This window comes from Flintibacter sp. (assembly GCF_046973065.1).
This window is the reverse complement of the sequence record NZ_JBKVXZ010000014.1, coordinates 1-57,435: the sequence shown is the minus strand read 5'-3', so window position 1 is coordinate 57,435 and position 57,435 is coordinate 1. Positions and strand designations below refer to the sequence as shown.

Here is a 57,435-nt window from a genome sequence, read left to right as displayed (position 1 = left end):
TACCGATGAGCGAGTGAATAAGGTGACCCCGGCGCTCTTTGCCCGATTCCCCACCCTGGAGGCGCTGGCCAATGCGGATATTTCCGAGGTGGAGCAGTACATCCACTCCACCGGCTTTTTCCGTGCCAAGGCCCGGGATATCGTGCTGGCCTCCCAGATGATTTTGGCCGAGTACGGAGGAAAGGTGCCCGGCACTATGGAGGATTTGCTGAAGTTGCCCGGTGTGGGGCGGAAGACAGCAAACCTGATGCTGGGCGACGTGTTCCACGTACCCGGTGTGGTGGTGGCTGACACCCACTGTATCCGCATCACCGGTCTGCTGGGCCTTACTGACGGCTCCAAGGACCCTACCAAGGTGGAGATGCAGCTTCGGAAGGTGCTGCCCCCTGAGGAGTCCAACGACTTCTGCCACCGTCTGGTGCTCCACGGCCGGGCGGTGTGTATTGCCCGTCGCCCCCAGTGCGGGGAGTGTGTGCTCCGGCCCTGGTGCGACTACTTTACCAAAAACGTGGCAGAGCCTGCCAAAGACTGAGAATTCAATATTAAAGAAGGTATGTTACATTGAAACACAGGACAAGTGATAGCTTACAGGCGGGGGAAGGACTGTCCCCGGCACATTCCTCCTGCCAGCAGGCGGGAGGCAAAGCGAAGCTTTGCGGGAAGTTCTTTGCCAAGCTTTCTTTCAAGAAAGCGGAGAGCATAAACCGATGGTGCTGTTATACCCTGGGCATGGTGATCCTGGCCCTGGGCCTCACTCTGAACACCAAGACCGGCCTGGGGGTGTCGCCCATCGTATCGGTGGCCTACTGTGTATCCCAGATTCTGGATATGAACTTCGGGGATATGACCTTTGTGCTCTACGCCCTGTTTGTAGCCGCCCAATTTGCCATCCGGGGAAAAAAGAGCCACCTCTACGATCTGCTCCAGTTCCCACTGAGTCTGGTGTTCAGCCGGGTGCTCAACCTGTTTGACGCATTTATTCCCTATAACAGCGCAAACCACGGTTTTCTTGCCAATTTTCTGCTGCTGATTCTGGCCATTTTGTGTACCGGCGTAGGGGTGTCCATGACGGTGAACATGCGCCTGGTGCCCAATCCGGGAGACGGCATCGTGGCTGCCGTGGCCGAGAAGATGGGCCGGGATCAAGGCTTTGCTAAGAATATCTTCGATGTGGGCTGCGTGACCGTGACCTGTATCATCGGCCTGGCGTGCCGGGGACAGGTGATCGGCATCGGTATCGGTACCCTGGCCGCCATGGTGGGTGTGGGGCGCTCCATCGCCCTGGTGAACCACTTCTTTAAAACGCGGATGTGCCGGGCTGCCGGTCTGGAGCAGCCCGCCTGAGTTTTGATGTTTCTCTGTGAGGTGATTTGTTATGGCATACCGGCCTCTGGCCGACGAGATCCGGCCCACGACCCTGGACGAGGTGGTGGGGCAGAAGCACATCCTGGGCAAGGACGGTCTGCTGCGCCGCATCATTGAGGGAGGCAATGTTCCCAACCTCATCTTCTACGGTCCCTCCGGCACAGGAAAGACCACCGTGGCCAACATCATCGCCCAGCGCACCAACCGGCCGCTGCATCGCCTCAACGCCACCACCGCCTCCATCAGCGACATTAAAGATATCATCGCCGACATCGGGACCCTGTTGGCCCCGGAAGGAGTTTTGCTTTACTTAGACGAGATTCAGTACTTTAACAAGAAGCAGCAGCAGTCTCTGCTGGAGTTTATGGAGAACGGGAAGATTACCCTTATCGCCTCCACCACGGAGAATCCCTTCTTCTATGTGTTTGGGGCCGTGCTGTCCCGGTCCACCGTCTTTGAGTTCAAGCAGATCACCGCCCAGGACGCCCTGCCCGCCATCGACCGAGGTGTTTCCATCCTGGAGGGGCGTCTTGGCGGCAAGCTGGAGCTGGAGGAGGGAGTGCGGGAGCACATTGCCTCCGCCTGCGGCGGCGACATCCGCAAGGCCATGAACGCTTTGGAGCTGCTGGCCTCGGCGGCCAAGAAGGAGCAAGGAAAATTCCTTGTCAGCCTGGACGACGCGAAAACGGCGGCCCAGAAGTCAGCCATGCGCTACGACCGGGAAGGAGACGCCCACTTTGACATCGCCTCCGCTCTGATGAAGTCCTTGCGGGGTTCCGACCCGGACGCGGCCCTCCACTATCTGGCCCGGCTGCTGGAGGCAGGGGACATGACCACCGCCATCCGGCGGCTGTTGTGCTCGGCCAGCGAGGACGTGGGCATGGCCTATCCCCAGGCCGCCCTCATCGTGAAGGCCTGCGTGGACAACGCTTTGCAGCTGGGGCTGCCCGAGGCCCGGCTACCTCTGGCCCAGGCGGCGGTGCTGCTGGCCACTTCTCCCAAGTCTAACTCGGTCTATCAGGGCATTGCCGCCGCCATGGCCGATGTGAAGGCTGGACGGGTGGGGGACATCCCCCGTGAACTGCAAAATGTCCACGCCGACTCGGCAGGGCTGGAGCGGGAGCAGGGGTACCTCTATCCTCACGACTTCCCCGGCCACTGGGTGCGCCAGCAGTACCTGCCGGACGAGCTGAAAAACCGGAAATACTACCAGTACGGCGACAACAAGACGGAGCAGGCCGCCCGCCGCTACTGGGACGAGATCAAAAAGCCTTAGAAAGGAAGGACCTAAGTTGGAGCCGATACGGATCTTAGTGGTGGAAGATGATCAGGACATCAACCGCCTGCTGTGTACCATCCTCAACGACGCAGGTTATTTCAGCCAGAGCGCCTTCTCCGGCAGCGAGGCCATGCTGTGGGCGGAGAAGGAGGGCTTTGACCTGGTGCTGCTGGACCTGATGCTCCCCGGTCTGACCGGAGAGGAGTTCATCGCCAAGGTGCGCCAGCACGGCACCATGCCTATCATCGTCCTGTCTGCCAAGGCGGGCGTGGAGGACCGGGTGAAGGTGCTGCGCCTGGGGGCGGATGACTTCATCCCCAAGCCCTTTGACAATCAGGAGGTGCTGGCCCGGGTGGAGGCCCAGCTGCGCCGGGTGAAGAAGTTCTCCGCACCTCCGGAGAAAAAGCAGCGCTTTGTCTGCGGCGATCTGTGCCTGGACCGGGAGGAGTTTACCGTCACTGCGGAAGGAAATCCCGTGACCCTCACCGCCCGGGAGTTTGAAATTCTGGCCCTGCTGATGGAGTACCCCAAGCGGGTATTTACCCGGGAGCAGATCTATCAGCACGTGTGGGGCGAGGATTACTTCGGCGACGACAACACGGTCAACGTGCACATCAGCAACCTGCGCTCCAAGCTGGGCAAGGTGAGCAAGCAGGAGTTTATCAAGACCGTGTGGGGCATTGGCTTTAAAATGGCGGATTGTTAGGAGGTCGGCATGGACATTCATGTAGGGGATATCCTGAGAATGAAAAAGACCCATCCCTGCGGCAGCTCGGAGTGGTTAGTGCTGCGGGTGGGCATGGACTTTAAGATGCGCTGCCAGGGCTGCGGCCATGAGGTGATGCTGCCCCGGAGCAAGGCGGAGAAAAACATCCGCAAGGTGTTCCGGGACGGAGACCAGGTGAGCGTGTGACCATGTTTTGCGCTCCCGCCCTAGTGGGAGCGGAACCATTTGTTTTGTGAGAAGAAAGGAAACGACTTATGCGATACGACAGTGACATTTTGTACCGGCCCCCGGGAGAGTGGAAGAGCTACCTGCTCCAGTGTACCATCGGCTGCTCCTATAATAAGTGCACCTTCTGTGCCATGTATAAGGAGAAGAAATTCCGCATCCGCCCGGTGGAGGAGATTCTGGAGGACATCGATATGGCCCGGGATTACTACGGTCCGGGCCTCAAGCGGGTGTTCCTGATGGATGGCGACGCGGTCATCATGAAGACCGATGATCTCATCCGGGTGCTGCGCAAGCTCTACGACACCTTCCCCGCCCTGGAGAAGGTGACCACCTACGCCGGTCCCCGGAGCACCCTGGCCAAATCTCCCGAGGAGCTGAAAGCCATCCGGGATGCTGGTCTCAACCGGGCCTACCTGGGGGTGGAGAGCGGCAGCGACGCGGTGCTCAAGGCCATCAACAAAGGTGTTACCGCCGCCCAGATGCTGGAGGCGGGCCAAAAGCTGGTGGCAGCGGGCTTTGACCTGTGGGCCATCGTCATCATGGGCCTTACCGGCCAGGATGGGGACTGGGAGGAGCACATCCTGTCCACCGCCAAGATGATCAATGCCATGAAGCCCCGGCACCTGTCCGCCATGACCTTCGCCCCAGCCAAGGGCACTCCCCTGGGGGAGGATGTGCTGGCCGGACGGTTCAAGGTGTGCACCCCGGACCAGATTCTGGAGGAGTGCCACCTGCTGGTAGAAAATCTGGACGTGGATCCTCTCCACTTTACCAGCAACCACGCCTCCAACTACCTGCCTCTCAAGGGCGGCCTGCCTGAGGATCGGCAGAAGTTCTTGGACCTGCTGGACCAGGCGCTTGCGGGTAAGATCCGCCTGCGCCGTACCCTGAATCGGGGAATCTGATCGTTGAAACCGGACGCGGGATGTTTTAGAACATCCCGCGTTTGTTTAAGCTGGGAGAAGATCCCTGCTTTTTGAGGTTAAGCATGGAATACCACCTGGCTGAAAAGGGACTGTTCGAGCTTTAACAGAAAAATTTTGAATATTTTTCATGAAAATCTTTCAATTTCATGAAGTATCTGCTATAATGCACTTTAACGGCCTAATGCGATCCCTTACGGCTTTGGCGGAGAAGGAGGGAACGCAGGGGCTCATCCTGAAAACAAAGGAGAGAGGTTCCCCCTTGTTTTTCCTACTGTTCCTCATTTGGATCGTGCTCAACGGAAGAGTGGATTTGGAAGTAGTGCTCACAGGCGCGGCGGTCTCCGCCGCGCTCACTTGGCTTGCACGCACGGTTTTGAAACTGCCCGCCTGGGGAGGATTGCGCCTGATTCGACGGCTCCCCAGGGTATTTTTATACCTTTTTTACCTGTTTGGTCAGGTTGTGGTGTCCAATCTCCAGGTGATGGAGCGCATCCTTTTCCCCAAAAAGCGGAAGGGAGGCGGGCGGCTGGTGTGGTTCCGTACCGATCTGAAGGAGGAGGGTACCCGTCTCACCCTGGCCAATTCTATCACCCTTACCCCGGGCACGGTGACCGTCTCCTTAAAGGGAAACTATCTGTGCGTCCATGCCCTGGATGAGGACTTTGCAAAAGGGGTAAAGGAAAACGGCTTTGCGCCCCGCCTGGAGCGCTGGGAGGAGGGAGACCATGGCTGAGTGTACACCGGTGCTGGGCGGTATTCTGGTAGGTGTGCTGTGTGTGCTCACCCTGGTGCTGCTGGCCTGTCTGGCCCGAGCTATTCGTGGGCCCCGGTACACCGACCGGCTCATCGCCCTGAACATGATCTGCACCGTGGTAATTTTACTGCTGAGCGTGCTGTCCTATCTGCTGGGTGCGTCCTACCTGGTGGATGTCATCATCTTATATGGACTGTTGAATCTGCTGGCGGTGGCGGTGCTCAGCCGGATCTCCATCCGGCGGCACCGGGAGAGAAGGGAGGAGGAGCCATGACCATACGCACAATCCTTGGAGTGGTCCTCATCTGCCTGGGGGTCGTGGTGGTGCTTATCGCCGCTCTGGGCCTGTTCCGCTTCAAGGAGACCCTGGACCTCATCCACGCCGGAGCTCTGGCCGACACCATGGGCGTGTTCCTGGTGCTGGCGGGGGTGATGGTGCTGTGGGGGTTTACCGTGGCTTCCGCAAAGCTGGTCCTGGCTCTGGTAATTTTGTGGGTGACCAATCCGGTCTCCGCCCACCTCATCGCCCGCATGGAGCTGGTCACTGGTCGGGGCATCGAGCCTGATACGCTGCCGGGAGGGGGGGAACAGGAGCTATGATCGTGCTGGAAGTCTTGCTGCTGGCCTTTTTGGTGTTCTGCGCTCTGGCTACGGTGCTGGGCAAGAAGATGGTGTCCTCCATCATCATCTTCATGTCCTACTCGGCGGTCATGTCCATTTTGTGGTTCCTGCTGGAGTCCCCCGACCTGGCCATCACTGAGGCCGCCGTGGGGGCGGGAGTGACCAGTCTGCTGTTTTTCCTTACCCTGCGGAAGATCAATGCGCTGAGGGGGCTGGAAAAGGATGAAGAATAACCACGTCCAGGAGGACTGGTACCACCGCTTTCTCCGCTGGGCAGGGGGTGAGGAGCCTGAGGGGGCCGAGGGTCCTGAGGACCCGGAGCGCGCCGAGTTCCAGGAGTACCTGGAGTACATCGAGGCCCACGGCTATATGGAGTTTGGGGCCTACCGCCTGATGCGCTTCCGTCAGCGCAGGGAGAAGGGCCTGGAGGACCCCCGGGGTTCTCTCCACGGTCCCCCAGCTCCGGAGCCGGAGCCGGTCCACCCACCCCGACACCACCGCCCGGGAAAGCTGCGCTACCAGATTTTGCTCTACCGGGTGCTCAGCGCGGTCATTGTCATCACCCTGGCGGCCATCTTTCTGGTGGTCACCATGGATCTGCCTCTCTTTGGCCGGGCGGATAGCCCGGCGGTGAATGAAGTGTCCCAGCGCTATCTGGAGCAGGGACTGGAGGAGACGGGCGCGGTGAATGCCGTTACCGGCATGATTTTGGACTACCGGGCCTTTGACACCTTCGGGGAGTCGGCGGTGCTCTTTGCCGCTGCCATGAGTACCTTGCTGCTGCTCCACAGCCCCAAAAGCCGGATGCGCACCTTCCGGGGACCGGACAAGGTGCTCTCTCAGTTGGGACGGCGGATTCTGCCTGTGATTCTGCTCTTTGGTATCTATGTAGTGGTCAACGGCCACCTGAGCCCCGGCGGCGGATTTTCCGGCGGGGCAATTCTGGGGGCGGGCTTGATTCTGGCCTCCCTGGTGTTGGGGGAGGAGCGGATGGCCCGGATGCTGCCTGCGTCCCGCACCTCTAAGATTACCGTCACCTGCCTGCTGGCCTATGGACTGATGAAGGGCTACTCCTTCTACACCGGGGCCAACCATGTAGGCTGGGAGGTGCCCAAGGGAATTCCCGGGACCATTTTCAGTGGGGGATTCATTCTGCCCCTCAATCTGTGTGTGGGCATCATCGTGGCCTGTACCATGTACACCTTTTATTCACTGTTTCTGGAAGGGGAGGGATAACTGTGCTGGAGACCATTTTGCAGCAGCGCTATTATATTACTGCTGTGCTGCTGTTCAGTATCGGCTTTGTTACCCTGTTCCTCCATCCTAATCTGATTAAGAAGATCGTTGGCCTCAATCTGATGGACACGGCGGTCTTTCTTTTCCTGGCCTCCATGGGCTACATCGAAGGGGGAGCGGCCCCCATTGTGGAGGAGGGAGCCAAGGCATCCCAGTACATAAACCCAGTGCCCGGCGGCCTGGTGCTCACTGGTATCGTGGTGGCGGTGAGTACCACCGCCCTGTTTCTGGCTCTGACCATCCGGCTCTATCGCCAATATCACAGCGTCAACTTGGACGTCATCCTCATGCTGGCCTGGGAGGGCAAGGCGGAGGAGTAAAACCCCGATATGCGAGAGAAGGTGAAGTAAATGTCCCTTACATATAACATACCCATGTTCAGCATCCTCTTGGTGATGATGAGCGCTATGGTCATCCCATTTTTTCCGAAAAAGAGCTGGGGATTGAACCTCGTTCGCGGGGTGGAGGCGGTGGTGGCCGTCCTGTCGGCGGTGCTGCTGGTCCAGCTGTCCGATGTGGGGGAGAGCTTCACCTACCAGATGGGCCGCTTCCCGGCTCCCTGGGGCAATCTGCTGCACTGCGGCCCCCTGGAGGCCCTGCTGGCCCTGGTGTTCAGTGTGGTGATGATCCTGTCCCTGTGCGCTGGGGCGGAGGATATCCGCCGGGATGTGCGGGCTGACCGCCAGGGGAGCTACTGCGTGCTCATGCAGCTGCTCTTTGGCGCTCTGCTGGCCATGATCTACACCGATGACCTGTTCACTGCCTATGTCTTTATCGAGATTGCCGCCGTCACCGCCTGCATGGCGGTGGTGGCCAAGGAGAGCGGCCGGTCCGTGGTGTCCGCCATCCGCTACCTCATCTTCAGCTGCCTGGGCTCCGGCCTGGTGCTGTTGGGGATTGCTCTGCTCTACTGCATCACCGGCCAGCTTCTCTTCTCCAGCCTGGAGCAGGCGGTGATGGAGCTGGTGGCCAGCCGGACCTACACCCTGCCTCTGGTGGTATCCGCCCTGCTGATGACTCTGGGCTTGAGCATCAAAAGTGCCCAGTTTCCCTTCCACGCCTGGCTGCCCGATGCCCACGCCAGCGCCACCACTGCCTCCAGCGCGGTGCTGTCTGGTCTGGTGCTCAAGGGCTACCTCATTATTCTCCTGAAACTCATCCTGCGAGTGTACGGCCCGTCTCTGCTGGCCACCACCTACATGGACGATCTGCTGTTTCTCCTGGGTCTGACGGGTATGCTCTTTGCCTCGGTGGCCGCTCTGCGCCAGGAGGAGGTCAAGAGCATGATCGCCTACTCCTCGTCTGCCCAAATTTCCTACATTTTCTTGGGTTTGGGCCTGGGGACCGACGCGGGGCTCATCGCCGCCTGCTACCAGATTCTGGCCCACGCCATGACCAAGTCCATGATCTTCTCCGGGGCGGGAGCCATGATCCGGGCCAGCAATCGAGGCCACTATTGGAGCCAGCTCCGGGGCGCCGCCCGGCGGGCACCTCTGGGAGGACTGGCCTTCACGGTGGGCGGACTGTCCCTGTGCGGTTTGCCCCTGCTGGCGGGCTTTTCCGCCAAATACTGTCTGGCTATCGCTGCCTTGGACGCCCAGTGGCAGACCGCACCGGCCCTCTTCGGCTTGGCGGCCAGCTCGGTGCTCAATGCCATGTACTATATCCCCGCCATCCTGGCCATCTGGGGCCGGGGAGGAGAAGGGGAGAAGCTTCCCTGGAAGTGGGAGCGGGAGGGCGCTCTGGTGCTGTTCCTCCTGTGTAATGTAGTGCTGGGTACTGCCTTTGGTCCCATCCGGGACCTGATTGAACAGGGCCTCAACCTGTTTTAAACACACAAAGACCATTGGAAAGGAGGTAGGGGAGTGGACGGGATCTTGCTTCTCTTGCCCATCTTAGTTCCCATCCTGGGCGGCCTGGCTGTACTGGGCATCCACAATATGAAGACCCGGCGGCTCACCGTCACTCTGTTGCTGGTCTTTCAGATCTTTGTGGTGCTGGAGGTGGCCCGGAACGACACCGAGCCCTTTGTCCTGCTCCAGCTCACCGACGGGGCGCGGCTGGTGCTCCAGGCTGACTCGTTGGGGCGGCTGTTTGCCAACCTCATCTGCCTCATCTGGTTTGCGGTGGCTGTCTTTGCCTTTGAGTACATGAACCACGAGGGTCACCGGGAGCGGTTTTTCGGTTTCTACCTGATGACCTTGGGCGCCCTGATGGGCATCTGTTTTGCAGGCAATCTGGTGACGCTTTATCTCTTTTATGAGATGATGACTCTCCTCTCTGTCCCTCTGGTGCTGCACATTGGTACCCGAAAGGCCTTTGAGGCCGCCTACCGCTACCTGGGTTTCTCGGTGGCGGGAGCGGGACTGGGATTGCTGGGACTGTTTGTTCTCCAGGGCTACTGCACCACCGACCTGTTTACTCCCGGCGGCGTGCTGGACCTTGCCCGGGCGGGGGAGGACCGCACCCTGCTGCTGGGCGTTTTTGTGGTGATGGCGGTGGGATTTGGCTGTAAGGCGGGCATGTTCCCCCTCCACGCTTGGCTGCCCATTGCTCACCCGGTGGCGCCGGCGCCTGCCTCGGCCGTGCTGTCCGGCCTCATCACCAAAATGGGCGTGCTGGCCCTGCTGCGGGTGGCCTACTACCTGTTCGGCTGGGAGTTCCTGGACGGTTCCTGGGCTCAGATGGTGGTGCTGGTGCTGTCCCTCATCACCGTGTTTATGGGCTCCACCCTGGCCCTGCGGGAGGATACCCTGAAAAAGCGGTTGGCCTATTCTACCGTCAGCCAGGTGTCCTACGTTATCTTCGGTTTGATGCTCTTTCACCCCGTGGCCCTGGCAGGGGCCTTGCTCCAGGTTATTTTCCACGCCGTGGCTAAAAACGCCCTGTTCCTGTCCACCGGCTCGGTCATTTACCAGACCCACATCACTCAGGTCTCCCAGATGCGGGGCGTGGGTGTGGCGTGCAGTTTCACCATGTGGAGCTTTGCCCTGTCCGCCCTGTCTCTGGTAGGTATCCCGCCCACCGGCGGTTTTGTGAGTAAATGGCTGCTGGCCCAGGGCACCCTGGAGGCAGGGGATTTCACTCTGGCCTGCTGGGGTATTGGAGTGCTGATGGTGTCCGCCCTGCTGACGGCGGGCTATCTGCTGCCCATTGTCATCCGGGCGTTTTTCCCGGGAAAAGATTTTGACCACGAGAGCGTCATCAAACAGCAGGACACCTGGCTCATGTGGACCACCCTGTGTCTGCTGACGGCGGCGGTGGTGCTGCTGGGTATGTTCCCGCAGCTGCTGAACAACGGGCTGGCCGCAGTGGTGGAGCCTCTGTTTGGATAACCTGTTATGTTGAGAAAAGTCTGCAAATAAAAAGTCAATAGAAAAATGAAGAAAAATTGAGGAGAGAAAAAGACATACCAAAAGCGGTCAGCAGGTAAAGGCCGCTGGCCGGATAGTCAGGTATGTAACAGTGCGCATTACTTCTGAGGAAGAATAATCGTTGCTTTAGAGAAGTTGTCCCAGTCAAGACACTGCCCACAGCGGTCGCAGTAGGTCTGGTACTCCCGTTCCATAGTCCTTCCGCATTGTGGGCAAACAGGAAAACCCGTCACGCCAGAGAGGTATCGAAAGCAGCGGATGTGTGTAACCGGCATCGGTTCGCGGAAGGCCATCTCTCTCCAGAACTCTGAGGGGATCAACAGGTCATTTGGCGTCAGTTCAAAGCCAACGCAGAGTTTTTCCAGCGTCAGGATCGTGGGCGCAGTCTTGCCTCTGGCAATGTCGCCAAAGTACCTGGAACTGAGGTCGCATCGTTCCGAGGCGGCTTCATAGCTGAGTTTTCGAGTATCACATAATTTGAGGATGGAGGTGGATAAATTGTCTAAAAACATCTTAATCGCTCTCTTTCTGTCATAAGATGCTTTTAGCGTAAATGCAGTATCGTTCCCCAACAAGGAAGGATACTTCCTTAATTTCCCTCCAGAGATGCCAGATATTCTTTTACTCTGCCATAATAGATGCGCAGGAACTTGTTGGCGCCGGCTGTCATGTAAACCAGATAGGGTTTGCCCTCGGCTCGCTTCTTATCCATGAAACGGTACACCGGGTCATCCTGGGGCTGTGTTTTTAGTAGGCAGTCCATAACCAGGAATAAGGCGCGGCGCAGCTCCGGCGGCCCGCTTTTGGAAACCCTCGTACTTTTGGCCTCGTGAGTGCCGGACTGGTCAGCGCCAGGGTCAACACCCGCGAAAGCGGTAATGGCGTTTCGGTGGGTAAACCGGGTCACATCACCAAGCTCCGCCATAAGTTGAGGGCCAAGGGAATCTCCCACTCCGTGCATGGCCATGACCACAGTGTATTCCGGGAGCTGGGCTGCCAGGGCCTGCATTTCAGCCTTGAGCCGTTCCAGAGAGGCAGAGACGGCGTTCAGCGCATCAATGGCCTGCCGGACCATGGTTTTGGTCAGAGCGTCCTTGGGGAGCATGGCAATCAGGTCCTGTGCTCCGGTGTGGACCTCAACGGCTTTGCTCTGCCTGAAGTTGTAGCCATGCCGTTTACACCACTTGCGGTAACGCTCGGCAAAGGCAGTGAGGCTCATGTTCCGCACGCAGTCTACATGCCAAAAGGTCGTGGCAAAGTCCACCCACTTCTGCGACCCATCCTCACGGACGGGGCTGTCAAAGAGGGTGTTGACACCGGGATAGGTCTGGTCAAGAAGGGCGATGAGGTTATTTTTCATCATCGTCTTGGTCTTGGAGTACAGACTCTGCTGCCGGTTCAGTGTTTTCAGTTGCATTCGAATCGTATCCATGGGTGTATGTTGGCGCAATTCTGCCCAGTTGTCAATACCGTACCGGGCAATCTTGCGGGAATCCGCCTTGTCTGTTTTCACTTTGCGCAAGGTGTTATTTCCGTAGTCCTTGATGAGCTTCGGATTGACTGCACTGACAAAGACGCCCTCCTCATGAAGAAAGCGGGCTACTGGCTCATAGTACCGTCCAGTGTGCTCCATGACTACCCGTGTCTCACCGTCCAGACTTTTCAAGTAATCTGCCAGCTCCTTGAGTTCGCTGCCGGTGTGACCAACAGAAAATGGTTTTGCCACCACTTCTCCAAAAGGACGGAGGACAGACACCATGCTCTTTCCTTTGGAAACATCGATCCCTGCCACATTGTTCATATTGATCGCTCCTCATCATGGATTTGTTTTGGCGACCAGCCATTCCACCATTGCCGATCCAATCTATTTGATGACACGGGCGCACCAAGGAGGTGGCTCAACCTGCATAAATCGAACGCTGCGAATGAGAGGCTGGCTGACGGACTTCGTCACGGACGCGCTGGTCCTTGGAGGTATACATCAGGCCAAGACTCTCTCATTCTAACAGCTTTGGCAACGATGCGGAAAAAGACACGGCTGGCTGCCGTGCCTTGATCCGTAAATATATTGTAATAGGAGGTGAGAACCCATGCTCATGCTGTGCGCCATTTTGTTCCCCATCCTTGCCGGGCTGGGCTTAGCGGCCTGGCGTCCCCATGGACGCATTGCCCGGCAGAACTACGTGCTGGCTTCGGCCTGTATCACCGCTGCCCTGGCTTTGTGGGCGGTATTTACCCTGCGGGATGGCCCGCTCTTCACGCTGCTGACCATGGGAGATCACCTGTCCATTGCGTTCCGGGTGGATGGCCTGTCCTGCTTGTTTGCAGCTCTGGTGTCGGTGCTGTGGCCGCTGGCCTGTCTGTACGCCGTGGAGTATATGAGCCGGGAGGGGCATGAGAACCGCTTTTTTACCTTCTATCTGGCCAGCTTCGGCGTGACCCTGGGCATCGCCTTCTCCGCCAACGCCTTGACCATGTACCTCTTTTACGAGTTGCTCACCCTGGCCACCCTGCCCCTGGTGATGCACGCTATGGACAGCAAGGTCCGCTACGCTGGGCGGGTGTATCTCACCTACTCCATGTGCGGGGCAGCTCTGGGTTTTCTGGCCATGGTCATGCTGCTGGAGCACGGGGGCACTGTGTTCCTCCTGGGCGGCAGTTTGGTGTGTCCTGCCGGCAAGGAGAATACCTTGCGGGCTGCTTATGTGCTGGGCTTTTTTGGCTTTGGCGTAAAGGCGGCGGTGTTCCCGGGGCACAAGTGGCTGCTGCGGGCTTCAGTGGCTCCCACGCCGGTGACCGCCCTGCTCCATGCGGTGGCGGTGGTGAAGGCGGGCGTGTTCGCCGTCACCCGCCTGACCTGGTACGGCTACGGACCTGCCCTTCTTCGGGGCTCCTGGGCCCAATACCTGGTGATGGGGGCGGCCATCTTTACCATTGTGTACGGTTCCTCCAAGGCGCTTCGCACCAAGCACTTAAAGCGCCGTCTGGCCTGGTCCACCATCAGTAACCTGTCCTATGTGCTGCTAGGCGTGACCACCCTGACCACCGCCGGACTGGCGGCGGGAATGGTCCATATGATCTTCCACGCCGTGCTGAAAATCACCCTGTTTTTCTGCGTGGGTGCGGTACATTACAAACTCCACCGGGACTTCGTCCCCGACGTGGAGGGCTGCGGCGTGCTGATGCCCATTGTGTTTGGATGCTTCGCCACAGCAAGCCTTGGGCTCATGGGTGTGCCGCCACTGGCGGGCTTTACCAGCAAGTGGATGCTGGCTACTTCAGCGGTTGGACTGGGGGAGTGGATCGGCTATTTGGCTGCGGCGGCTCTCATTTTGTCCGCCCTGCTCACCGCATTGTACCTGATGCAGATCGTGCTGCTGGCCTTTTTCCCCCGGCAGAACCGGCAGCTCACGGTCCGGGTACCCCGGCAGGCCCGACGGGACCCCGGTATCCGAATGATTTTGCCTCTAATTACCTTGTCGGTGGGGTCGGTGGCCCTGGGTCTGGGGGCCAACGCCCTGGTAGGGACAATCCAGACCTTGCTGGGCGCATAATGATAAAGACAGATTGGAAGGAAAGGAGGGAGAGTATATGTCCGACCTGCTGCTGATGCTGGTGTTTCTGCCCATGGCGGCGGGCCCCTTTGGGTTTTGGATGGGCCTGCGCTACCCCAAGGCGCGGGATACCTTTGTACTGGCGGTAGCGGTACTGGAGACCATGATGGTGGTCTCCCTGTGGACCAGCCCGGTGCTGGAGAGCGGAATTGACGGGTTCTGCGGCCTTGGGATCCGTTTTGTCTCCGGGGACTTCCATACTCTCATGGCCACCCTCACCGCCACAGGCTGGCTGGCGGCCACCATCTTCTGCCGGGAGTACATGGCCCACGTGGCCCGGCAGAACCGGTACTACCTCTTCTGGCTGATGACCCTGGGGGCCACCATGGGGGTGTTCCTGTCCGCCGATCTTTTTACCACCTTTATCTTCTTTGAGGTCATGTCCTTTACCTCCTTTGTGGCGGTCATTCAGACCGAGGAGCCGGAAGCCCTCCGGGCGGGAGACACCTACCTGGCGGTGGCGGTGATCGGCGGCCTGGCCGCTTTGACGGGGCTGTTTCTCCTCTATTTCCAGCTGGGTGCCTTGGAGTTCGAGGCCATGGGGGCGGCCGCCGCTGCTCTGGAGGACCGGAGCGTCCTGTGGGCCTCCGGCATCCTGATCCTCATCGGATTTGGAGCCAAAGCGGGCGCGTTTCCGCTGCATATCTGGCTGCCCACGGCCCATCCGGCGGCTCCGGCTCCCGCCTCTGCGGTGCTGTCCGGCGTCATTACTAAGACGGGCATCTACGGTGTGCTGGTGCTGTCCACCACCATCTTCCTCCACGATACAGGCTGGGGGATGGTGCTGGCGGTCATTGGCGGTATCACGATGGTGCTGGGGGCGGTGCTGGCAGTGTGCTCCATTGATCTGAAGCGTACCTTTGCCTGTTCCTCGGTGTCTCAGATCGGCTTTATCCTGGTGGGAGTGTCCATGCAGTGCCTGCTGGGGCACCACAACGCTCTGGCGGTGGATGGCACCATCCTGCACATCTTCAACCACTCCCTGATAAAAATGGTGCTCTTTCCCGCCGCCGGCGTCATCCATTTGTCCACCCACTCCTATGATCTCAACGAGGTGCGGGGCTTTGGCCGAAAGAAACCTCTGCTGGCGGTGCTTATGGGGGTGCCCATGCTCAGCCTGGCAGGACTGCCTCTGCTCAACGGCTATGTGAGCAAGACCCTGCTCCATGAGAGTATCGTGGAGTACATCCACTTGGCTCCGGAGTACGGGGTGCTGTTTACCGGCCTGGAGTGGCTGTTCCTGTTTTCCGGCGGGTTGACCCTGGCCTATATGCTGAAAGTGTTTGTGTGCCTCTTTGGGGAGAAGAATGCTCTGCCAGAGAAGGTGCTGGAGCAGAAGTGGCACGGCCCCAAGCCCTACATTGCTCCCGCTACCGCCGCCACCATGGGGGTCTATCTTGTGGGGATGGCCGTGCTGGGGATGGCTCCCAACTGGGGGATGGACTCCCTGGCCGCCGTGGCCCGGAGCTTTCTTCATGGAGAGGGTCCGGAACACGCGGTGGCCTACTTCTCTGCCGTCAATCTGCGGGGAGCGGCCATCTCTATTGTGGTGGGTTCGCTGGTCTACCTGCTGGTGGTGCGGCGGTGGCTCATCCGTCGGGGGAGGTACATAGATCCCATCCCCAAGTGGATGAACCTGGAATTTGGCCTCTACCGGCCTGCCCTGCGCTTTGCTGCTCAGGTGGCCATCGTGGCGGCCACTCTGGTGGACCGAATCCTGCCCCGGCTTATTTTCCACGGCATTCCCAGTCTGTTTACCCGGGGACACCAGGGGCTGTTGTCCCTGCGGGATAAGGCGGTCACCGCTCTCACCGGGTCGGAATATACCCCCCATCCCAGCGTGGAGCAGGCGGCGGACGACTACCACTTTGCCTTCTACTCCGACGACCCCAGACGCTCGGTGGGCTTTGTCCACTCCCTGGCCTTTGGTTTGATGCTTACAGGCCTGGGGCTGGTGTTTGGACTGCTGTTTATCCTGCTCCACGGATGAAAAAGTCCATCGAAAGTGGTCAGACGATAAAAAATATCCCACATCCTCCAAAAGTATGAAACCTCCTGTCCAGGAGATACTGAATGACACAGTATCCCCGGACAGGAGGTTTTTTTGTGGCCTGCCGTCCGGACGATCGCAACCAGTCACCGGCGGGAGGTTTTGGACATGCTGAATAAGGTAGAGCTGTGCGGGGTGAATACCGCCAAGCTGAAGGTGTTGAAGAATGAGGAGACCCAGGCCCTGCTGCGCCGGGCCAAAGAGGGGGACAAGCAGGCCCGGGAGGAGCTGATTGCCGGGAACCTGCGGCTGGTGTTGTCGGTGATCCACAAGTTTGCCAACCGGGGAGAGAACGTGGACGATCTGTTTCAGGTGGGCTGTATTGGCCTCATCAAAGCCATCGACAACTTCGACACCTCTCTGGATGTGAAGTTCTCCACCTACGGCGTGCCCATGATCGTGGGAGAGATCCGCCGCTACCTGCGGGACAACAGCGCCATGCGGGTGTCCCGGGCCATGCGGGATACCGCTTATAAGGTGCTCCAGGCCAAGGAGTCCTACATGGCCCAGCATCAGAAGGAGCCCAGTGTGGAGGAGATCGCCCAGATGCTGGGTATTAAGAGGGAGGAGGTCGTCTTCGCTCTGGATGCGATTTTGGACCCGGTGTCTCTGTATGAGCCCATCTACTCCGACAGCGGGGACACGGTGTGCGTAATGGACCAGGTGAAGGACAGTCGGAATACGGATGAGATGTGGCTGGAGCACATCGCCCTGAAGGAGGCGGTGTCCCGGCTCAGCGAGCGGGAACAGAAGATTTTGGCCATGCGCTTTTACCAGAGTAAGACCCAGGTGGAGGTGTCCCGGGAGATCGGCATCTCCCAGGCACAGGTGTCCCGGTTGGAGAAAAATGCCCTGCGGCAGATCCGGAAAGAGCTATAAAAAATCCGCCCGACGGAGCAGCGCTCCGCCGGGCGGCCAAATGATGCAATGGAATGGGAATGTTACGCGGCCAGCTTGGTCACGTCGTCCTTGTGGCCCATCCACTCCCGGACGATGAAGATGCCGAAGAACACCACGGCCACCACGATACCCACGGGGTAAGCGATGGAGGTGGACATGTTCAGGCACTCGGGAGCCTGGATGAAGTAGGTGATGGACACAGCGGACATAAAGGTGGCAGGCAGGGCAGCCATCATGCAGGCGATGGGGGGGAAACCGTTGCGGTGCAGATACACAGCGCCGGCCCACAGCACCATCATAGCCAGGGTCTGGTTGGACCAGGAGAAGTACTTCCACAGGGTGGCGAAGTCGCCCCACTGGGTGAGCAGAGCACCCACGCCCAGAACAGGCACGGACAGCAGCAGGCGGTTCTTCCAGTTGCCCTGGTCGATGTGGAACCAGTCAGACAGGGTCAGACGGGCGGAACGGAAGGCAGTGTCGCCGGAGGTGATGGGGCAGGCAATAACGCCCAGCAGAGCCAGAACGCCGCCCACAGGGCCCATCATGGACTGGCAGATTTCGTTGACGACCACGGACTGGCCACCGGCCAGAGCCTCGTTCAGGGAGCCCACGGAGCCATAGAAGGTGACGCCGGCGGCAGCCCAGATCAGGGCGATGATGCCCTCAGTGACCATGGCGCCGTAGAAAATGGTGCGGCCCTCTTTCTCAGAGGTCATGCAGCGGGCGACCATGGGGGACTGGGTGGCGTGGAAGCCGGAGATAGCGCGCAGGCCACGCTGACGAACATCTGAGCCCAGATGGGGGTGTTGGTGGGATGGCCCATGCCCTCTACGCCGATGTACTCCCACAGTTCAGGCATCTGAGCGCGGTAGCTGCCGTCAACAAGCATCACGCCGGCAATGCCCACAGCCATGATGATCAGGCAGGCGCCGAAGATGGGATAGAGCTTGCCGATGACCTTGTCGATGGGCAGGAAGGTGGCGATGAAGTAGTAGATCAGTACCACAGCCAGCCAGAAGTTGGCGTCCAGGGTCTCAGGAGTCAGGATAGCCAGCAGCTGGGCGGGGTTCTTGGAGAAGTTGACGCCCACCAGGATCAGCAGGATCACGGAGAATACACGCATGACCTGCAGCATGAACTTGCCCAGATACTTACCAACGATCTCGGAAATGGAAGCGCCGTCGTGCCGCTCGCTGAGCATGCCGGACAGATAGTCATGCACGCCGCCGCCCAGGATGGTACCAAAGACGATCCACAGGTACACACGGGGACCCCAGCAGGCACCGGCCAGAGCGCCGAAGATGGGACCCAGACCGGCGATGTTCAGCAGCTGAATGAGGAACAGCCGCCAAGTCTTCATGGGGGTGTAGTCCACGCCGTCGGGGTGGGCCACAGCCGGGGTCTGGCGATCATCCACACGGAAGACCTTCTCGATGAGCTTGCTGTACAGGGCAAAACCCACGATCAGGACAACCAGAGAGATCAGGAACGTAATCATAATGTTTTCCCTCCTACGATTGCCGCGCCCCCTGCTCCGCCAGGCGGTGCGAAAAAAATTGGCGTGCGGAGCCGCCGCCCCACAGTGGCATCATTTGGATTTGGCAAAACACTGTGCGGCCCCCTTCCACAGGGAAGGGGGCCAGGGCGGAGGCGGTCTGTACAGGCCGCCTCCCAAGCGGCTATATTATAGCACCAAAGGCAGGGAAGTCAAGCCTATATTTGGAGGTTCTGACAGTTAATTTTTCGTTAAAAAAATTTTTTACTAATAGTACGAAGTGTGTCCTTAGCTGGAAATTGACTGGAATAAGCCCGGCGTTATCCCAGGGCCACATCCAGAATCATCATCAGTAAGAAGCCTACCATCACCCCATAAGTACCGCCGTGGGTCTGGTGGTCGTGGCGCAGATTGGCCTCGGGGATCAGCTCCTCCACCACCACATAGAGCATGGCGCCCGCTGCAAAGGAGAGAAGCCAGGGCAGAGCCACCTGCACCGTTCCCGCTGCAAGTACGGTGAGCAGGGCGGCAATGGGCTCCACCGCGCCGGAAGCCGCACCGATGAGAAAAGACTTGGTACGGCTCAGGCCTGCCTGCCGCAGGGGCAGGGAGATGGCCGCTCCCTCAGGAAAGTTCTGGATGCCGATACCCAGGGCCAAAGCTCCGGCGGCGGGCAGCAGCTCGCTTTGTCCCTGAGCGGCCAAAGCGAAGGATACGCCTACCGCCATTCCTTCCGGTATGTTGTGCAGAGTGATGGCCAGGATGAGCAGTGCGTTTTGGGCGCTGTGGCGGTCTCCCGACTGGAGCAGTTCGGGGGAGAGGTGGGGGAGCAGGCCATCCATGGCCACCAGAAAGAGGATGCCCAGGGCGGAGCCGCCGGCGGCGGGCAGCCAGCCGGGCAGACCCAGTTCCTGGGCTTCCTCAATGGCCGGGATCAGCAGAGACCACATGCTGGCGGCGATCATCACCCCGGCGGCAAAGCCCAGCATAATACGGTGGAGGTTGGGGGAAATCTGGTTGCGGAACAAAAAGACCATGGCCGCCCCCAAAGCGGTCATAAGAAAGGTGAAGCCGGTTCCGCTGCCGGCCCACAGAAGTGCCTGAGTCAAGAAAAAAACTCCTTTCCTGGCCGGAGTGGGACAAAGACTCCGGCGGATATGATTGAGGGTGCGCTGTCTCAGCCTATGACAGCAGACCGCTGGGGGTTCGTGGGCCGGGCAGAGGGACAGAAAGGAAAAAAATTTACGGGAAACCCCTAGGCAAACGGGAATAATTACGCTAAAATAGGAGGCGATAAACTTGGGAAGGGTCGGGAGAGAGTATGCGGCGGTCAGCTGGGCACGGCGCCTTCCCACCATTATGAATTGCAAGGAGTGTTTCCCATGGAGAAGCCAAAATATAAACGCGTACTGCTGAAGATCAGCGGTGAGGCCCTGGCGGGCGAGGCCAGCCGCGGGCTGGACTTCCACGTCATCGGCCAGGTGTGCGACGTGGTGAAAAAGTGCGTGGAGCTGGGCGTCCAGGTCGGTATCGTGGTAGGCGGCGGCAACTTCTGGCGCGGTGTCAAGGACGGCGGCGACCAGATGGTCCGGGTCCGTGCTGACCACATGGGCATGCTGGCCACCACCATCAACGCCCTGGCTGTGGCCGATGTGCTGGAGCAGAAGGGTGTGGAGGTCCGGGTGCAGACCGCCATTGAGATGCGTTCTGTGGCTGAGCCCTATATCCGCTCCCGTGCCATCCGTCACCTGGAGAAGGGCCGCGTGGTCATCTTCGGCTGCGGCACCGGCAACCCCTTCTTCTCCACCGATACAGCCGCGGTCCTCCGCGCCGCTGAGATCGACGCCGAGGTCATCCTGCTGGCCAAGAACATCGACGGCGTCTATTCCGCCGATCCCAAGAAGGTCCCCGACGCGGTGAAGTACGATTCCATCACCTACGCCGATGTGCTGGCTCAGCGCCTGCAGGTCATGGACTCCACCGCCACTTCTCTGTCTATGGATAACAAGATCCCTGTGCTGCTCTTTGCCCTGAAGGACCCCGAGAACATTCTGCGGGCCGTGATGGGAGAGAAGATCGGCACCATCGTCCAGGGCTGAGCCCCTCCCGGACGGTTTTTACCTTTAACTTAGAAAGGAAGATCAGACTATGAGCCCTGAGACGAAAGCCTATGACCAGAAAATGATCAAGACCATCGAAGTGGTGAAAGCCAACTTCGCCTCCGTTCGGGCCGGCCGGGCCAACGCCGGTGTGCTGGACCGCATCATGGTGGAATACTATGGCACCCCCACCCCCCTCAACCAGGTGGCTGCCATTTCCTCCCCCGATCCCCGTACCCTGACCGTTCAGCCCTGGGACGCCTCCCTGCTCAAGGCCATTGAGAAGGCCATCCAGACCTCCGATCTGGGTATCAACCCCCAGAACGACGGACGGCTGATCCGCCTGGCTTTCCCCCAGCTCACCGAGGAGCGCCGTAAGGAGCTGACCAAGCAGGTGCGCAAGTACAGCGAGGAGGGCAAGGTGGCCCTGCGCAACATCCGCCGGGACGCCATGGATGAATTCAAGAAAAAGAAGAAGGCCTCCGAGATCACCGAGGACGACCTCAAGGAGCTGGAAAAGGAGCTTCAGGACCTTACCGATAAGCGCTGTAAGGACATCGACGAGCTGACCGTGAAAAAAGAGCAGGAGCTCATGGCGGTGTAATCGTCCAAAATAATCGGCAAGATGCAGAAAGGAGCACTCCCTTCTGCATTTTGCCTGCTTTTGGGAGATTCCCACAACGCTGCGGGAAGGAATAGAAGTTATGGCTTTTTTTAAATCCAAAGAGGACCGGCAGGTCCAGGTGGATTTTGACCATCTGCCCCAGCACATTGCCATTATTATGGACGGCAATGGGCGCTGGGCCAAAAAGCGGGGGCTGCCCCGCACCGCCGGCCATGCCGCCGGCGCGGAGAACTTCCGCACCATCGCCACCTACTGTAAGGACATCGGCCTGGACTACCTCACCGTCTACGCCTTTTCTACGGAAAACTGGAAACGGCCCGCGGAAGAGGTGGGGGCCATCATGGGCCTTTTGAAGAAGTATCTGCTGGAGGCCATCGGCCGTATGGAGCGGGACCGGGTGAAGATGGAGTTTTTCGGCGATCTGTCGCCCCTCACCCCGGAACTGCGGGAGCTGTGTGAGCGCACCCGGGAGATCTCCAAGCACTACGAAGGCTGCCAGGTAAACATCTGCCTCAACTACGGCGGCCGGGACGAGCTGCTGCGGGCGGCCCGGGCATATGCTCAGGACTGCCTGGAGGGAAAGGCCGACCCCAACCATCTGGGGGAGAGCGAGTTTTCCGACTACCTCTTCTCCCGTGGAGTGCCCGACCCCGATCTGGTCATCCGGCCCAGCGGTGAGCTGCGGCTGTCCAACTTCCTGCTCTGGCAGTCCGCTTATGCGGAATTTTACTTCACCGACGTGCTGTGGCCCGACTTCTCCAAGGAGGAGCTGCACAAGGCCATCGCGGCCTTCCAGGGCCGTTCCCGCCGGTTTGGAGGTGTATGACTTGCTGACACGGATTATCGTGGCCGTGGTATTGGCGCCCCTGTTTTTTGTAGTCCTCTTTTTCCTGGACTCCATCTGGCTGGCGGCGTTGATGGCCGCAATCTGCGCCATGGCATCTTTTGAACTGCTGCGGGCCACCAAGGTGGCCCACCACAACGGTATGTACTTCTTCACCGCCCTGGCTGCTGCCGCCATTCCAGTTGGCTGTTGGCTGGGACTTGGGTACCTGGTGGTTCCCATGGCGGCAGTATTTTTGATGCTGACCCTGTTCGGCATCGCTATCCGTCTGTATGACGAGGAGCGGACTGTGCGGGTGGAGGACGTGTTCATGTGCATGTTTGGGGGGCTGGTGATCCCCATGTGCCTGTCCGCCCTGGTACAGCTTAAGTGCATGGACCACGGCCAGTACCTGGTGCTGCTGCCTGTGATCTGTGCGTTTCTTACCGATGCCGGAGCCTATTTTGCCGGCGTGTTCCTGGGTAAGCACCGGGGCATCACCAAGGTCAGCCCCAACAAATCCCTGGAGGGCTACATCGGTGGCATCCTGTCCGGCGGCATTTTCCTGCTGCTCTACGGTGTGATTCTGCAGCAGTTTGCCGGGTTGACGGTTTCTCTGCCCATCATGGCGATATATGGCCTCATCGGCAGCGCGGTGACCGAGGTAGGCGACCTGTCCTTTTCCCTCATCAAGCGGCAGTTTGGCATCAAGGACTATGGTGACCTGCTGCCCGGCCACGGAGGTATGCTGGACCGGTTCGACTCCATGACCTTTGCCGCCCCCACCTTGCTGATCCTGGTATTGCTGATCCCCGCATTTTGATCTGCCGCGGCGCGCGAAGGGGACTTCGCGCGCCGTTTTTTTCATCGGGGCTGTGCCCTGGAACGAAAGGAGTGTAACCAAATGAGATCCTGCTGTATTTCCCTGCTGGGTTCCACCGGTTCGATTGGCCGGCAGTCTCTGGAGGTGATCCAGGCCTGCGGCATGAAAGTGGGCGCCCTTACCGCCAAATCCAATGTGGCGCGGATGGAGAAGCAAGCACGGCAGTTCCAGCCGGAATTGGCGGTGATGATGGATGAACAGGCTGCCGCCGACCTGAAGGTTCGCCTGGCCGACACTCCGGTGCGGGTGGTCGGGGGACTGGAGGGCCTGCTGGAAGCCGCTGAGCTGCCTAAGGCCGACACGGTGATCACCGCCGTGGTAGGTATGGTGGGTCTGCGTCCCACCATGGCCGCCATCCGGGAAGGCAAGCGCATTGCTCTGGCCAATAAGGAGACTTTGGTGTGTGCCGGACAGCTGGTGACAGAGGAGGCCCGGGACTACGGGGCCAAGATCCTGCCGGTGGACTCGGAACACTCCGCCCTGTTTCAGTCCCTCCAGGGGTGCAAGGACAGGGGAGAGGTGAAGCGTCTGATCCTGACCTGTTCCGGAGGTCCCTTCTTTGGTAAGACACGCAAGGAGCTGGAAGGAATGACAAGGGAAGATGCTTTACATCATCCAAACTGGTCTATGGGTGCAAAGATTACGGTGGACTCCGCCACTCTGATGAATAAGGGCCTGGAATTTATCGAGGCCATGCACCTCTACCAGATGCCCCCGGAGAAAATTTCCATTGTAGTGCATCGGGAGAGTATCATTCACTCCCTGGTGGAATACTGTGATAACGCAATGATTGCCCAGATGGGTACGCCGGACATGCGTCTGCCCATCCAGTACGCCCTGACCTGGCCGGAGCGTGTAGTGGGTCCCGCCACGCCTCTTGATCTGTGCAGCTGCGGCCCTCTCACCTTTGCCCAGCCTGACACGGAGACCTTCCAGTGCCTGGCTCTGGCGCTGGAGGCAGCAAAGACCGGCGGCACCGCCGGAGCCATCCTCAACGGTGCCAATGAGGCCGCGGTGGCCCTCTTCCTGGAGGGCAAGATCGGCTTTTTGGACATTGCAGATCGGGTGCGTCGGGCTATGGAGCAGGTGAAGGTGATTGCTGATCCCTCCATGACTCAGGTGCTGGAGGCTGATGCCGCCGCCCGGGAGGCTGTGCTGTCTGTGTGACGAAACCCCTAATTTCTGGCTGCTTATTTTGGAGGTCCTATGGTCTATATTCTTGTCGCTATCCTCATGTTCGGCGTGCTCATCGCCGTACACGAATTCGGTCACTTCATCACCGCAAAACTCTTTGGCATCCGGGTCAATGAGTTCTCCATTGGCATGGGACCCGCTCTGTTTAAACGGGAGAAAGGTGAAACACTTTACAGCTTGCGTCTGCTGCCCATAGGCGGCTACTGCGCCATGGAGGGGGAAGACGAGGAGTCAGACGATCCCCGGGCCTTTGGCAACGCGGCGGCCTGGAAAAAGGTGATCGTGCTGGTGGCGGGCGCCTTTATGAATTTCCTCACCGGCCTCATTATCGTGCTGGTCCTGTATGCGCCCGCCCAGGGCTTTTACCAGGAGATCTACGCCGGATCCATGGAGGGCTATGGCACGGAGGATTGCGGACTCCAGGAGGGCGACCGTTTCCTGTCAGTGGATGGCCACAAGGTGCTGACCTACGGCAATGCTCAGTTCTATATGGGCCGGGCGGGGGACACCATGGACCTGGTGGTGGAGCGCGACGGCGAAAAGGTGTATCTGGACAATGTCTCCCTGCCCCGGCAGGAGCGTACCGATGAGGAGGGCAACACAACCAACTACCGTGGTATCACCATCGGTGCCCAGGTATTGCCTGCCGGTTTAGGGACCAAACTGATTTACAGCTGGAATACCACGCTGGACTATGTGCGTCTGGTGTGGGTGAGCCTTGGCGACCTGGTACGGGGTGCGGTAGGCATTAAGGACCTGTCCGGCCCGGTGGGTATCGTGGACACCATGTCTCAGGTGGGCAGCCAGTCGGCCAGCGTGGGTGCGGCCATCCAGAATCTGCTGTGGCTGGCGGCGCTGATCGCGGTAAACCTGGCGGTCATGAACCTGCTGCCTCTGCCTGCTCTGGACGGCGGCCGGGTATTTTTCCTGCTGCTCAACGGGGTGCTGTTTGCCCTGTTTAAGAGAAAAATTGACGCCAAGTATGAGGGGTATGTCCATCTGGCCGGGCTGGCAGCACTGATGACTCTGATGCTGATGGTCACTTTCAGCGACATTGGCAAGATCATCGCCCGCTAAGTCGTTCTCAAAAGCGCTGAAAGCGCTTTTGAGAAAAAGACTGCACGCAAGACAGACCTCGATTCCTTCGGAAAAGTCGGTCTGTCTTGTGTGAGAAGTGTTATTTCCGACGCGCATCCCCCAGGGGACCCTCTCTTGCCCTTTCAGGGCAATTCACCTTGTGTCGCCGGAAATAACAGGATTAGACTTTATTCCGCCGCCTGCGGGCGACGGAACTCCTTGCAGGAGAGCTTTTTTCACCTAAAAGCAAAACAAAACTCGTGCAACATGTAATGTTGCACTCGAAAGTTTTTGCCCTGCTTTTTACAAAAAGCGGGTGGGGTCCAGGGGCAAAGCCCCTGGGGGAGGAGGAAGACAGATGACCAAGCAGATCAAAGTAGGCAACGTTCTGGTGGGCGGCGGCGCGCCGGTGTCCATCCAGTCTATGACCAACACCCGCACCGACGACGTGGAGGCTACCCTGCGCCAGATTCGGGAGCTGGCCGCCGCCGGATGCGAGATCATCCGGGTGGCCGTGCCCGATATGGCGGCGGCCAAGGCGGTGGGTAAGATCAAGGAGCAGTGTCCTCTGCCACTGGTGGTGGATATCCACTTCGACTACAAGCTGGCCCTGGAGGCCATTGCCGCCGGAGCGGACAAGGTGCGCATCAACCCGGGCAACATCGGCAGCGAAGACCGGGTGAAGGCGGTGGCCGACGCTTGCCGCCAGAAGAATATCCCCATCCGCATCGGGGTGAACGGCGGCTCTCTGGAGAAGCCCCTGCTGGCCAAATACGGCGGTGTGTGCCCCGAAGCCATGGTGGAGTCCGCCTTCGGCCACATTCGGCTCCTCAACAAATTTGACTTTGACGATATCTGTGTGTCGCTGAAATCCTCCAGCGTGCCCATGACCATGAAAGCCTATCAGATCATGTCGCAGGAAAGCAATTATCCTTTACATATTGGGGTGACCGAGGCTGGTACCGTCCGCATGGGCACTCTGAAATCCGCCGTGGGCATCGGAGGTCTGTTGGCTCTGGGCATCGGCGACACCATGCGGGTATCCCTGTCCGCCGACCCGGTGGAGGAGGTCTATGCCGCCCGGGACATCCTGAAGGCGGCGGGCATCCGCAAAGAGGGGGCCGAGCTGGTGTCCTGCCCCACCTGCGGACGTACCCGCATCGATCTCATTTCCCTGGCCGGGGAGGTGGAGGAGCGGCTCAAGACCGTGGACAAGCCCATCACCGTGGCGGTCATGGGCTGTGTGGTCAACGGTCCCGGCGAGGCCAGCGCCGCCGACTGCGGCATCGCCGGCGGCGTAGGGGAGGGCCTGCTGTTCAAGAAGGGCCAGATCATCAAGAAGGTGCCCCAGGACCAGTTGGTGGACGAGCTGTTCGCCCTCATCGATACCCTGTAATCGCATAAACACAAAGGAGAGGCGCAATGTCCCAAAAAATACCCTTTTTAGAGATGTTCGCCGCCCTGAACCAGTGGCAGGAGTTTGTCAACGCCATGGAGGGGTGGCTGATTGTAGAGGCCGCCATCGACCGGAAGACCCGCAGTGCGGTGGTGACGGTGGAGGGAGCCGGCGGTGCCGGGCCCAACCTCATTGCCCAGGCGGAGGAGGCGGTGGCCCGGTGCTACGGGCTAAACTCTGTAAAGCTAAAACCCATTACAGAAGAGAAGGCGAAGGCGGTTGAGCCGGAGGTGCCTCAACCTGCTCCTGCACCTCAGCCTGAAGCGCCCAAAGCGCAGGAGGAGCAGCCTGCGGCCGCTTCTGCCCAGCCGCAAAAGCCCCAGGAGCCCCAGGACGCCTTTGCCCGGGCGGAGGCCATCCGTGCCGCCGCGCTGAAAAAAGTGAAGCGTGCCGCGCCCTCTGCCTCCGGCAAAAAAGGAGAGAAGAAGGACAATGGCCGGGCCATCTTCGGCAAGGTCATCAAGCGCGCTCCGGTGCCCATCGGGGAGCTGGAGCTGGACATGGGCATGGTGGTCATCGAGGGCGACGTATTTGCCATCGAGAACCGGGAGCTGAAAAAGCGCAACTCCTGGGTGGTGGCCTTTGACGTTACCGACTACACCAGTTCCATCCGGGTGAGCAAGTTCTTCCCTCAGGCTGACGAGGCCAAACCCTTGGTGGACGGGATAAAGAAAGGCATGCACCTTGTCATTCAGGGGCGGCTGAACATGGACCGCTTCTACGGCGATATGGTGCTGGAGCCGGTGGCCGTGATGGCGGGGAAGAAAGAAATGCGCATGGACAACGCCCCGGAAAAGCGGGTGGAGCTCCATCTGCATACCACCATGTCCGCCATGGATGCCCTCACTGCCGTGGGTCCCAAGCTGGGACCGGAGCGCAACGTGGTGAAGCGGGCGGAGGCCTGGGGCCACCGGGCCATCGCCATCACCGACCACGGTGTAGCCCAGTCCTTCCCGGATGCCTGGCATTCGGCGAAAAATATCAAGCTGCTCTACGGCGTGGAGGCCTACTTCATCAACGATGTGGACGACCGGGTGGTGGTCCACGGTCAGCCCTGCCAGGATTTTTCCCAGGAAATCGTCTGCTTTGATATTGAGACCACCGGCCTGGACAAGCGCCGGGAGGTCATCATCGAGATCGGCGCGGCAGTGCTGAAAAACGGAGAGGTCACCGAAACCTTTAACACCTTCGTAGCCCCCGGGCGTATTCTCAGCCCGGAGATCATCCACCTCACCGGCATCACCGACGAGATGCTGGTAGGGGCGCCCTCTCAGGAGGAGGCCCTGCGGGCCTTTTTGGACTTCGTGGGGGACCGGCCTCTGGCCGCTCACAACGCGGAGTTTGACATGGGCTTTATCTCCACCGGCTGCCGGAAATACGGGATCCCCTTTACCAATCCCTCCATTGACAGCCTGATTTTGGCCCAGAACCTGCTGCCGGAGCTGGGCAAGTATAAGCTGGACATTGTGGCCGAGTACCTCCAGCTGCCCGCCTTCAACCACCACCGGGCCAGCGACGACGCGGCCACAGTGGCCTATATGCTGCCTCCTTTCTTTGAGAAGCTGGAGGCCATGGGAGTCCACCGTCTGGAGGACATCAACGCCGCGATGCCCAAGCTGCGCAAGGGTGGAAAGGCCCGGCGGCAGCCCAAGCACCTCATCGTGCTGGCCAAAAACCAGACGGGTCTTCGCAATCTCTACAAGCTCATCTCTCTGGCCCACCTGGAGCACTTCAAGCGCTACCCCATAATGCCTAAGTCGGTCATCAACGAGAACCGGGAAGGGCTCATCATCGGCTCGGCCTGCGAGGCGGGCGAGCTGTTCCAGGCGGTGACGGCGGACAAGGACTGGGAGGAGCTCAAGCGCATTGCCTCCTGGTACGACTTTTTGGAGATCCAGCCCATCTGCAACAACATGTTTATGCTCCGCAAGGGCATGGTGCGCTCGGAAGAGGAACTGCGGGATTTCAACCGCACGGTGGTGCGGCTGGGAGAGGAGCTGGGTAAGCCGGTGTGCGCCACCGGCGACGTCCACTTCCTGGACCCGGAGGACGAGATTTACCGCCACATCCTGCTGGCCTCCAAGGGCTTTGAGGACGCGGATGAGGCCCTGCCCATCTACTTCAAAACCACGGACGAGATGCTCCAGGAGTTTGCCTATCTGGGCAAGGAGAAGGCCTATGAGGTGGTGGTAAAGAACACCAACCTGATTGCCGACTGGTGTGACCCCATCAAGCCGCTGCCCCAGGGCCTGTTCGCCCCGAAACTGGAGGACTCCGACGGAGAACTGAAACGCCTGGTGTGGGGGAAAGCCCATGAGCTTTACGGCGATGAGCCTCCACAGATCGTGGTGGACCGCATCAACGTGGAGCTGGGCGACATCATCCGCTGTAAATATGACGTTATTTATATGTCCGCCCAGAAGCTGGTGCAGAACTCCCTGGAGCACGGCTATCTGGTAGGCTCCCGTGGTTCGGTAGGCTCCTCTCTGGTGGCCTTCATGTCGGGTATCACCGAGGTAAACTCCCTGCCTGCCCACTACCGCTGTCCCAAGTGTAAGCACTCCGACTTTGACTACGCCCAGGATCCCGCCCACCCCTACGGCTGCGGAGCGGATATGCCCGACGCGGTGTGCCCCATCTGCGGCACGCCTTATATGAAGGACGGCTTCAACATCCCCTTCGAAACCTTCCTGGGTTTCGGCGGCGACAAGGTGCCTGATATCGACCTGAACTTTTCCGGCGAGTATCAGTCCAGCGCCCACAGATATACCTTCGAGCTCTTCGGACAGACCCACGTGTTCCGTGCCGGTACCATCGGCACCGTGGCGGAAAAGACCGCCTTCGGTTACGTGAAAAAGTACCTGGATGAGCGGGGAAAGATGGCCTCCAAGGCGGAGGAGAACCGTCTGGCCATCGGCTGCACCGGCGTCAAGCGCACCACCGGCCAGCACCCCGGCGGCATGGTGGTTATTCCCCAGGACAAGGAGATCTACGACTTCTGTCCCGTCCAGCACCCCGCCGATGACCCCAACAGCGACATTGTCACCACCCACTTCGAATATCACTCCATGGAGAGTAACCTGCTGAAGCTGGACATGCTGGGACACGATGATCCCACCATGATCCGTATGCTGGAGGACCTCACCGGGGTGAACGCCCGTACCGACATCCCCCTGGACGACAAGGACACCATGTCCATCTTCCAGTCCTCCAAGGCTCTGGGCTATGAGAACGACAAGATCCTGGGTCCCACCGGCGGCACTGCCATCCCGGAGTTTGGCACCAGCTTTGTCCGCGGCATGCTGGAGGACACCCAGCCCGACCAGTTTGATATCCTGGTGCGGCTGTCCGGCTTCTCCCACGGTACCGACGTGTGGCTGGGCAACGCCAAGGACCTCATTACCTCGGGTACCGCCAAGGTCAGCGAGGCCATTGGCTGCCGTGACGACATCATGCTGTTTTTGATCTCCAAGGGCATGGACCCCAAGCGCTCCTTCAAGATCATGGAGGCGGTGCGTAAGGGCAGGGGACTGCCCGAGGGGGCGGAGGACGAGATGCGGGAGCACGGGGTGCCCGAGTGGTATATCGGCTCCTGTAAAAAGATCGCCTACCTGTTCCCCAAGGCCCACGCCGTGGCCTACGTGATGATGGCCTTCCGTATCGCTTGGTTCAAGGTCCACCGGCCCTTGGCCTTCTACGCTGCTTACTTCTCCATCCGGGCCAAGGCCTTTGACGAGGCCTACATGTGCCGGGGCATGGACGTGTGCCAAAAGAAGATGCGGGAGATCATCGCCAAGGACAAGGATGCCTCCGCCGTGGAGCAGGACATGCTCACCACCCTGGAGGTCTGCTACGAGTTCTATCTCCGGGGATTTACCTTCCGGCGTATGGATATCTACCAGTCCGACGCCGTCCACTTTAAGATGGACCTGGAAAATAACGCCCTCATCCCGCCCTTTGTGTCGGTGGCTGGCCTGGGTGAGACGGCGGCCATCTCTCTGGCAGAGCAGCGCAAGGGAAAAAATTTTATCTCCATCGAGGAGGTCGCCGCTGCCTGTCCCAAGGTGTCCAAGACTCATATCGAGCTATTGAAGGAAGCAGGGGCCTTCGGCGATTTACCTGAAACTAGTCAGCTAAACCTGTTTTCCATGTTTTGATGTAAAAAGCCTCAGAATCCATTGGATTCTGAGGCTTTTGCTTATTCCCGGGGAAATATGAGATTATAAAAATCATTTTCCACGATAATAGGGGTGCAGGCCAGCTTATATTCCACCAGCTTTTTCATGGTGGAGACATATTGATCCTGCTCCTCCTGGGTCATGGTCACCCCCTCTGCGGGGGTAAAGGTCTGGGTGTAGCGGTTATAAAAACCACGGTCGCTGCGCCAGCTGCGGGAGGTGAAAATCACTAACCCCTCGCTGTCGGAGAGAATGTCCCGTCCGGAGAGCATTCGGCTGTCGTACTCCAGCCCCAGCAGATTGGAGACGGTAGGGAGAATGTCCACCTGGCAGCAGGGTTTGTCTACCTGAACCGGCTCCTCCATGCTGACCGACCAGAGAATAAGAGTGTTTTTGTACACATCAAAGTCGATAGCCGACTCATTGAGAGCCTCCAAGTCCTTGGAACTGCCGAAGGTGCGGCCCGATAGCTCCTCCAGTACCCCGGCGTTGGAGTAGGGAATGTGGTCCCCGGTGGCGATGATGAGAGTCTTGTCCAGCTTGCCTGCCTCCTCCAGCTTTTGCAATAACAGCTCCAGGGCGCGGTCTACCTCCATGATGGTGGCCATGTAGTTCTGGGTAGTCTGAGAGTAGGGGAGTGCGCGGACCTGGTCCAGGTAGGGCTGGACGATGCGGTTGTTGGAATAGGGCATGTGTCCGCTGATGGTGAGGTAGTAGACGTGGAAGGGCTGGTCGCTATTGATGTAGTCGTCCACACTGTTTTCGATGACTTGGGTGTCCCGGGCGGGCCAGGCGATCTCGCCGCTGGAGGTGGTGTCCACGTCCAGGCCGGTACCGAACTGCTTCCAGGTGTAGCCCAGGTTGGTATGAGAGACTTGCCGGCCATACATATCGTAGTTTCCGTGGTAGCCCAGAACCTGATAGCCCTCCCGGCCCAGCTGCTGGGCCAGCGAGAAGTAGGCGTTGGTACCCAGCGCCCCGGTGCGCTTCATGGTGATGGGGTTGCCGTTTTTGGGGTAGAGGCCCAGCAGGGTCTGACACTCTCCGTTTGAGGTGCTGGTGTAGTGCAGGGCGGTGTAGTAGTTGTTGAACACAAACCCCTCGTTGGCCAGTTTGTAGAGCGTGGGTGTCAGCTCCGGGTCGATGGCGTAGCCGGAGAACCCCTCGATGACCAGCTGGATGACGTTGTACCCTTTGAACATGCCGGTATATTCATTTTTTCGGGTGGGGGAGGCGCTGCTGAAGTAGTTGGCCAGCCAGGAAACGTCCTCATTGGGGGCATTGGCGGCGAGAGACTCCAGGTCCACATCCATTACGTTGGGAGAGGTGTCTATCACGGGCTGTTCCTCCACCGCGGAGGTGTCTCCGCCGGAGCCATCTCCCGAGCTGTCCAGACCATCCAGACCGTCAAAATCGGAGTCCAGCCCGGCCTTGGCAGGGAAGAGCATGTGCTTGACGTCCAGGCGCAGCATGGTCACCAGCCCCAACTGTTCCACCTGGTCGTCGAAGTTTGTGTCGGAGCGGTAGAGCTTGGCGGGAGTCAGATCTCCCGGCCACGGGGCGTGGACCACAGCCAGACCCAACAGATGAAAGGCCACGGCAGCGGCGGCAAAGATAGCCGCACCCCAGCGTGGGGGCTGTCCCTGGGCCAGTCCCCACCGAAACAGAGGCCACAGCAGGAGAGTGGGCAGAAAGAAGAGAAGCAGCAGGGGAAGGGCTGCGGCGATGGCAGGCAAAATTACGCCTGCATAGTCGCTCAAACGGTTGCCGGCCGCGGTCTCCAGGGTGCTGAGGGGGTAGTAGGCCTGGAGGGTGTGCTTGGCAATCAGTTCAGCGGCAAACAGCATGGTAAGTAAGAACGACAGCAGCACCGTAAGGATGCGGCCGGACCGCTGCGGGAGCAGGATGGGCAGCAGTGCCAGCAGACTTCCAGCCGACAGGGAGAAGAGAAGGTAGATGGGGAAATAGGTCATGGCGTTCCCCGTGGCCAAGTGCAGGACAACCTCCAGATAGACCAGCAGAAGGGGGAGGTACAGCCCCAGAGTCCAGGCGGGGAGCTTGGGCCGGGGGGGCGGCGGCGCGCAGTGCTGGCCCTGGTAGGGGTGAAGATGGGGCAGTTGCATAGAGGGTCCTCCTGTTTTTTGAAAAACCGGTAACACACATTTTACCGGATGTTAACGTAAGCGGATTATACCATGGGGCAGGAGGGAAACCAAGAAAGAAATTCTTTAAATCCGGTTACAAAAAAAGCTAGTTAGTTACAAAAAAGCCCGCGGACCGGTGAGGTCCGCGGGCAAAACAGATGAGCGCGAAGCTTAGGCCATCCACAGACCGTGGAGGTTGCAGTAGGCGTAGGCAGCAACCACTTCATCACCCTCGGCCAGGGCAAAGACAGCCTGAGGCTTGTCGTTGGGAGTGAGGTGCTTGATCTGCTGACCCTGCTTGGTCTCCAGGGCGATCCACTGGATAAAGTGCTCGGGGATCATGGGGTGCTCCACGGAGCCCACCTTTACAGTGACAGCGCTGCCGTTGACGCTGATGACGGGGACGTGCTTCTCCACGGCGGCGTCCGTGGTGCCGGGGACGATCTCGGTCATTTTCTGCCCGCAGCACATAACGGGCACGCCGGTGTTGTTAAGGAAAGTGACAATGTTGCCGCAGTGTTCACAGACATAAAATTTCATAGGGAATACCTCCTGCACAGTTGGGACAAAGTCTGTCAGACAGCTTGTCTCCGGATAGAAAAATTATACGTGGAAGCAGGGCGGAAGTCAATGATGGGATGGCTGCGGCGGCAGAAAAATTGTGGGGGCGCAGTGTGCGTTTAGGAGAAAATTTGAAGGGAAAATTCATGAAATTTTCATTCTTCCATGGCCAAATAAGGTTGCCATTGGAGGTGGAATATCGTATAATAACTAAGATAAGCGTATCTGTCTATTTGCCTTATTTTGTTTTGCGGCGCCGGGCGGCCAATGCCCGGTGGAAAAGGGGAGATCAGTGTTGTTGCAGACCATATTCAGCTTCTTTCAGGAGGAGATCCCGATTTTGAGCACCATCAAGGTGAAGGATCTTGTCGATGTGGCCATCCTCTCCCTGGTCATCTATAAGGCCCTGTGGCTGATGCGCAAGACCAGCTCCGGGCGGGTGCTGCGAGGCATCACGGTGCTGATTTTGGCGCTGTGCCTGGCCTATGGCTTCCGGCTGACGGCCACGGGGTACCTGCTGAACAAGGTGGTGGAGTGGGGCATCCTGATGCTGGTCATCCTGTTCCAGCCTGAGTTGCGTCAAGCTCTGGAGCGGATGGGCAGCGGAAAGCTCACCGATGTATTTTCCACATCCCGTCCCTTGCCGCTTCATGATATCGATACCGCCATCACCCAGACGGTGGAGGCCTACACCTCCATGTCCAAGGACAAGGTTGGAGCGCTGATGGTCTTTGAGCGGAAAAATCTTCTGGATGATGTGATCAAGACCGGTACCGCCCTGGACTGCTCCATCTCCAGTGAACTGCTAAAAAATCTGTTTTGGAACAAGGCGCCTCTCCACGACGGAGCGGTGATCGTCCGGGACGGTCGGATCGTTGGTGCGGGCTGTATGCTTCCCCTGTCGGGCAACACCAACCTGAGCCGGGACCTGGGCATGCGCCACCGCGCCGGCATCGGCATGAGCGAGCACTCCGACGCAGTGGTGGTCATCGTTTCCGAGGAGACGGGCTCCATCTCCGCGGCCGTAGGCGGCATGCTCAAGCGCCATCTGGCTCCCGAGACCTTGGAGCGGCTGCTGCGCAATGAGCTGCTGGCCGACGACGGAAGCGGGGAGGAGAAGAACCGAGCTGCCATGCAGATGCTGACCAACCTGTTTGCCCGGTGGAAGAAAGAGGAGGAAGAAAAATGATCAACCGTTTGCGTGATAGCCGGTCGTTCTACATCCTCCTGTCGATCCTGCTGGCAGTGCTGGTATGGCTGTATATCCGGGACGTAGAGAACCCCACTCAGGATGGTACCTATTACGGCATCGAGATCCAGGTGTCCGGTGAGCGGGTGCTGGAGGAGCGGGGACTGACCGTGGCCTCCATATCTCAGAAGACAGTAAATATTACTGTGAACGCCCCCATCAGTGTTCACAACGATCTGAGCCGGGAGAACATTACTGCCACGGTGGATGTGTCCCAGTGTTCGGAGCCGGGGGAGTATCAGTTGGCCTGTACCCCTAAGCTGCCCAGCAATATTGATACCACCGGCGCGTTTTTCCCCGACTCGGCCCAGATCGTCACCGTAGTCATCGATAACCTGTCCACCGAGACCAAGACGCTGGAACTGAAGCTGGAGGGCAGCGTAGCCGACGGCTATCAGGCCGGCACCCCTGTCTTCGATCCGGAGACCGTGGAGCTCAGCGGCACAGCGGAGCAGCTGGCTCGGGTCAGCCGGGCCGTGGTGATCCTGGAGGCGGACGGCTTGAAGCAGAGCTACTCCGGACGGCTGCCCATCACCCTGCTGGATGAGAATGACGAGCCGCTTACTGATACCAATATCAGCCTGAGTGAGGAGACTGCCTACCTGACGCTGTCGGTGGGAGTTATGAAGGAGGTACCTCTGACTGTAAGCTTTATTCCCGGCGGCGGCGCCACCGGCGACGGAGATGTGGAGGTGGACATCCAGCCCAAGACCATCAACGTCATCGGCACCGAGGACGCAGTGGCCGGCCTTACCGAGATCTCTTTGGGCAGCATCGACCTGTCCACTGTGCTGGATACCAGCGTTATCACCATGCCCATCCGTCTCTCCTCGGCGCTGGACAACGCCTCGGGGATCACGGAGGCCCAGGTGACCGTCACCATCAAGGGACTGTCCACCCGGTCTTTGGATGTGTCCAATATTGAGATCGCCAACGTACCCGATGGGTACTCTGTGGAAAAGGTGACCCAGACCCGCACCATCGTCATCCGGGGCAGCGAGAGCGCCCTGGAGCAGGTGGACCCCAATCAGGTTTGGATCGTGGCCGATATGTCCAAAATCACTGCCACAGGCACCAATTCCGTGCCGGTGACCGTCTATCTCAACGCAAGCGATGAGGTGGGCGTCATTGGAGAATATAAAATTGTGGTCAACATCAAAAAGATCTAGCATTATTTCTGGAGGCAGAACAGCATCATGAATCAAAGTGCCATCGTAAAAAAAGAAGTGCGCTCCGGCGTAGTGGAGGTCTCTCTCCTGCGCCAGGTGGAGTGCGGATTGAGCTGCGGAGGAGACTGCGCCGGCTGCATGCAGAAGCCCAAGGGGGAGATCCTGGCTCTGGCCAGCAACCCCATCGGAGCCAAGCCGGGAGAGCGGGTGGAGGTAGAGGCCACCTCGGGCAGCTCCATCGGCATCGCCCTGCTGATCTTCGCCATTCCCTGTGTGTTCCTGGTCCTGGGTTATTTGCTGGGCAAGGCGCTGGGAATGGGTGAAATGCCCTCGGTTGGTATGGCCGGGTTGGGACTGGTGGTGGGCTTCCTGCCCGCCGTGCTGGTGAACCGGGCGGTGACCCGCCGGCAGGAACCGGAGTTTACCATCCTGCGCCAGTTCTGAGGAACCGGTCATGTTCGGCTATGTCAGGCCGGTGCGGGACGAACTGAAGTGCCGGGACTTTGATCTATACCGGGCCGCCTACTGCGGGCTGTGCCGGTGCATGAAGGAGCGGTGCGGCTGGACGTCCACCTGGTTTCTCAACTACGACTTTACCTTTCTGGCCCTGCTGCTCACCCCGGAGGAGGAGCCTTACGCTCCCTGCCGGAAGCGCTGCTCGGTCCATCCTGTATTAAAAAAGACCATGTGTCCTGCCAGCCCGGCTCTGGAGCTGGCGGCCGATGAGAGTGTGATCCTTACCTGGTGGCAGCTGCGGGACAAGATCCGGGATGACGGCTTCTGGAGAGGCCTGCCCGCCCGGGGACTGGCTTTGTTCCTGCGCCGGGCCTATAAAAAGGCGGCCCGCCACTGCCCGGATTTTAATGAGGCGGTGCGGACATGTTTGGAGGAGCTGGATACTCTGGAGCGGGAGAAGTGCCCATCCATAGACCGGACCGCCGACACCTTTGCGCGCCTGCTTCAGGCGGCGGCACCCTCTACCGGCGATCCCCTCCGGGATCGGCCGCTGGAGGAACTTCTCTACCACCTGGGGCGGTGGATCTATTTGATCGATGCCCAGGACGACCTGGAGGAGGATGCCCAGGCGGGGCGATACAACCCGGTGGCCGCCCGCTTTGGCCCCCAGGGAAATCGGGAGGCCCTGGAGCTTACGTTAAATCACTCCCTCAACCGCATGTATTCCGCCGCCCAGCTGCTGTCCTTCGGCAGTCGCTGGCCGGTAATTGAGAATATCCTGTACCTGGGCCTGCCTCTGGTACAGCGGGCTGTCTTTGAGGGCAGCTGGAAGCAGATCCAAAAACAAACGATATGGAGACAGAATCAATGAGAGATCCCTACACCGTCTTAGGCGTCAGTTCCAATGCCAGCGATCAGGAGATCAAGAAAGCCTACCGGGAGCTGGCCCGGAAGTACCATCCGGACAACTACGTGGACAATCCTCTGGCCGACTTGGCTGAGGAGAAGATGAAAGAGATCAACGAGGCCTATGAGGCCATCCAGAAGCAGCGCAGCGGGGGAGGCGGCAGCTATCAAAGCGGTAGTTCCTCCTCCGACGGCTACCAGGGTGGCTACCAGCAGCAACAGCAGTATGGCGGCAACCCTACCTACGCCCGGGTGCGAAACCTCATCAACATGGGGGATCTGAACACTGCCGAGCGGCTGCTGGATGAGATGCCTCAGCACGGAGGCGAGTGGTACTTCCTGCGGGGAAGCATCGCCTACCGCCGGGGCTGGCTGGACGAGGCCATGCAGAATTACAGCCTGGCCGTCCAGATGGAGCCGGGCAATATGGAGTACCGTCAGGCCCTGAACATGATGCAGCGTGGCGGCCAGGCCTACCGGCCTTATCACTCCGGAGGAGGTATCGACAGCATGGACTGTTGTACCGCTCTGCTGTGCTGGCAGTGCCTGTGCGGAGGATGTAACTGATATGGCCGAGCGGGCGTCTGATTCCACCCGGCGCACGGCGCTGGGCGGCGTACTGGCCGCGGGCAGTCTGGCTGTAATGTGGCTGGCCTGCTTTTTCCCCACGGGAAAGTTGGGGCTGACGGCGGCGGCGGGCCTGTTCCCCATTGGAGCAGTCATTGCGGCAGGCCGTCCGGCGGGCCTTCTGTGCTGGGCGGCGGCCTCGGTGCTGGGGCTTCTGCTGCTGCCGGACAAGGGCGTGGCCCTGATGTACCTGTGCTTTTTAGGGCTGTACCCCACGGTGAAGAGCCGCATGGAAAACGTGAAGAGCCGTGTGGTGGAGTGGGTTGGAAAGATTGCCTTCCTCAATCTGGCCCTGAGCATCTGCTGGTTTGTCTTCCGCTCTCTGTTCCTTCCTGCGCTGCCCCAGTGGATCGGAGAGAAGACCTGGCTTGTCTATCTGGTGGGCAACGTGGTATTTCTCATCTACGATATCGGTTTGAGCCGCCTCATTGGGGCGGTGATGGTGCGTCTGCGTCCCGGACGGGGACGGTAAGGCGTCCCCTTTTTCCCGGCGGCGGGTTGGTTCCCGCATGACTGGGTACAATCCATGACATAAGGAAGTGACCCCCATGGTCAAAAGTATGACCGGCTACGGCCGGGCAGAGGATACCCTCAACGGCTGCACCATCACGGTGGAGCTGCGTTCGGTCAATAACCGCTACTTGGACTGCAATGTCCGCATGCCCCGGCTCTACCTCTTTGCGGAGGAGACCATCAAGAGCAGGGTGCAGAACACCATTTCCCGGGGAAAGGTGGACGTATTCGTCACCCTGGATTCCACCGGCGGCGAACAGGTCCAGGTGTCGGTGAACCAGCCCCTGGCCGACGGCTATTACGCCGCCCTTACCCAACTGGCCGAACGTTACGGCCTGTCCAAGGACATCTCCGTGTCCTTGCTGTCCCGGTTCCCCGACGTGCTGCTGGCGGAAAAGGCAGAGGAGGATGTGGAGCAGCGGGCTCAGGACATCTGTTCCGTTCTGGACCGGGCTCTTGCCGACTTCGACCAGATGCGCACCCGGGAGGGGGCGCGGCTGGAGACCGATGTGCTCTCCCGTGCTGCCCGCATCGAGGAACTGGTGGGTAAGGTGGAGGAGCGCTCTCCCCAGACGGTGGCCGAGTACCGCGCCAAGCTGGAGGCCCGGATGAACGAGGTGCTCTCCAACACCCAGCTGGATCCCGCCCGTATCCTCACTGAGGCGGCCATTTTTGCCGATAAGGTGGCGGTGGATGAGGAGACCGTGCGTCTGCGCAGCCACATCGGCCAGCTGCGGCACATGCTGGAGCAGGGAGGAGCCACCGGACGTAAGCTGGACTTCCTCATTCAGGAGTTCAACCGGGAGGCCAACACCATCGGCTCCAAGTGCAGCGACATCGATATTGCCCGCCATGTGGTGGACATCAAGGCCGAGATCGAGAAGATCCGGGAGCAGGTGCAGAATATTGAGTAAGGAGGCCGGTCCATGAAGCTGATCAACATTGGATTTGGCAATATGATCTCCGCCGGGCGGCTCATCGCTATCGTCAGCCCCGAGTCTGCCCCCATCAAGCGTATGGTCCAGGAGGCCCGGGACCGGGGCGTGCTCATCGACGCCACCTACGGCCGGCGCACCCGGGCGGTGCTCATCATGGACAACGACCATCTGGTTCTCTCCGCTCTGCAGCCAGAGACGGTGGCCAACCGGGCGGCAGGGGAGAAGGACAACGCAGAGGAGGAAGCGGAATGATCCGAAAGAAAGAGAAGGGACAGCTCATCGTGCTCTCCGGCCCCTCCGGGGTGGGAAAAAGCACGGTGATCGCCGAGCTGCTGGGCCAGCGAAACAACATCCATTTCTCCGTCTCTTACACCACCCGGCAGCCCCGGGTAGGGGAGCAGAACGGAGTGAACTACAACTTCGTCTCCCGGGAGGAGTTTGAGGGCATGATCCAGCGGGACGAGCTGCTGGAGTATGCGGAGTACGTCAATAACTACTACGGCACCTCCTTGAAGGTGATCCAGGAGAAGCTGGACGCCGGCATCGATGTGCTGCTGGACATCGAGGTCCAGGGCGCGGCCAAGGTCCGCTCCCGCTGCCCCGACGCCCTATTTATTTTCATTATCCCGCCCTCCTTTGAGGAGCTCTCCCGCCGTCTTCACGGCCGTCATACCGACAGCGAGGAAGTGATCCAGGGACGGCTGGAGAAGGCCCGCCAGGAGGCGAAGGAAATTTCCAAGTACGACTATCTGGTTATCAACGACAAGGTTTCCAATGCGGTGTCTGAGATCGAGTCCATTCTCATCTCGGCCGAGTGCCGCGTGGAAAACCGGAAATCTATTTATGAAGGAGTTTTTGCGTTATGATGCTCTATCCTGCTATGAGAGACCTGCTTAAGAAGGTGCCCAGCCGTTATCAGCTGGTGAATGTGGTGGCCAGCCGTGCCCGTGAGATCGCCAGCGAGGCGGAGATCGCCGGAGAGCCTCTGGACGATAAGCCGGTGAGCATTGCCATCCAGGAGGTGGCTGACGGCAAGCTGGACGAGCGGCTGGAGCAGGTGGGCTGAGGTTATCCCGGCCCTGAATACACAACGGAGAAAGGGCGGGAGCAATGGACCGGAGCGCGCCGTTGTTCCGCCCTTTCTTGAGCTTGCAAGGAGGGAGAAAGCATGGGGTGCGTCGTGGCCAAGGTCGCCGTATCCAAGGCGGTCTACGCCATCGATAAGCCCTATGACTATCTGGTCCCCGCGGCTTTAGAGGACCGGCTGCGGCCGGGCATGCGGGTGCTGGTCCCCTTTGGGGCAGGCAACCGAGGATCGGACGGTATCGTGCTGGCGCTGGCTCAGCAGGAGACGGGCGGAGGCTTAAAGGCCATCACCGCCGCCCTGGATGAGGAGCCGGTGCTGGACCGCCGCGGCCTCCAGCTGGCTCTTTGGATGCGGGAGCGGTACTTTTGTACGGTGTACGACGCGGTGAAGGCCATGCTGCCCGCCGGGCTCTACTACGCCCTGCGGGACTGCGTGAAGCTGACCGTGGACCGGGAGGGGGCCTATGAGGCCGCCCAAGGTTCTGCCGCCGCCACAAAACTGGTGGATATGCTTCTGGCCTGGGAGGGCCAGGGAGAGCTGGAGCAGATCCGGGCTGGCTTTGGCCCCAAGGACCCCACTCCGGCCATACGCTATCTGGTGGAGCACGGAGCGGCCGAGATCGTCACCAGCGCCCAGCGGGGCGTGGGGGATAAGACGGAGAAGCTGGCGGTGCTGGCCATGCCCTCGGAGGAGGCCATGGCTCTGGTCACTCCCCGGCGAAAGACTGCACCTCTGCGCTACTCGGTGACCGAGCTGCTCTGTCAGTTGGGTGCGGCCAGCGCCAAGGAATTGTGTTACTTCACCGGAGCCTCCTCGGCCACCATCAAGTCCCTGGCCAAGAGCGGCATCCTCACCCTGGAGCAGCAGGAGGTATTCCGCCGGGTCCAGCTGGACGACGTGCCGCCCAAGCCCTTGCCGGAGCTCAATGAGGAACAGCAGGCCGCTCTGGAGGGGCTGGACCGGCTGTGCCGGGAGGGAAAGCCCGCCGTGGCGCTCCTGTACGGCGTGACGGGCAGCGGCAAGACCCAGGTGTACATCCGCCTCATCCAGCAGGTGCTGGACCGGGGGGGAAGCGCCCTGGTTCTGGTGCCCGAGATCGCCCTGACGCCTCAGCTCCTGCGGGTGTTTGCCGCCCACTTTGGACAGGAGATTGCGGTCCTTCACAGCTCTTTGCCCGCCGGAGAGCGGTACGACGAGTGGAAGCGAGCCCGGAGCGGCAAGGCACGGGTGGTCATCGGAACCCGCTCGGCGGTGTTCGCGCCGCTGCAAAACCTGTCCCTCCTTATATTAGATGAGGAGCAGGAGGGGAGCTACAAGTCGGAGAACACCCCCCGCTACCACGCCCGGGACGTGGCCAAGTACCGCTGTGTCCAGGAGAATGCCCTGCTGGTTCTGGGGTCCGCCACCCCGGCGGTGGAGACCATGTACAGTGCCCGGGAGGGGATTTACCACCAATTTACCCTCACCCAGCGCTACAACCAGAAAGCCCTGCCTCAGGTGCATATCGTGGACCTGAAGGAGGAGCTGCGGGAGGGCAACGGGGGAGCCATCAGCGGCCTGCTGGCCCGGGAGATCGGGGACAACCTGGCCCGTGGGGAGCAGACCATCCTGCTTCTTAACCGCCGGGGAGCCAGCCGCATGGTGTCCTGCGGGGAGTGCGGTGAGGTGCCCCAGTGTCCCCGGTGCTCGGTGAAGCTCACCTACCACTCGGCCAACGGGCGGCTCATGTGCCACTACTGCGGTTTTTCCCAGCCCCTGCCCCACGCCTGTCCTGCCTGCGGCGGGAAGCTCAACTTCATCGGCGTGGGCACCCAGCGGGTGCAGGAGGAACTGGAGGAGCGTTTTCCCGGGGTGGAGGTACTGCGGATGGACTCAGACACCGTCACCGCTGCCCACTCCCACGAGAAAATTCTGGAGCAGTTCCGCTCCGGCAAAGCCCCCATCCTGTTGGGCACCCAGATGGTGGCCAAGGGACTGGATTTTGAAAACGTGACCCTGGTTGGCGTGGTGCTGGCCGACCAGTCCCTGTTCGTGGACGACTTCCGGGCAGGGGAGCGGACCTTCTCTCTGCTCACCCAGGTGGTGGGCCGGGCCGGGCGGGGGGAGAAGACGGGCCGGGCGGTGATCCAGACCTTCACTCCCGACCACGACGTCATCCGCTTTGCCGCCCGCCAGGACTACGAGCACTTCTACCAGCAGGAGATCCAGCTGCGCCGCCTGCGCCGGGAGCCCCCCTTCCGGGACGTGTTTGTCCTCACCGCTTCCGGTCCGGAGGAGACAGGGGTATTGCGTTGCTGTGTGAAGCTGCGCCAGGCTCTGGAGGGAGCCCTGGGACGGTTTGACCAGGCGTGGGAGCTGCTGGGACCTGCCCCGGCGGCGGTGGCCAAGGTGAATAACCGCTACCGCTACCGGCTGACCCTGTCCACCAAGAACTGCCGCCCAGTGCGGGAGCTGTTAGGACAGCTCATTGCCCATGCCCATCAGGACCGGGAGAACCGGGGCATATCTGTTTACGGAGATTTGAACCCCTATTAAGGGAATGAGATAAAGGAGGAACATGGAAATGGCCATTCGAGAGATTCTGACCCGGGGGGAGAGCGCCCTCACTAAGGTGTGCCACCCCGTAACCAAGTTTGATCAGAAGCTGTGGGATCTGATCGACGATATGAAGGAGACCCTGGCTGAGGCCGGAGGTGTGGGACTGGCTGCCCCTCAGGTGGGCATCCTGCGCCGGGTGGTTATCGTCATCAACGAGGCCGACGAGGTGCTGGAGCTGGTAAACCCCGAGATCGTGGCCCAGCAGGGAGAGCAGGACGGCCTGGAGGGCTGTCTGTCTGTGCCCGGCCTGTGGGGCTTTGTGAAGCGCCCCGAGTGGGTGAAGGTGAAGGCCCAGGACCGCTTCGGCAAGGAGTATGAGGCGGAGGGCACCGGCCTGACCGCCCGTTGCTTCTGCCACGAGTTGGCCCATCTGGACGGCCACCTGTACACCGAGCTAACCGACAAGCTCTACAACAGTGAGGAGCTGGACGAGCTGATGGATGAGCAGGCCCAGGAGGAGATGGAATGAGAATCGTCTTTATGGGCACCCCCGACTTTGCCGTTCCCTCCCTGGAAGCCCTGGTGGCGGCGGGACATGAGGTGTGCGGGGTGTTCTGTCAGCCCGATAAGCCGGTGGGACGGCACCAGAACAAGCTCCAGCCCCCGGCGGTAAAGGTGTGTGCCCAGAGCCACGACATTCCCGTTTTCCAGCCCACCAAGCTGCGGGACGGTACCGCTCTGGCTCAGCTTCAGGAGCTCAATCCGGAGCTCATCGTGGTGGCGGCTTATGGACGTATTCTGCCCGACGACATTCTGGCCCTGCCTCCCAAGGGATGTATCAACGTCCACTCGTCCCTGCTGCCCAAGTACCGTGGGGCCGCCCCCATCAACTGGGCGGTGGTGAACGGGGACAAGGAGACCGGCGTGACCATCATGCATATGGCCACCGAGCTGGATGCGGGGGACATCATCGACCAGGTGAAGACCCCCATCGACCCGGATGAAAATGTAGAGGCGGTCCACGACCGCCTGGCCCAGCTGGGCGGGGAGCTACTGGTGAAGGTGGTGGCCGACATCGCTGCCGGTACCGCCAAGCGCACCCCCCAGGACCACAGCCAGGCTACCCTGGCGCCCATGCTCTCCCGGGCGCTCAGCCCCATCGACTGGAGCCGCAGCGCCAAGGAGATCCACAACCAGGTCCGGGGTCTGACCCCCTGGCCCGCCACCTCCACCGATATTTTGGGGGACACCATCAAGGTGTTCGCCGTGGAGGAACCGGGGATCGAGACCGGAAAGGCTCCCGGCACTGTGATTGCTGCCAATAAGGCGGGAATCGACGTAGCCTGCGGAGATGGCAAGGTAATTCGCTTGACAGAAATCCAGGCTCCCGGCTCCCGGCGGATGTCGGCAGCCAACTATCTGGCCGGACACCCGGTGACGGTAGGCTGAGGTGCAAACCCGAGCAAAGCAACAAATTTCGCAAGGTAAAAACCCATTACAAATAAGATGTACCAATGATTTAAGAGAAAGAGAAGGGGCGAACGAGATGGACGCACGGGAGGCGGCACTGTTGACGCTGAATACCTGCCAGCGGCAGGGGGGCTGGTCGGACGGCGCGCTGAAAAAGCAGCTGGCCGCCGGGGGACTGGAGGGCCGGGAGGCCGCTCTGGCCACCCAGCTGTGCTTCGGAGTGGTGCAGAACGAGATGCTGCTGGACTTTTATATCTCCAAGTTCTCCAACATCCCCCTGCGGCGCATGGAGAGCAAGGTGGTCCAGGCCCTGCGCCTGGGGCTTTATCAGATGCTGTTTCTTAGCAAAATCCCCCAGAGCGCGGCGGTGAACTGCTCGGTGGAGCTCACCCGCACCCACTGCAAAAACCCCAGAGCGCCGGGGATGGTCAATGCCATTCTGCGTAGCTTGCAGCGGAATTTAAACCAGCTGCCCACTATCCCGCAAAATGACCTGGCGGAGTATTTCAGCATCCTGTACAGCCACCCGGTGTGGCTGGTGGAGGCGCTGCTGCCGCTGCTGGGCAGCGAGGGGACAGCGGAGTTTCTCCAGGCCAACAACAGCCAGCCTCCCATGACCGCCATGGTGAACACCACCAAGGCCACCGCCCAGGAGGCAACGGACCTGCTGGCTGAGCAGGGAGTGGAGGTCACGCCCCACCCCTGGCTGGAGAACTGCCTTATCTTAAATAAGACGGGCAATCTGGAGCGGCTGGATGCCTATGGGCAGGGGCTCTTTTATGTTCAAGACCCTGCCTCCCGGCTGATGGCTCTGGCTTCCGGCGCCGCGCCCGGGATGCGGGTGCTGGATATGTGCGCCGCGCCCGGCGGCAAGAGTTTTGCCGCCGCCATCCAGATGGACAATCAGGGAGAGGTCATCTCCTGCGACCTCCATCCCCATAAAAAGAAGCTCATTCAGGCCGGAGCCGACCGGCTGGGCCTCAGCATTATCAAGCCCATGACTGCCGACGGCAAGGTGCGGCGGGAGGAGTGGGTGTCCGCCTTTGATCTGGTGCTGGTGGATGCGCCCTGTTCCGGTCTGGGTGTCATCCGGAAAAAGCCGGATATCCGCTACAAGGACCCCAAGCCCCTGGAAGACCTGCCCCAGGTCCAGCAGGCGATTTTGGAAAACGCGGCGGGCTATGTAAAGGCGGGCGGAGTGCTGATGTACTCCACCTGTACCATCCTGCCCCGGGAGAACGGGGAGGTCGTGTCCGCCTTTTTGGAAAAGCACCCGGAGTTTGTCCGGGAGGCCTTTGAACTGCCCGGAGCGGCAGGGCGGGTGGAGGCAGGGGAGATCACCCTCTGGCCCCAGGTCCACCAAACGGACGGATTCTTCATCTGTAAACTGCGAAAGGTAGGGGAGACCCCTTGACCGATATCAAATCCATGACCCTGGAGGAGCTGACCGCCTGGCTCAAAAGCCAGGGAGAGCCCGGTTTCCGTGCCAAGCAGATTTTTCGCTGGATCTACCGGGGAGTCACCTCCTTTGACGAGATGACCGACCTGTCCAAATCGCTGCGGGAAAAGCTGAAGGAGACCTGTTTTCTTACCGTGCCCAAGGTGGCACGCAAGCAGGTGTCCCAGCTGGACGGCACCATCAAATACCTGTGGGAGCTGAGGGACGGCAACTGCATTGAGACGGTGCTCATGCGCTATAAGCACGGCAACACCGTCTGCGTCTCCAGCCAGGTGGGCTGCCGCATGGGCTGCGCCTTCTGCGCCTCCACACTGGCTGGCAAGGTGCGAAACCTTACCCCCGCTGAGATGGTGGACCAGGTGCTCTTCACCCAGTTGGACAGCAGGGCGCCCATCTCCAACATTGTGCTTATGGGCATCGGCGAGCCTCTGGACAACTATGACACGGTGATGAAGTTCCTCACCCTGGTCAACCACCCCGAGGGTTTGAACATCGGCATGCGCCACATCTCCCTGTCCACCTGTGGATTAGTAGATCAAATTGACAAATTGGCCCAACGTGGGTTACAATTAACGTTGTCTGTCTCCCTGCATGCTCCCGATGACGAGACCCGGTCCAAAATTATGCCGGTGAACCGCGCGGTGGGAGTGGAGCAGCTGATAGACACCTGCCGCCGGTACTTTGAAACCACCGGGCGGCGGATCTCCTATGAGTACGCCATGATCGACGGGGTCAACGACTCCGACCGCCAGGCCGACCTGCTGGCCGGTCTGCTGAAAGGGATGCCGGGGCATGTGAACCTCATCCCTCTCAACGACGTGGAGGAGAGTCCTCTGAAGCCAAGCCGCCGGGTGGCGGCGTTCCAGAAACGTCTGGAGAGCCACGGCGTCACCGTCACGGTCCGCCGCCGGCTGGGCAGCGACATCGACGCCTCCTGCGGACAGCTGCGGCGTAAGGCCATGGGGGAGCAAGCAAGAGAACGTAAGGGCGGTCCCAGGGCCGCCGGAAGAAAGGAAGATGTGCCATGAATGTGTGGGGTATCACCGACCGCGGTGTGATCCGGACACAGAATCAGGACGCCTTTGCCCACCAGGTCCTGCCCGACGGGCGGGTGGTGGCCCTGGTGTGCGACGGCATGGGCGGAGCCAAGGCAGGAAATGTGGCCAGTTCCATGGCGGTGGACATCTTCATGCGGGAATTTTTGCAGGACGAGGGCCGCAGCGGCCTGTCGGACCGCAGCCGGATGGAGCGCCCTGCGGCAACCGCCAATGAACAAGTCTTCCGCCGCGCGGTTACCGAACCCGACTGCGCCGGGATGGGCACCACCATGGTGGCCGCTCTGGTGGAGGAGGGGCAGGCCCTGATCCTCAACGAGGGAGACAGCCGCGCCTACCATCTCTCCGAGGAGGGCGGTATTGTCCGGGTGACCCGTGACCACTCTCTGGTGGAGGATCTGGTGGAGCGAGGCGAGCTGACCCCCGACCAGGCCAGAACCCATCCCCATAAGAATCTCATTACCCGCGCCCTGGGCGCGGACCCTGAGTTGCGGGCCGATCTGTTCCGGCAGAAGCTGAACGAAGGGGACTTTTTGCTGCTGTGCAGCGACGGGCTGAGCAATGTGGTCTCCGAGCAGGAGATCTTGTACGAGGTGATCCACGGAGGCGAGGCATGCACCTGCTGCCGCCGCCTGCTGGATATCGCTTTGCACCGGGGGGCGCCGGACAACGTGACGGCGGTGTTGATCCAGTGCTGATATTCTGTCAAGCCCAAACCAGTCAATCCCCAGTCCGACTGGGAAAGCCTACAAAGGAGGATATTTACCATGGATCAGTACATCGGTAAATTACTCGACAATCGATATGAAATCCTGGAGCTCATCGGCGTGGGCGGTATGGCCCGGGTCTATAAGGCCCGCTGCCATCGGCTCAACCGTCTGGTGGCCCTGAAGATCCTGCGGGACGATCTGGCCCAGGACGCAGAGCTGCGCCGCCGTTTCCACGATGAGTCTCAGGCTGTTGCCATGCTGTCTCACCCCAACATTGTGGCCGTGTACGACGTCAGCCGTTCCTCCGATATCGAGTACATCGTCATGGAGCTCATCGACGGCATCACCCTGAAGCAGTACATGCAGAAGAAGGGGAACAAGCTCAACTGGCGGGAGGCCCTGCACTTCATCACCCAGATCGTCAAGGCGCTGGGGCACGCCCACAGCCGCGGCATCATCCACCGGGATATCAAACCCCATAACATCATGGTGCTCCGGGACGGCAGCGTGAAGGTGGCCGACTTCGGCATTGCCCGGGTGACCTCCGGAGGGCACAGCACCCTCACCCAGGAGGCTCTTGGATCGGTACACTACATTTCTCCTGAGCAGGCCAGGGGCAGCCACATTGACGAGCGCTCCGATTTGTACTCTGCCGGTGTGGTCCTCTATGAGATGATTACCGGCCGCCTGCCCTTTGAGGGGGATACCCCTGTCTCGGTGGCCATCCAGCATATCAATTCCATTCCGCTCTCCCCCCGGGAGATCGATCCCACCATTCCCGAGGCGCTGGAGGCCATCACCATGAAGGCCATGGCTCCCAACCCGGACAACCGTTACCCCTCCGCCGATGCCATGCTGGCCGATTTGGAGGAGTTCCGGAAAAACCCCAATATCAACTTTGATTTCAGCCCCAACGACTTCCACCCCGAAGAGGAGGAGGACGTGGACCGCACTCAGATCCACACCGTTCCTCCCCGTACCTCCAGTGGGCGCAGAGAGACGCCTGTCTCCAGAACGGAGCGTCAGGATCGGCGAGCCCGCCGCATTGAGGAAGAGGAGGAAGATGAGGAGGAGGAGCGCCGCGGCCCCAACTGGCCGGTGATCGGCGCGGTGGCTGCCATTCTGGTGTTTGTAGCCGCTCTGGTCTTCATCATGTTCTCCACGGTCTTTTCCGGCAGCTTCCAGGGTGGGAACACCAAGCGGGTACCTACGGTGACCGGCCTTCTGTACAGTGAGGCTTCCGTGGATACCAATCTGCTGGGCGATTTTACCCTGGAGATCGTGCAGGAGAAGGAGAGCGACAAGCCTGCGGGTACCATCCTCTCGCAGGATCCTACCGCCAACAGTGCGATTACTGCGGATACCGGTACGGTCATTCAGGTGGTGGTCAGCACCGGACAGAGCGATGAGGTGCTCATGCCTGATCTGGCGGACAAAGACTACGTCACCGCCAGTGCGCAGCTAAAGGCGTTGGCCAAAGAGAACGGTATGACCCTGAACATCGACTTCAGCTCCAGAACGGAGTATAGCGATGAGATCGAGAAGGATCACGTGATCTCTACCATTCCTGAGAAGGACTCTGTCCTCTCGGACGGAGACACTGTTGTTCTGGTGGTCAGCCTGGGCAAGGAGACACAGCAGGTGGATATGCCCGGACTGCTGGGACAAACGGAGGATATGGCACGAAAGATGCTGACCAGCAAGGGCCTGGATGTTGGAAGTGTGGAGCACGAGTACAGCAATGATTACCCCAAGGGCCAAGTGTGCTTCCAGTCGGTGAACGAGGGCACCAAGGTGGACCAGGGCACAGCCATCAACATCATCATCAGCGACGGTCCCGACCCCAACACCCAGCCGATTCCCACCGAGGTCACCAAGACAGTCAGCTTCACCCTGCCGGACGCCGGTGCTGTGGTCAACGTGGATGTCTACGATTCCCAGGGCAATAAGGTCCACAGCGGAACCTACGATACCAACCTGGAGGGCGGCTTCCAGCTGGACCTGAAGGGGACCGGTAAGCAGGTGTACACCGTGTATATCGATGGCGCCAAGGCATACGACCAGACCGTGGACTTTGACAGCTGATGGAAGGAATCATTTTTAAGGCCCTGAGCGGCTTCTACTACGTGGACGACGGCAGCGGCACCATCACCGCCTGCCGGGGACGAGGCAAGCTGCGCCATGAGAAAATTACCCCTTTGGTGGGGGACCGGGTGGAATTCACCCCCCTGGATAACGGCCAGGGAGCTCTGGACGCCATCCTGCCCCGGAAAAACCAGTTTGCCCGGCCTGCCGTGGCCAACATCGACCAGCTGGTCATCATTGCATCCCAGTCCATTCCGGTAACCGACCCCTTCCTCATCGACCGGGTCATCGCCATTGCCGAGGGAAACCACTGCGAGAGCATCGTATGCGTGAACAAGTGCGATCTGGCTTCCGGAGCGGAGCTGGCCGCCCTCTACCGGAGGGCTGGCTACCAGGCACTGGAAGTGAGCGCCGAGACCGGAGAGGGTATCGACCAGCTCAAGGAACTGATTTCTGGCAAGGTATCTGCCTTTACCGGAAACTCCGGCGTAGGCAAGTCCAGCATCCTCAATGCGCTGGAGCCGGGCATTGCTCTGAAGACCGGAGAGGTCAGCGACAAGCTGGGCCGGGGACGGCACACCACCCGCCATGTGGAGCTGGTGCGGCTGAGCTGCGGCGGAGTCGTCGCGGACACCCCGGGGTTCTCGTCCTTTGACGTGGACAAGATGGAGCTGTGCCGCAAGGAGGAGCTGGCCGGACGGTTCCGGGAGTTTGCACCCTATGTGGATCAGTGCCAGTTTCAGGACTGTGCCCATGTGAAGGAGAAGGGGTGCGCGGTGCTGGCGGCGGTGAAGGCGGGAGAGATCGCCAAAAGCCGCCACGAGAGCTATGTGCGCCTCTACGAGCAGGCCAAGCAGATTCCCGACTGGGAACGGAAATAAACTTTTTTGCGGAACGCCTTCGGGCGTTCCGCTTTTTTTGTGTCAAGGCGGAGGACTGGGCCATATACTAAAGTACAGTCTGTCAGGAGGGAGGCATAAGTAGATGGGCATTGTGGTGGTACGTTCTCCGAAATGTCTGCGGGGACTGCTGCGGCGGCTATTTGGCCTGCATCGGGAGCCGTGAGGGACCTCCCCCTTTCAAGCCTGCGGGCTTGAAGGGGGGAGCAACTGTTTTTGGACATAAGCGGCCTCTCCGGCGCATATAGTGTCCCAAAGCCGGATAGCCCGCCGCGGCGGGACACTCAAGGAAAAGGGAGAGGACAGTATGGAATTGGAATTTGACCGGGAAGTGACCCACTGCTACGAAGTGGCGGCAAGCGGGACGGTGTGCCAGGAGGAAACTCTGGAGACCATTGTGCCCGACGCCTGTCCGGACATTCTGCGTATCGTGGCCGTGTGTGCCCAGGCCACCCTGAACGGCAAGCAGGCACGGGATGGACTGGCCGAGGCCAGCGGCAGTGTGCGGGCGGTGGTACTCTACCAGCCGGAGGAGGGAGGCGGCCTGCGCCGTCTGGAGGCCGCCCTGCCTTTTACCAGTCAGATGGACGCCCCCACGCTCACACAACAGGGGATGGTGTCCGCCTGTGCGCGGGTACGGGGTGCGGAGGCCCGGGCCCTCAATCCCCGAAAGGTTCTGCTGCGGGTGGACCTGGCGGTGGAGATCACCGCCTTCCAGCCTACGGAGCACATGTGCTGCCAGGCTGTGCTGGAGCCGGAGGAGCACAAGGTGGAGCAGATGATCGCCCAGGCGGAGACCTATCAGCTCAGTGATGTCCAGGAGAAACCCTTTACATTCACAGATCAAATACGCCTCAACGGCGGCCAGGGGGAGGGCATGGAAGTAATGGCCTGCCAGGCCCAGCCGGTGTGCGGAGAGTGTAAGCTCATCGGCAGTAAGCTGATCTTCAAGGGCACGGTGGAACTCCAGCTGCTGGTCCAGGAGGCGGGGGGCGCTCTGACCCCCTACCGGGAGTCCATGCCCTTCTCCCAGGTGATGGAGATCCCCGGCGTGGGCGAGGGGAGCGAGTGCCAGATGGATCTGGAGCTGACCCAGTTTACCTGTTTGCCCAGCGGAGAGGACGGCCGCAGCGTAGAGGTCACCCTGGATGTGCTGGCTCAGGCCCAGGTGTGGTGCCACCGGCCGATGCAGCTTTTACAGGATCTGTACAGTACCGCCTGGGAGACCCAGGTGGCCCGGGAGGAGCACACCCTGTGGAAGCTGCTGGACCAGTCCAGCCGTGCCCAGAATGTGCGGGAGCTGCTGGAGACCGGGTCGCTGCCCCGCAGCGTAGTGGACAGCTGGGTCAACCTGGGAGAGATCACCCAGAGCCGAGAGGGCAACGAGGTAGTCCTCACCGGACCGGCCCTGGTGACGGTGCTCTATCTGGACGAGGAGGAGAACCTGCAGGCCTTCCAGCGCACTCTGCCTCTCAGCTGCCGGGTGGAAGCGCCCGCCGGGGCGGTGTGCCGCTGTCATCTGTTGTGTCCGGGGGAGGTGTTTGCCACTCCGGCAGCAGGCGGGTTGGAGGTGCGGTTTACCGCCGAGTTCCAGTTCCAGCTGCTCCAGCCTCAGCGGGCCCTGGCAGTAAGCTCCGCTGTTCTGGGGGAGCCAAGAGGAAAGCAGGAGGGGCAGCAGCCCTCGGTGGTGCTGCGTCTGGCCGCGCCGGGGGAGACTCTGTGGGACATCGCCAAGGCCTACGCCACCCCCCAGCATCAGATCCTTCAGGCCAATCAGCTGGAGGAGGGGAGCCTGCCCACCGGGAAGATGCTGCTTATCCCATCTTCTTTTTAATCTATACCACACACGCGCCCCGGAGACGGGGCGCATTTTTCTGTGCCCCCGGAAACAGGGCATATTCTACAGCTTATCCTCATACAGTGTAACGAAATACCAAGGCAAGCCAAAAGGGAGGAATGGCAGTGGAAGAGCGCAAAATCTATGAGGATATCGCCCGTCGGACCGACGGCGATATCTACATCGGTGTGGTGGGGCCGGTGCGCACCGGGAAGTCCACCTTCATCAAACGGGTGATGGAGAGTCTGGTCATCCCCAACATCGACAACGTCTATCGCCGGGAGCGGGCCCGGGATGAGCTGCCCCAGAGCGGCTCCGGGCGGACCATCATGACGGCAGAGCCCAAGTTTGTCCCTGAGGAGGCGGTGACCGTGTCCATGGACGCCTCGGCGGCGTTCCAGGTGCGGCTCATTGATTGTGTGGGCTACATGGTGCCCGGAGCAGTGGGACAGCTGGAGGGGGAGACCGAGCGCATGGTCACCACTCCATGGTTTGACCATGAGATCCCCATGTCTGAGGCCGCCGAGGTAGGCACCCGAAAAGTGATTGCTGAGCACTCCACCATCGGCATCGTGGTCACCACCGACGGCACCATCACCGAGATTCCCCGGGAGGACTATCTGGAGGCGGAGGAGCGGGTGATCCGGGAGCTGAAGGAGCTGGGCAAGCCTTTCCTGGTGCTCCTCAACTCTGCCCACCCAAATTCCCAGCGGACCCAGGCCATCCGGGATGAGATCGCCCAGCGCCACCAGGTCACCTGTGTGGCCGCCAACTGCCTGGAGATGGAAGAGGAGGACGTGAGCGCCCTGCTCAAGCAGGTGCTCTATGAATTCCCACTCAAAGAGATGGACCTGTTCCTGCCTCCCTGGGTGGATGCCCTGCCTCAGGAGCACCCCATCAAGGCCGCTCTCTACGAGGCCATCCGCCAGGGAGCGGGACAGTTGGGCCGTATCCGGGACGTGGAGCAGGCGGTGGCCTCTATGCGGGAGTGCGAGCAGGTCAGCCAGGCGCGGGTGACCTCCATCGATTTGGGTACCGGCCTGGCCTGTGCCAGCCTGGAGCTGCCCAGGTCTCTGTTCTACGACACCATTTCTCAGCAGTCGGGTTTCCAGATCGGCAACGACGGAGATCTGATGGCGCTGCTTACCCAACTGGCCCAGGTGAAGGCATCTTATGACAAGGTAGCCGACGCCCTCAAGGAAGTGGAGGAGACGGGGTACGGAATTGTCGTGCCCTCCATTGACTCCCTGGTACTGGAGGAGCCGGAGATCGTGCGCCAGGGGGGACGCTATGGCGTGCGGCTGAAAGCAAGCGCCCCCTCTATACACATGATCCGGGCGGATATTGAGACGGAGGTCTCGCCCATTGTAGGCAGTGAGAAGCAGAGCGAGGAGATGATCCACTATCTGCTCCAGGAGTTTGAGGGGGACACGGCCAAGATCTGGCAGTCCAATATTTTTGGCAAGTCCTTCCACGAACTGGTGGGGGAGGACCTGAACGCCAAGGTCAAGCGTATGCCCGAGGACGCCCGGGAGAAGCTGCGGGAAACCCTCCAGCGCATCATCAACGAGGGCTCCGGCGGACTCATCTGCATTATTTTATAAGGAAAAGCGCCTCCCGGTTCTGGGAGGCGCTTTTCGGTTGCGGAGCGGGGGCAGGGGGTGGTATAATAAAGCATACTATGTCCCAAATGAAGGGCAAGGAAACAAAACAAATATTTTGTTGACTTACATAGAAAGAGAGGAACTGTTATGGATTACGCGAAGGAGTCCCTGCGTCTGCACGGGGAGTGGAAGGGTAAAATTGAAGTGGTGGCCACTGTGCCTGCGGGTAACAAAGGGGAACTGTCTCTGGCCTACACCCCCGGCGTGGCCCAGCCCTGCCTGGAGATCCAGAAGCACCCCGAGAAGAGTTATGAGCTGACCCGCCGCCACAACCTGGTGGCCGTCATCACCGATGGCACTGCCGTGTTGGGCCTGGGCGACATTGGCCCCGAGGCTGGTATGCCCGTCATGGAGGGAAAGTGCGTGCTCTTCAAGCGCTTTGCCGATGTAGATGCGTTCCCTCTTTGTGTCAAGACCAAGGACGTGAACGAGTTTGTCCAGACCGTGTATAACATCTCCGGTTCCTTCGGCGGCATCAACCTGGAGGATATCGCCGCTCCCCGGTGTTTTGAAATTGAGCGCCGCCTGAAGGAGATGTGTGACATCCCCGTTTTCCACGATGACCAGCACGGCACCGCCATTATTGCTCTGGCTGGCTTGACCAATGCTCTGAAGGTGGTAGGGAAGAAGAAGGAGGAGGTCCGGGTGGTCTTCTCTGGAGCCGGTTCCGCCGCCATCTCCATCACCAAGCTGCTACTGGAGGCTGGCTTCAAGGACATTACTCTGTGCGACAAGTTTGGCGCCCTGTATGAGGGCAACCCCGATATGAACTGGGCCCAGCAGGAGATCGCTAAGCGCACCAATCTGGAAAAGCGCAAGGGCACTCTGGCCGATATGCTGGTGGGTGCCGATGTGTTCATCGGCGTGTCCGCCCCCAACCTGGTGACCACCGAGATGGTCAAGACCATGAACAAGGATGCCATCGTCTTTGCCTGCGCCAACCCCACCCCGGAGATCTTCCCCGAGGATGCCAAGGCGGGCGGAGCCAAGGTGGTCTCCACCGGACGCAGCGATTACCCCAACCAGATCAACAACGTCCTGGCTTTCCCGGGCATTTTCCGCGGTGCTCTGGACGTGCGGGCCAGCGATATCAACGAGGAGATGAAGATGGCCGCTGCCATGGCGTTGGCCTCCATCATTCCCGATGAGGAGCTGAGTGAGGCCAACATCATTCCCGCTGCCTTTGACAAGCGGGTAGTGCCTGCGGTAGCCAAGGCCGTGGCCGAAGCCGCCCGGAAGACTGGCGTCGCCAGACTGTAACCTACTTTTCTTGAAAGAAAAGTAGGCAAAAGAACTTTGTGCGAAACTGCGTTTCGCCTCTGAAAGAGTAAAAAAGGGGTACCTCCTTCCAGCGGTTGACAAAGGGGAAAAACTATGATAAAGTTCTTATACTGCGAAGAAAAGGAACCTTAGCAAGGCATCACCCTGTGCAGAGAGCCCCCGGCTGGTGAAAGGGGGAGAGGACGCTTTGTGAAATTACCCCTTGGAGCAGCCGCCCGAAGCGTATTTCCTGCGTGGGTAGGGGACAGGCCGGGTTTCGCCCGTTATTGCGAAGGGAGTCACGTACTCCATGAGGTCTCTGTTGCGAGGCAGGGACGAACCAGAGGTGGTACCGCATTGCTATGCCCTCTGTCCGAATATTCGGACAGAGGGCTTTTTGCATGGAAAGGGGGCATGATATGACCAAGAGCCAAAAGGGCACCCTGTGTGTATTTGCCGCGGCACTGCTTTACAGCATTGGGGGACTGTGCATCAAACTCATCCCCTGGGGCGGCATGGCCATCAACGGCAGCCGCACCGCCATTGCCCTGGTGGTGATCGGGGCCTATCTGATCTGGGTCAAGCATCCCCTGCGCCTCAACCGCTGGGTCGCTCTGGGAGCCATCTCCGTCTTTGGCTGTAACGCCCTGTTTTCCATTGCCAACAAGCTGACCACGGCGGCCAACACCATCGTGCTCCAGTTTACCGCACCCATTTTTGTGCTGCTCATCACCCTACTGTTTTTTCACCGTCGGCCCGATAAGCTGGATGTGATCACCTGTGTGGTGGTCTTTGGCGGCGTGGTATTCTTCTTTTTGGACAGCCTGGAGATGGGAGGGGGGCTGGGCAATGTGCTGGCCCTGTTGTCCGGTCTGGCCTACGCCGGGGTGTTCCTGCTCAATGACATGCCTGACAGCGACGCCATCTCCTCTGTTTTCTGGGGAGATGTGCTCTCAGCCATAACCGGACTGCCGTTTCTTGTGAAGGAAACTGACTTTTCACCTACTGCTATTACTAGTCTTTTGGTACTTGGCGTATTCCAGGTGGCGGTGGCCTACATTTTGCTGACCATTGGTCTCAAAACTACCCCTCCTGTCACGGCCAGCTTGGTCTCCGGCATTGAGCCGGTGCTCAACCCCATTCTGGTGGCGGTATTCTATGGGGAGAAAATGGGCCCCATGGCACTCATTGGGGCGGCTATCGTCATTGGCGGCGTCATCGTCTACAATGTCTGCCGGACAAAAAAGCAAAAACCAGAAGAAATACAAGCAAATGAACTGATTTGATAAAGGAGTAAAGGAAAATGACTTGCTATGAAGAACTGAAGGCCCGCGGCCTCATCGCCCAGGTCACCAACGAGGAAGAGATCTCTAAAATGATCAACGAGGGCAAGGCCGTCTTCTACATTGGCTTTGACCCCACCGCTGACTCCCTGCACGTGGGCCACTTTATGGCTCTGTGCCTGATGAAGCGCCTGCAGATGGCGGGTAACCGTCCCATCGCTCTGATCGGCGGCGGCACCGGCTACATCGGTGACCCTTCCGGCCGTACCGATATGCGTTCCATGATGACCCCTGAGACCATCCAGCACAACTGCGACTGCTTCAAGAAGCAGATGGAGCGCTTCATTGAGTTCGGCGAGGGCAAGGCTCAGATGGTGAACAACGCCGACTGGCTGCTGGGTCTGAACTACATCGACCTGCTGCGGGATGTGGGCGCCTGCTTCTCCGTCAACAACATGCTCCGGGCCAAGTGCTACGAGCAGCGCATGGAGAAGGGTCTGAGCTTCCTGGAGTTCAACTACATGATCATGCAGTCCTACGATTTCTACCACCTGTTCCAGC

At 59.9% G+C, this 57,435-nt stretch carries 53 protein-coding genes and 1 pseudogene (1 of these 54 only partly in view); 48 read left to right on the top strand and 6 right to left on the bottom strand.

The window, feature by feature from the left end; genetic code table 11:
* The 14 genes from nth to ACLTXB_RS07250 form a co-directional block, all read left to right on the top strand.
* On the top strand, positions 1-532 hold the 3' portion of the coding sequence (gene nth / locus ACLTXB_RS07315) for an endonuclease III (protein ID WP_325207677.1). Its footprint begins 128 nt before the window's first position; 532 of the gene's 660 nt are visible here — the last part of the coding sequence; its start codon lies beyond the left edge, outside the window; its stop codon occupies positions 530-532.
* A gap of 197 nt (positions 533-729) precedes the next feature.
* The gene (locus ACLTXB_RS07310) at positions 730-1,344 is read left to right on the top strand and encodes a DUF6198 family protein (protein ID WP_008980927.1); all 615 of its coding nucleotides are present in this window, start codon (positions 730-732) and stop codon (positions 1,342-1,344) included.
* A 31-nt stretch (positions 1,345-1,375) separates the two neighbouring features.
* On the top strand, positions 1,376-2,641 hold the full coding sequence (locus ACLTXB_RS07305) for a replication-associated recombination protein A (RefSeq protein WP_428226539.1): 1,266 nt from the start codon (positions 1,376-1,378) through the stop codon (positions 2,639-2,641).
* 16 nt (positions 2,642-2,657) lie between these two features.
* Positions 2,658-3,350, top strand: a complete 693-nt coding sequence (locus tag ACLTXB_RS07300; RefSeq protein WP_008980925.1) for a response regulator transcription factor — start codon at positions 2,658-2,660, stop codon at positions 3,348-3,350.
* 9 nt (positions 3,351-3,359) lie between these two features.
* A complete protein-coding gene (locus tag ACLTXB_RS07295; RefSeq protein WP_008980924.1) occupies positions 3,360-3,557 on the top strand; it encodes a DUF951 domain-containing protein in 198 nt (65 codons plus the stop codon).
* Positions 3,558-3,625: 68 nt separating this feature from the next.
* The gene (locus tag ACLTXB_RS07290) at positions 3,626-4,504 is read left to right on the top strand and encodes a B12-binding domain-containing radical SAM protein (protein ID WP_110440432.1); all 879 of its coding nucleotides are present in this window, start codon (positions 3,626-3,628) and stop codon (positions 4,502-4,504) included.
* A gap of 280 nt (positions 4,505-4,784) precedes the next feature.
* Complete coding sequence (locus tag ACLTXB_RS07285; RefSeq protein ID WP_428226538.1) at positions 4,785-5,258, top strand: Na+/H+ antiporter subunit E; 474 nt, start codon at positions 4,785-4,787, stop codon at positions 5,256-5,258.
* The gene (locus tag ACLTXB_RS07280; RefSeq protein WP_020989686.1) at positions 5,251-5,553 is read left to right on the top strand and encodes a monovalent cation/H+ antiporter complex subunit F; all 303 of its coding nucleotides are present in this window, start codon (positions 5,251-5,253) and stop codon (positions 5,551-5,553) included. Before ACLTXB_RS07285 ends, ACLTXB_RS07280 begins: the two co-directional genes overlap by 8 nt.
* On the top strand, positions 5,550-5,879 hold the full coding sequence (locus tag ACLTXB_RS07275; RefSeq protein ID WP_428226537.1) for a cation:proton antiporter: 330 nt from the start codon (positions 5,550-5,552) through the stop codon (positions 5,877-5,879). The genes ACLTXB_RS07280 and ACLTXB_RS07275 overlap by 4 nt, the downstream gene beginning before the upstream one ends.
* Positions 5,876-6,133: a hydrogenase subunit MbhD domain-containing protein gene (locus tag ACLTXB_RS07270; protein WP_008980919.1), complete on the top strand. Its 258-nt coding sequence runs from the start codon at positions 5,876-5,878 to the stop codon at positions 6,131-6,133. The genes ACLTXB_RS07275 and ACLTXB_RS07270 overlap by 4 nt, the downstream gene beginning before the upstream one ends.
* Positions 6,123-7,136 (top strand): hydrogen gas-evolving membrane-bound hydrogenase subunit E, encoded by a 1,014-nt coding sequence (gene mbhE, locus ACLTXB_RS07265; protein ID WP_428226536.1) that lies wholly within the window; start codon positions 6,123-6,125, stop codon positions 7,134-7,136. Before ACLTXB_RS07270 ends, mbhE begins: the two co-directional genes overlap by 11 nt.
* Positions 7,137-7,138: 2 nt before the next feature.
* Positions 7,139-7,516, top strand: a complete 378-nt coding sequence (locus tag ACLTXB_RS07260) for a sodium:proton antiporter (protein WP_428226535.1) — start codon at positions 7,139-7,141, stop codon at positions 7,514-7,516.
* A 30-nt stretch (positions 7,517-7,546) separates the two neighbouring features.
* Entirely contained in the window at positions 7,547-9,028 is a 1,482-nt protein-coding gene (locus tag ACLTXB_RS07255; protein WP_428226534.1) for a complex I subunit 5 family protein, read from the top strand.
* A gap of 33 nt (positions 9,029-9,061) precedes the next feature.
* Complete coding sequence (locus tag ACLTXB_RS07250; protein ID WP_428226533.1) at positions 9,062-10,531, top strand: complex I subunit 5 family protein; 1,470 nt, start codon at positions 9,062-9,064, stop codon at positions 10,529-10,531.
* Between the two features lie 137 nt (positions 10,532-10,668).
* Here the strand turns inward: ACLTXB_RS07250 and ACLTXB_RS07245 are convergent, their stop codons facing one another.
* Both ACLTXB_RS07245 and ACLTXB_RS07240 read right to left on the bottom strand, forming a co-directional pair.
* Positions 10,669-11,145: a helix-turn-helix domain-containing protein gene (locus ACLTXB_RS07245; RefSeq protein WP_428226362.1), complete on the bottom strand. Its 477-nt coding sequence runs from the start codon at positions 11,143-11,145 to the stop codon at positions 10,669-10,671.
* A gap of 14 nt (positions 11,146-11,159) precedes the next feature.
* Positions 11,160-12,371, bottom strand: coding sequence for an IS110 family transposase (locus tag ACLTXB_RS07240; protein ID WP_428226363.1), 1,212 nt, complete (start codon positions 12,369-12,371; stop codon positions 11,160-11,162).
* A 289-nt stretch (positions 12,372-12,660) separates the two neighbouring features.
* On the opposite strand from ACLTXB_RS07240, the gene ACLTXB_RS07235 reads away from it, so the two are divergent.
* The 3 genes from ACLTXB_RS07235 (at position 12,661) to sigG (ending at position 17,113) form a co-directional block, all read left to right on the top strand.
* Positions 12,661-14,124, top strand: a complete 1,464-nt coding sequence (locus tag ACLTXB_RS07235; RefSeq protein ID WP_428226532.1) for a complex I subunit 5 family protein — start codon at positions 12,661-12,663, stop codon at positions 14,122-14,124.
* Positions 14,125-14,161: 37 nt separating this feature from the next.
* Positions 14,162-16,174 carry a complex I subunit 5 family protein gene (locus ACLTXB_RS07230; RefSeq protein WP_428226531.1) on the top strand — a complete coding sequence of 671 codons (2,013 nt, stop codon included), beginning with the start codon at positions 14,162-14,164 and terminating at the stop codon, positions 16,172-16,174.
* A gap of 168 nt (positions 16,175-16,342) precedes the next feature.
* Entirely contained in the window at positions 16,343-17,113 is a 771-nt protein-coding gene (gene sigG / locus ACLTXB_RS07225; RefSeq protein ID WP_008980911.1) for an RNA polymerase sporulation sigma factor SigG, read from the top strand.
* A 62-nt stretch (positions 17,114-17,175) separates the two neighbouring features.
* Here the strand turns inward: sigG and ACLTXB_RS07220 are convergent.
* Together ACLTXB_RS07220 and ACLTXB_RS07215 are read right to left on the bottom strand one after the other, a co-directional pair.
* Positions 17,176-18,632 (bottom strand): annotated as a pseudogene (locus tag ACLTXB_RS07220) (carbon starvation CstA family protein).
* A 317-nt stretch (positions 18,633-18,949) separates the two neighbouring features.
* Positions 18,950-19,687 carry a ZIP family metal transporter gene (locus tag ACLTXB_RS07215; RefSeq protein ID WP_374736874.1) on the bottom strand — a complete coding sequence of 246 codons (738 nt, stop codon included), beginning with the start codon at positions 19,685-19,687 and terminating at the stop codon, positions 18,950-18,952.
* Between the two features lie 324 nt (positions 19,688-20,011).
* On the opposite strand from ACLTXB_RS07215, the gene pyrH reads away from it, so the two are divergent.
* The 8 genes from pyrH to ACLTXB_RS07175 all read left to right on the top strand — a co-directional run bounded on the left by pyrH (position 20,012) and on the right by ACLTXB_RS07175 (position 30,943).
* Entirely contained in the window at positions 20,012-20,728 is a 717-nt protein-coding gene (gene pyrH / locus ACLTXB_RS07210; RefSeq protein WP_020989683.1) for a UMP kinase, read from the top strand.
* Positions 20,729-20,777: 49 nt separating this feature from the next.
* A complete protein-coding gene (frr, locus tag ACLTXB_RS07205; protein ID WP_008980907.1) occupies positions 20,778-21,332 on the top strand; it encodes a ribosome recycling factor in 555 nt (184 codons plus the stop codon).
* Positions 21,333-21,432: 100 nt separating this feature from the next.
* Entirely contained in the window at positions 21,433-22,179 is a 747-nt protein-coding gene (locus tag ACLTXB_RS07200; protein WP_428226530.1) for an isoprenyl transferase, read from the top strand.
* Position 22,180: 1 nt separating this feature from the next.
* A complete protein-coding gene (locus ACLTXB_RS07195; protein ID WP_428226529.1) occupies positions 22,181-22,999 on the top strand; it encodes a phosphatidate cytidylyltransferase in 819 nt (272 codons plus the stop codon).
* Between the two features lie 81 nt (positions 23,000-23,080).
* Entirely contained in the window at positions 23,081-24,226 is a 1,146-nt protein-coding gene (locus tag ACLTXB_RS07190; protein WP_428226528.1) for a 1-deoxy-D-xylulose-5-phosphate reductoisomerase, read from the top strand.
* Positions 24,227-24,265: 39 nt separating this feature from the next.
* Complete coding sequence (locus tag ACLTXB_RS07185) at positions 24,266-25,330, top strand: M50 family metallopeptidase (protein WP_428226527.1); 1,065 nt, start codon at positions 24,266-24,268, stop codon at positions 25,328-25,330.
* A 358-nt stretch (positions 25,331-25,688) separates the two neighbouring features.
* The gene (ispG, locus tag ACLTXB_RS07180; RefSeq protein ID WP_428226526.1) at positions 25,689-26,726 is read left to right on the top strand and encodes a flavodoxin-dependent (E)-4-hydroxy-3-methylbut-2-enyl-diphosphate synthase; all 1,038 of its coding nucleotides are present in this window, start codon (positions 25,689-25,691) and stop codon (positions 26,724-26,726) included.
* A 26-nt stretch (positions 26,727-26,752) separates the two neighbouring features.
* Entirely contained in the window at positions 26,753-30,943 is a 4,191-nt protein-coding gene (locus ACLTXB_RS07175) for a PolC-type DNA polymerase III (protein WP_428226525.1), read from the top strand.
* Between the two features lie 41 nt (positions 30,944-30,984).
* Here ACLTXB_RS07175 and ACLTXB_RS07170 read toward each other — a convergent pair whose 3' ends face one another.
* Positions 30,985-33,087, bottom strand: coding sequence for an LTA synthase family protein (locus ACLTXB_RS07170; RefSeq protein WP_428226524.1), 2,103 nt, complete (start codon positions 33,085-33,087; stop codon positions 30,985-30,987).
* A gap of 192 nt (positions 33,088-33,279) precedes the next feature.
* A complete protein-coding gene (locus tag ACLTXB_RS07165; RefSeq protein ID WP_110440446.1) occupies positions 33,280-33,648 on the bottom strand; it encodes a desulfoferrodoxin family protein in 369 nt (122 codons plus the stop codon).
* A gap of 361 nt (positions 33,649-34,009) precedes the next feature.
* Here ACLTXB_RS07165 and cdaA point away from each other — a divergent pair, with 361 nt between their 5' ends.
* From cdaA to tyrS, 23 genes are all read left to right on the top strand, one after another.
* A complete protein-coding gene (gene cdaA, locus ACLTXB_RS07160; RefSeq protein ID WP_235398714.1) occupies positions 34,010-34,858 on the top strand; it encodes a diadenylate cyclase CdaA in 849 nt (282 codons plus the stop codon).
* Entirely contained in the window at positions 34,855-36,087 is a 1,233-nt protein-coding gene (locus ACLTXB_RS07155; RefSeq protein WP_428226523.1) for a CdaR family protein, read from the top strand. Before cdaA ends, ACLTXB_RS07155 begins: the two co-directional genes overlap by 4 nt.
* A gap of 27 nt (positions 36,088-36,114) precedes the next feature.
* A complete protein-coding gene (locus ACLTXB_RS07150) occupies positions 36,115-36,531 on the top strand; it encodes a SoxR reducing system RseC family protein (RefSeq protein ID WP_110440448.1) in 417 nt (138 codons plus the stop codon).
* Positions 36,532-36,541: 10 nt separating this feature from the next.
* Positions 36,542-37,414: a DUF5685 family protein gene (locus tag ACLTXB_RS07145; protein ID WP_110440449.1), complete on the top strand. Its 873-nt coding sequence runs from the start codon at positions 36,542-36,544 to the stop codon at positions 37,412-37,414.
* A complete protein-coding gene (locus ACLTXB_RS07140) occupies positions 37,411-38,016 on the top strand; it encodes a DnaJ domain-containing protein (RefSeq protein WP_428226522.1) in 606 nt (201 codons plus the stop codon). The genes ACLTXB_RS07145 and ACLTXB_RS07140 overlap by 4 nt, the downstream gene beginning before the upstream one ends.
* Position 38,017: 1 nt before the next feature.
* Positions 38,018-38,548 carry a hypothetical protein gene (locus ACLTXB_RS07135; protein WP_428226521.1) on the top strand — a complete coding sequence of 177 codons (531 nt, stop codon included), beginning with the start codon at positions 38,018-38,020 and terminating at the stop codon, positions 38,546-38,548.
* A 76-nt stretch (positions 38,549-38,624) separates the two neighbouring features.
* Positions 38,625-39,503 carry a YicC/YloC family endoribonuclease gene (locus tag ACLTXB_RS07130; protein WP_428226520.1) on the top strand — a complete coding sequence of 293 codons (879 nt, stop codon included), beginning with the start codon at positions 38,625-38,627 and terminating at the stop codon, positions 39,501-39,503.
* 12 nt (positions 39,504-39,515) lie between these two features.
* The gene (gene remA, locus ACLTXB_RS07125) at positions 39,516-39,779 is read left to right on the top strand and encodes an extracellular matrix/biofilm regulator RemA (protein WP_008980890.1); all 264 of its coding nucleotides are present in this window, start codon (positions 39,516-39,518) and stop codon (positions 39,777-39,779) included.
* The gene (gmk, locus tag ACLTXB_RS07120; protein ID WP_008980889.1) at positions 39,776-40,393 is read left to right on the top strand and encodes a guanylate kinase; all 618 of its coding nucleotides are present in this window, start codon (positions 39,776-39,778) and stop codon (positions 40,391-40,393) included. Before remA ends, gmk begins: the two co-directional genes overlap by 4 nt.
* A complete protein-coding gene (gene rpoZ, locus ACLTXB_RS07115; RefSeq protein WP_008980888.1) occupies positions 40,390-40,593 on the top strand; it encodes a DNA-directed RNA polymerase subunit omega in 204 nt (67 codons plus the stop codon). The genes gmk and rpoZ overlap by 4 nt, the downstream gene beginning before the upstream one ends.
* A 102-nt stretch (positions 40,594-40,695) precedes the next feature.
* The gene (gene priA / locus ACLTXB_RS07110) at positions 40,696-43,149 is read left to right on the top strand and encodes a primosomal protein N' (protein WP_428226519.1); all 2,454 of its coding nucleotides are present in this window, start codon (positions 40,696-40,698) and stop codon (positions 43,147-43,149) included.
* 28 nt (positions 43,150-43,177) lie between these two features.
* Positions 43,178-43,681 (top strand): peptide deformylase, encoded by a 504-nt coding sequence (def, locus tag ACLTXB_RS07105; RefSeq protein WP_020989676.1) that lies wholly within the window; start codon positions 43,178-43,180, stop codon positions 43,679-43,681.
* On the top strand, positions 43,678-44,601 hold the full coding sequence (gene fmt / locus ACLTXB_RS07100) for a methionyl-tRNA formyltransferase (RefSeq protein WP_008980885.1): 924 nt from the start codon (positions 43,678-43,680) through the stop codon (positions 44,599-44,601). Before def ends, fmt begins: the two co-directional genes overlap by 4 nt.
* A gap of 97 nt (positions 44,602-44,698) precedes the next feature.
* Entirely contained in the window at positions 44,699-46,036 is a 1,338-nt protein-coding gene (rsmB, locus tag ACLTXB_RS07095) for a 16S rRNA (cytosine(967)-C(5))-methyltransferase RsmB (protein WP_428226518.1), read from the top strand.
* Between the two features lie 14 nt (positions 46,037-46,050).
* Positions 46,051-47,109: a 23S rRNA (adenine(2503)-C(2))-methyltransferase RlmN gene (gene rlmN / locus ACLTXB_RS07090; protein WP_428226543.1), complete on the top strand. Its 1,059-nt coding sequence runs from the start codon at positions 46,051-46,053 to the stop codon at positions 47,107-47,109.
* Positions 47,106-47,834, top strand: a complete 729-nt coding sequence (locus ACLTXB_RS07085; RefSeq protein WP_008980882.1) for a Stp1/IreP family PP2C-type Ser/Thr phosphatase — start codon at positions 47,106-47,108, stop codon at positions 47,832-47,834. Before rlmN ends, ACLTXB_RS07085 begins: the two co-directional genes overlap by 4 nt.
* Before the next feature lie 69 nt (positions 47,835-47,903).
* Positions 47,904-49,931: a Stk1 family PASTA domain-containing Ser/Thr kinase gene (pknB, locus tag ACLTXB_RS07080; RefSeq protein WP_235398376.1), complete on the top strand. Its 2,028-nt coding sequence runs from the start codon at positions 47,904-47,906 to the stop codon at positions 49,929-49,931.
* The gene (gene rsgA, locus ACLTXB_RS07075; protein ID WP_235398375.1) at positions 49,931-50,812 is read left to right on the top strand and encodes a ribosome small subunit-dependent GTPase A; all 882 of its coding nucleotides are present in this window, start codon (positions 49,931-49,933) and stop codon (positions 50,810-50,812) included. The genes pknB and rsgA overlap by 1 nt, the downstream gene beginning before the upstream one ends.
* A 325-nt stretch (positions 50,813-51,137) precedes the next feature.
* Positions 51,138-52,664: a DUF3794 and LysM peptidoglycan-binding domain-containing protein gene (locus ACLTXB_RS07070; protein ID WP_428226517.1), complete on the top strand. Its 1,527-nt coding sequence runs from the start codon at positions 51,138-51,140 to the stop codon at positions 52,662-52,664.
* A gap of 128 nt (positions 52,665-52,792) precedes the next feature.
* Positions 52,793-54,271, top strand: a complete 1,479-nt coding sequence (gene spoIVA, locus ACLTXB_RS07065) for a stage IV sporulation protein A (protein ID WP_328246325.1) — start codon at positions 52,793-52,795, stop codon at positions 54,269-54,271.
* A gap of 147 nt (positions 54,272-54,418) precedes the next feature.
* On the top strand, positions 54,419-55,591 hold the full coding sequence (locus tag ACLTXB_RS07060) for an NAD(P)-dependent malic enzyme (protein WP_428226516.1): 1,173 nt from the start codon (positions 54,419-54,421) through the stop codon (positions 55,589-55,591).
* 419 nt (positions 55,592-56,010) lie between these two features.
* Positions 56,011-56,877, top strand: coding sequence for a DMT family transporter (locus ACLTXB_RS07055; protein WP_428226515.1), 867 nt, complete (start codon positions 56,011-56,013; stop codon positions 56,875-56,877).
* A gap of 17 nt (positions 56,878-56,894) precedes the next feature.
* Positions 56,895-57,435, top strand: a 541-nt coding sequence (tyrS, locus tag ACLTXB_RS07050) for a tyrosine--tRNA ligase (protein WP_428226514.1), incomplete at its 3' end; no start/stop codon positions are given.

Bases quoted from the DNA above. Each gene is read 5' to 3' on its own strand.
- ACLTXB_RS07145 (WP_110440449.1), top strand. From the start codon at position 36,542: ATGTTCGGCTATGTCAGGCCGGTGCGGGACGAACTGAAGTGCCGGGAC.
- ACLTXB_RS07235 (WP_428226532.1), top strand. From the start codon at position 12,661: ATGCTCATGCTGTGCGCCATTTTGTTCCCCATCCTTGCCGGGCTGGGC.
- fmt (WP_008980885.1), top strand. From the start codon at position 43,678: ATGAGAATCGTCTTTATGGGCACCCCCGACTTTGCCGTTCCCTCCCTG.
- ACLTXB_RS07215 (WP_374736874.1), bottom strand. From the start codon at position 19,687: ATGACCGCTTTGGGGGCGGCCATGGTCTTTTTGTTCCGCAACCAGATT.
- mbhE (WP_428226536.1), top strand. From the start codon at position 6,123: ATGAAGAATAACCACGTCCAGGAGGACTGGTACCACCGCTTTCTCCGC.
- ACLTXB_RS07175 (WP_428226525.1), top strand. From the start codon at position 26,753: ATGTCCCAAAAAATACCCTTTTTAGAGATGTTCGCCGCCCTGAACCAG.
- ACLTXB_RS07055 (WP_428226515.1), top strand. From the start codon at position 56,011: ATGACCAAGAGCCAAAAGGGCACCCTGTGTGTATTTGCCGCGGCACTG.
- priA (WP_428226519.1), top strand. From the start codon at position 40,696: ATGGGGTGCGTCGTGGCCAAGGTCGCCGTATCCAAGGCGGTCTACGCC.
- ACLTXB_RS07185 (WP_428226527.1), top strand. From the start codon at position 24,266: ATGGTCTATATTCTTGTCGCTATCCTCATGTTCGGCGTGCTCATCGCC.
- ACLTXB_RS07295 (WP_008980924.1), top strand. From the start codon at position 3,360: ATGGACATTCATGTAGGGGATATCCTGAGAATGAAAAAGACCCATCCC.
- ACLTXB_RS07165 (WP_110440446.1), bottom strand. From the start codon at position 33,648: ATGAAATTTTATGTCTGTGAACACTGCGGCAACATTGTCACTTTCCTT.
- def (WP_020989676.1), top strand. From the start codon at position 43,178: ATGGCCATTCGAGAGATTCTGACCCGGGGGGAGAGCGCCCTCACTAAG.
- ACLTXB_RS07135 (WP_428226521.1), top strand. From the start codon at position 38,018: ATGGCCGAGCGGGCGTCTGATTCCACCCGGCGCACGGCGCTGGGCGGC.
- ACLTXB_RS07255 (WP_428226534.1), top strand. From the start codon at position 7,547: ATGTCCCTTACATATAACATACCCATGTTCAGCATCCTCTTGGTGATG.
- ACLTXB_RS07305 (WP_428226539.1), top strand. From the start codon at position 1,376: ATGGCATACCGGCCTCTGGCCGACGAGATCCGGCCCACGACCCTGGAC.
- gmk (WP_008980889.1), top strand. From the start codon at position 39,776: ATGATCCGAAAGAAAGAGAAGGGACAGCTCATCGTGCTCTCCGGCCCC.
- ispG (WP_428226526.1), top strand. From the start codon at position 25,689: ATGACCAAGCAGATCAAAGTAGGCAACGTTCTGGTGGGCGGCGGCGCG.
- pyrH (WP_020989683.1), top strand. From the start codon at position 20,012: ATGGAGAAGCCAAAATATAAACGCGTACTGCTGAAGATCAGCGGTGAG.
- ACLTXB_RS07200 (WP_428226530.1), top strand. From the start codon at position 21,433: ATGGCTTTTTTTAAATCCAAAGAGGACCGGCAGGTCCAGGTGGATTTT.
- ACLTXB_RS07270 (WP_008980919.1), top strand. From the start codon at position 5,876: ATGATCGTGCTGGAAGTCTTGCTGCTGGCCTTTTTGGTGTTCTGCGCT.
- ACLTXB_RS07140 (WP_428226522.1), top strand. From the start codon at position 37,411: ATGAGAGATCCCTACACCGTCTTAGGCGTCAGTTCCAATGCCAGCGAT.
- ACLTXB_RS07275 (WP_428226537.1), top strand. From the start codon at position 5,550: ATGACCATACGCACAATCCTTGGAGTGGTCCTCATCTGCCTGGGGGTC.
- ACLTXB_RS07155 (WP_428226523.1), top strand. From the start codon at position 34,855: ATGATCAACCGTTTGCGTGATAGCCGGTCGTTCTACATCCTCCTGTCG.
- ACLTXB_RS07280 (WP_020989686.1), top strand. From the start codon at position 5,251: ATGGCTGAGTGTACACCGGTGCTGGGCGGTATTCTGGTAGGTGTGCTG.
- rpoZ (WP_008980888.1), top strand. From the start codon at position 40,390: ATGATGCTCTATCCTGCTATGAGAGACCTGCTTAAGAAGGTGCCCAGC.
- ACLTXB_RS07190 (WP_428226528.1), top strand. From the start codon at position 23,081: ATGAGATCCTGCTGTATTTCCCTGCTGGGTTCCACCGGTTCGATTGGC.
- frr (WP_008980907.1), top strand. From the start codon at position 20,778: ATGAGCCCTGAGACGAAAGCCTATGACCAGAAAATGATCAAGACCATC.
- ACLTXB_RS07310 (WP_008980927.1), top strand. From the start codon at position 730: ATGGTGATCCTGGCCCTGGGCCTCACTCTGAACACCAAGACCGGCCTG.
- ACLTXB_RS07150 (WP_110440448.1), top strand. From the start codon at position 36,115: ATGAATCAAAGTGCCATCGTAAAAAAAGAAGTGCGCTCCGGCGTAGTG.
- remA (WP_008980890.1), top strand. From the start codon at position 39,516: ATGAAGCTGATCAACATTGGATTTGGCAATATGATCTCCGCCGGGCGG.
- pknB (WP_235398376.1), top strand. From the start codon at position 47,904: ATGGATCAGTACATCGGTAAATTACTCGACAATCGATATGAAATCCTG.
- rsgA (WP_235398375.1), top strand. From the start codon at position 49,931: ATGGAAGGAATCATTTTTAAGGCCCTGAGCGGCTTCTACTACGTGGAC.
- ACLTXB_RS07240 (WP_428226363.1), bottom strand. From the start codon at position 12,371: ATGAACAATGTGGCAGGGATCGATGTTTCCAAAGGAAAGAGCATGGTG.
- ACLTXB_RS07130 (WP_428226520.1), top strand. From the start codon at position 38,625: ATGGTCAAAAGTATGACCGGCTACGGCCGGGCAGAGGATACCCTCAAC.
- ACLTXB_RS07070 (WP_428226517.1), top strand. From the start codon at position 51,138: ATGGAATTGGAATTTGACCGGGAAGTGACCCACTGCTACGAAGTGGCG.
- ACLTXB_RS07170 (WP_428226524.1), bottom strand. From the start codon at position 33,087: ATGCAACTGCCCCATCTTCACCCCTACCAGGGCCAGCACTGCGCGCCG.
- rsmB (WP_428226518.1), top strand. From the start codon at position 44,699: ATGGACGCACGGGAGGCGGCACTGTTGACGCTGAATACCTGCCAGCGG.
- ACLTXB_RS07230 (WP_428226531.1), top strand. From the start codon at position 14,162: ATGTCCGACCTGCTGCTGATGCTGGTGTTTCTGCCCATGGCGGCGGGC.
- ACLTXB_RS07290 (WP_110440432.1), top strand. From the start codon at position 3,626: ATGCGATACGACAGTGACATTTTGTACCGGCCCCCGGGAGAGTGGAAG.
- sigG (WP_008980911.1), top strand. From the start codon at position 16,343: ATGCTGAATAAGGTAGAGCTGTGCGGGGTGAATACCGCCAAGCTGAAG.
- rlmN (WP_428226543.1), top strand. From the start codon at position 46,051: ATGACCCTGGAGGAGCTGACCGCCTGGCTCAAAAGCCAGGGAGAGCCC.
- ACLTXB_RS07085 (WP_008980882.1), top strand. From the start codon at position 47,106: ATGAATGTGTGGGGTATCACCGACCGCGGTGTGATCCGGACACAGAAT.
- ACLTXB_RS07060 (WP_428226516.1), top strand. From the start codon at position 54,419: ATGGATTACGCGAAGGAGTCCCTGCGTCTGCACGGGGAGTGGAAGGGT.